53 protein-coding genes and 4 pseudogenes (1 of these 57 running past the window's edge) are annotated in these 57,671 nt (G+C 44.3%); 10 read left to right on the top strand and 47 right to left on the bottom strand.

Annotated elements, in window-relative coordinates:
• Nucleotides 1–273 carry the final stretch of a TOMM precursor leader peptide-binding protein gene (locus ACFQZT_RS26645; RefSeq protein ID WP_379304933.1) on the top strand. 1,662 nt of this gene lie to the left of the window's left edge, so only the last 273 of its 1,935 coding nucleotides appear in the window; its start codon lies beyond the left edge, outside the window; its stop codon occupies nt 271–273.
• A gap of 259 nt (nt 274–532) precedes the next feature.
• On the opposite strand, the gene ACFQZT_RS26640 is transcribed toward ACFQZT_RS26645, so the two are convergent.
• The 7 genes and pseudogenes from ACFQZT_RS26640 to ACFQZT_RS26610 form a co-directional block, all read right to left on the bottom strand.
• A complete protein-coding gene (locus tag ACFQZT_RS26640) occupies nt 533–991 on the bottom strand; it encodes a DUF2269 family protein (protein WP_379304931.1) in 459 nt (152 codons plus the stop codon).
• A 14-nt stretch (nt 992–1,005) separates the two neighbouring features.
• Nucleotides 1,006–1,734: an NAD(P)-dependent oxidoreductase gene (locus ACFQZT_RS26635; RefSeq protein WP_379304929.1), complete on the bottom strand. Its 729-nt coding sequence runs from the start codon at nt 1,732–1,734 to the stop codon at nt 1,006–1,008.
• Nucleotides 1,735–1,993: 259 nt separating this feature from the next.
• Nucleotides 1,994–2,326 (bottom strand): winged helix-turn-helix transcriptional regulator, encoded by a 333-nt coding sequence (locus tag ACFQZT_RS26630; RefSeq protein ID WP_188176686.1) that lies wholly within the window; start codon nt 2,324–2,326, stop codon nt 1,994–1,996.
• A 370-nt stretch (nt 2,327–2,696) separates the two neighbouring features.
• A complete protein-coding gene (gene map, locus ACFQZT_RS26625) occupies nt 2,697–3,443 on the bottom strand; it encodes a type I methionyl aminopeptidase (protein WP_379304927.1) in 747 nt (248 codons plus the stop codon).
• A 5-nt stretch (nt 3,444–3,448) separates the two neighbouring features.
• Complete coding sequence (locus ACFQZT_RS26620) at nt 3,449–4,051, bottom strand: TetR/AcrR family transcriptional regulator (RefSeq protein WP_379304925.1); 603 nt, start codon at nt 4,049–4,051, stop codon at nt 3,449–3,451.
• A 329-nt stretch (nt 4,052–4,380) separates the two neighbouring features.
• Complete coding sequence (locus ACFQZT_RS26615; protein WP_379304923.1) at nt 4,381–4,767, bottom strand: YheC/YheD family protein; 387 nt, start codon at nt 4,765–4,767, stop codon at nt 4,381–4,383.
• A gap of 23 nt (nt 4,768–4,790) precedes the next feature.
• Nucleotides 4,791–5,120: pseudogene (locus tag ACFQZT_RS26610) on the bottom strand (ketopantoate reductase family protein); the annotation flags it as partial.
• Between the two features lie 4 nt (nt 5,121–5,124).
• Between ACFQZT_RS26610 and ACFQZT_RS26605 the strand changes: the two are divergent.
• Nucleotides 5,125–5,283: a TetR/AcrR family transcriptional regulator gene (locus ACFQZT_RS26605; RefSeq protein WP_379304921.1), complete on the top strand. Its 159-nt coding sequence runs from the start codon at nt 5,125–5,127 to the stop codon at nt 5,281–5,283.
• A complete protein-coding gene (locus tag ACFQZT_RS26600; protein ID WP_379304919.1) occupies nt 5,284–5,655 on the top strand; it encodes a TetR-like C-terminal domain-containing protein in 372 nt (123 codons plus the stop codon).
• Nucleotides 5,656–5,781: 126 nt separating this feature from the next.
• Here ACFQZT_RS26600 and ACFQZT_RS26595 read toward each other — a convergent pair whose 3' ends face one another.
• From ACFQZT_RS26595 to ACFQZT_RS26575, 5 genes are all read right to left on the bottom strand, one after another.
• Nucleotides 5,782–6,237 (bottom strand): hypothetical protein, encoded by a 456-nt coding sequence (locus tag ACFQZT_RS26595; RefSeq protein WP_379304917.1) that lies wholly within the window; start codon nt 6,235–6,237, stop codon nt 5,782–5,784.
• A 54-nt stretch (nt 6,238–6,291) separates the two neighbouring features.
• Nucleotides 6,292–6,666 (bottom strand): beta/gamma crystallin family protein, encoded by a 375-nt coding sequence (locus ACFQZT_RS26590; protein WP_379304915.1) that lies wholly within the window; start codon nt 6,664–6,666, stop codon nt 6,292–6,294.
• Between the two features lie 87 nt (nt 6,667–6,753).
• Complete coding sequence (locus ACFQZT_RS26585) at nt 6,754–7,617, bottom strand: phosphotransferase family protein (protein WP_379304913.1); 864 nt, start codon at nt 7,615–7,617, stop codon at nt 6,754–6,756.
• 273 nt (nt 7,618–7,890) lie between these two features.
• Nucleotides 7,891–8,166, bottom strand: coding sequence for a hypothetical protein (locus ACFQZT_RS26580; RefSeq protein ID WP_379304911.1), 276 nt, complete (start codon nt 8,164–8,166; stop codon nt 7,891–7,893).
• Nucleotides 8,167–8,738: 572 nt separating this feature from the next.
• Nucleotides 8,739–9,257, bottom strand: coding sequence for a P-loop nucleotide/nucleoside kinase family protein (locus ACFQZT_RS26575; RefSeq protein WP_379304909.1), 519 nt, complete (start codon nt 9,255–9,257; stop codon nt 8,739–8,741).
• Between the two features lie 1,312 nt (nt 9,258–10,569).
• On the opposite strand from ACFQZT_RS26575, the gene ACFQZT_RS26570 reads away from it, so the two are divergent.
• From ACFQZT_RS26570 to ACFQZT_RS26560, 3 genes are all read left to right on the top strand, one after another.
• Nucleotides 10,570–11,922, top strand: coding sequence for a catalase (locus ACFQZT_RS26570; protein WP_379304907.1), 1,353 nt, complete (start codon nt 10,570–10,572; stop codon nt 11,920–11,922).
• Nucleotides 11,923–12,014: 92 nt separating this feature from the next.
• A complete protein-coding gene (locus ACFQZT_RS26565; protein ID WP_379304905.1) occupies nt 12,015–12,569 on the top strand; it encodes a hypothetical protein in 555 nt (184 codons plus the stop codon).
• Nucleotides 12,570–12,659: 90 nt separating this feature from the next.
• Nucleotides 12,660–12,755: a YjcZ family sporulation protein gene (locus ACFQZT_RS26560; RefSeq protein ID WP_379304903.1), complete on the top strand. Its 96-nt coding sequence runs from the start codon at nt 12,660–12,662 to the stop codon at nt 12,753–12,755.
• 161 nt (nt 12,756–12,916) lie between these two features.
• Here the strand turns inward: ACFQZT_RS26560 and ACFQZT_RS26555 are convergent.
• Nucleotides 12,917–13,087 (bottom strand): annotated as a pseudogene (locus ACFQZT_RS26555) (SAM-dependent methyltransferase); the annotation flags it as partial.
• A gap of 194 nt (nt 13,088–13,281) precedes the next feature.
• Here ACFQZT_RS26555 and ACFQZT_RS26550 point away from each other — a divergent pair.
• Nucleotides 13,282–13,824 carry a DinB family protein gene (locus tag ACFQZT_RS26550; protein ID WP_379304901.1) on the top strand — a complete coding sequence of 181 codons (543 nt, stop codon included), beginning with the start codon at nt 13,282–13,284 and terminating at the stop codon, nt 13,822–13,824.
• Nucleotides 13,825–13,853: 29 nt separating this feature from the next.
• Here ACFQZT_RS26550 and ACFQZT_RS26545 read toward each other — a convergent pair whose 3' ends face one another.
• The 5 genes and pseudogenes from ACFQZT_RS26545 to modA form a co-directional block, all read right to left on the bottom strand.
• The gene (locus ACFQZT_RS26545; protein WP_379304899.1) at nt 13,854–14,105 is read right to left on the bottom strand and encodes an SDR family NAD(P)-dependent oxidoreductase; all 252 of its coding nucleotides are present in this window, start codon (nt 14,103–14,105) and stop codon (nt 13,854–13,856) included.
• A gap of 189 nt (nt 14,106–14,294) precedes the next feature.
• The gene (locus ACFQZT_RS26540) at nt 14,295–15,386 is read right to left on the bottom strand and encodes a YheC/YheD family endospore coat-associated protein (protein WP_379304897.1); all 1,092 of its coding nucleotides are present in this window, start codon (nt 15,384–15,386) and stop codon (nt 14,295–14,297) included.
• 195 nt (nt 15,387–15,581) lie between these two features.
• Nucleotides 15,582–15,770 (bottom strand): annotated as a pseudogene (locus ACFQZT_RS26535) (transposase); the annotation flags it as partial.
• A gap of 236 nt (nt 15,771–16,006) precedes the next feature.
• A complete protein-coding gene (gene modB / locus ACFQZT_RS26530; RefSeq protein WP_379304893.1) occupies nt 16,007–16,672 on the bottom strand; it encodes a molybdate ABC transporter permease subunit in 666 nt (221 codons plus the stop codon).
• 2 nt (nt 16,673–16,674) lie between these two features.
• Complete coding sequence (gene modA, locus ACFQZT_RS26525) at nt 16,675–17,526, bottom strand: molybdate ABC transporter substrate-binding protein (protein WP_379304891.1); 852 nt, start codon at nt 17,524–17,526, stop codon at nt 16,675–16,677.
• A 379-nt stretch (nt 17,527–17,905) separates the two neighbouring features.
• Between modA and ACFQZT_RS26520 the strand changes: the two genes are divergently transcribed.
• Complete coding sequence (locus ACFQZT_RS26520; protein ID WP_379304889.1) at nt 17,906–18,856, top strand: substrate-binding domain-containing protein; 951 nt, start codon at nt 17,906–17,908, stop codon at nt 18,854–18,856.
• 371 nt (nt 18,857–19,227) lie between these two features.
• Here ACFQZT_RS26520 and ACFQZT_RS26515 read toward each other — a convergent pair whose 3' ends face one another.
• The 8 genes from ACFQZT_RS26515 to ACFQZT_RS26480 all read right to left on the bottom strand — a co-directional run bounded on the left by ACFQZT_RS26515 (nt 19,228) and on the right by ACFQZT_RS26480 (nt 27,190).
• Nucleotides 19,228–19,923, bottom strand: coding sequence for a response regulator transcription factor (locus ACFQZT_RS26515; protein ID WP_379304887.1), 696 nt, complete (start codon nt 19,921–19,923; stop codon nt 19,228–19,230).
• Nucleotides 19,924–19,943: 20 nt separating this feature from the next.
• Nucleotides 19,944–21,371: a sensor histidine kinase gene (locus ACFQZT_RS26510; RefSeq protein ID WP_379304885.1), complete on the bottom strand. Its 1,428-nt coding sequence runs from the start codon at nt 21,369–21,371 to the stop codon at nt 19,944–19,946.
• A 12-nt stretch (nt 21,372–21,383) separates the two neighbouring features.
• Nucleotides 21,384–22,136 (bottom strand): ABC transporter permease, encoded by a 753-nt coding sequence (locus ACFQZT_RS26505; protein ID WP_379304883.1) that lies wholly within the window; start codon nt 22,134–22,136, stop codon nt 21,384–21,386.
• Nucleotides 22,123–22,848, bottom strand: coding sequence for an ABC transporter ATP-binding protein (locus tag ACFQZT_RS26500; protein ID WP_379304881.1), 726 nt, complete (start codon nt 22,846–22,848; stop codon nt 22,123–22,125). Before ACFQZT_RS26500 ends, ACFQZT_RS26505 begins: the two co-directional genes overlap by 14 nt.
• A gap of 69 nt (nt 22,849–22,917) precedes the next feature.
• Entirely contained in the window at nt 22,918–24,162 is a 1,245-nt protein-coding gene (locus ACFQZT_RS26495) for a hypothetical protein (RefSeq protein WP_379304879.1), read from the bottom strand.
• A 134-nt stretch (nt 24,163–24,296) separates the two neighbouring features.
• A complete protein-coding gene (locus ACFQZT_RS26490; protein ID WP_379304975.1) occupies nt 24,297–24,473 on the bottom strand; it encodes a helix-turn-helix domain-containing protein in 177 nt (58 codons plus the stop codon).
• 140 nt (nt 24,474–24,613) lie between these two features.
• Nucleotides 24,614–25,882, bottom strand: a complete 1,269-nt coding sequence (locus ACFQZT_RS26485) for an MDR family MFS transporter (RefSeq protein WP_379304877.1) — start codon at nt 25,880–25,882, stop codon at nt 24,614–24,616.
• A gap of 117 nt (nt 25,883–25,999) precedes the next feature.
• On the bottom strand, nt 26,000–27,190 hold the full coding sequence (locus tag ACFQZT_RS26480) for an alpha/beta hydrolase family protein (RefSeq protein ID WP_379304875.1): 1,191 nt from the start codon (nt 27,188–27,190) through the stop codon (nt 26,000–26,002).
• A 115-nt stretch (nt 27,191–27,305) separates the two neighbouring features.
• On the opposite strand from ACFQZT_RS26480, the gene ACFQZT_RS26475 reads away from it, so the two are divergent.
• Nucleotides 27,306–28,517 (top strand): cytochrome P450 family protein, encoded by a 1,212-nt coding sequence (locus ACFQZT_RS26475; protein WP_379304873.1) that lies wholly within the window; start codon nt 27,306–27,308, stop codon nt 28,515–28,517.
• A gap of 150 nt (nt 28,518–28,667) precedes the next feature.
• Here the strand turns inward: ACFQZT_RS26475 and ACFQZT_RS26470 are convergent, their stop codons facing one another.
• The 5 genes from ACFQZT_RS26470 to ACFQZT_RS26450 form a co-directional block, all read right to left on the bottom strand.
• The gene (locus ACFQZT_RS26470; RefSeq protein ID WP_379304871.1) at nt 28,668–29,765 is read right to left on the bottom strand and encodes a GerAB/ArcD/ProY family transporter; all 1,098 of its coding nucleotides are present in this window, start codon (nt 29,763–29,765) and stop codon (nt 28,668–28,670) included.
• Nucleotides 29,762–30,928, bottom strand: coding sequence for a Ger(x)C family spore germination protein (locus tag ACFQZT_RS26465; RefSeq protein ID WP_379304869.1), 1,167 nt, complete (start codon nt 30,926–30,928; stop codon nt 29,762–29,764). The genes ACFQZT_RS26470 and ACFQZT_RS26465 overlap by 4 nt, the downstream gene beginning before the upstream one ends.
• Nucleotides 30,925–32,322: a spore germination protein gene (locus tag ACFQZT_RS26460; RefSeq protein ID WP_379304867.1), complete on the bottom strand. Its 1,398-nt coding sequence runs from the start codon at nt 32,320–32,322 to the stop codon at nt 30,925–30,927. The genes ACFQZT_RS26465 and ACFQZT_RS26460 overlap by 4 nt, the downstream gene beginning before the upstream one ends.
• 147 nt (nt 32,323–32,469) lie before the next feature.
• Nucleotides 32,470–33,462, bottom strand: coding sequence for an aldo/keto reductase (locus ACFQZT_RS26455; protein WP_379304865.1), 993 nt, complete (start codon nt 33,460–33,462; stop codon nt 32,470–32,472).
• A gap of 329 nt (nt 33,463–33,791) precedes the next feature.
• Nucleotides 33,792–34,730 carry an AraC family transcriptional regulator gene (locus tag ACFQZT_RS26450; protein WP_379304863.1) on the bottom strand — a complete coding sequence of 313 codons (939 nt, stop codon included), beginning with the start codon at nt 34,728–34,730 and terminating at the stop codon, nt 33,792–33,794.
• 170 nt (nt 34,731–34,900) lie between these two features.
• Here ACFQZT_RS26450 and ACFQZT_RS26445 point away from each other — a divergent pair, with 170 nt between their 5' ends.
• Nucleotides 34,901–35,752, top strand: a complete 852-nt coding sequence (locus ACFQZT_RS26445) for an aldo/keto reductase (RefSeq protein WP_379304861.1) — start codon at nt 34,901–34,903, stop codon at nt 35,750–35,752.
• A gap of 54 nt (nt 35,753–35,806) precedes the next feature.
• Here ACFQZT_RS26445 and ppsA read toward each other — a convergent pair whose 3' ends face one another.
• From ppsA to ACFQZT_RS26365, 16 genes and pseudogenes are all read right to left on the bottom strand, one after another.
• Nucleotides 35,807–38,419 carry a phosphoenolpyruvate synthase gene (gene ppsA / locus ACFQZT_RS26440; RefSeq protein ID WP_379304859.1) on the bottom strand — a complete coding sequence of 871 codons (2,613 nt, stop codon included), beginning with the start codon at nt 38,417–38,419 and terminating at the stop codon, nt 35,807–35,809.
• A 316-nt stretch (nt 38,420–38,735) separates the two neighbouring features.
• Nucleotides 38,736–39,086: a DoxX family protein gene (locus ACFQZT_RS26435; protein WP_379304857.1), complete on the bottom strand. Its 351-nt coding sequence runs from the start codon at nt 39,084–39,086 to the stop codon at nt 38,736–38,738.
• A 22-nt stretch (nt 39,087–39,108) separates the two neighbouring features.
• Nucleotides 39,109–39,562: pseudogene (locus tag ACFQZT_RS26430) on the bottom strand (SRPBCC family protein).
• Nucleotides 39,559–39,888, bottom strand: a complete 330-nt coding sequence (locus ACFQZT_RS26425; protein WP_379304855.1) for an ArsR/SmtB family transcription factor — start codon at nt 39,886–39,888, stop codon at nt 39,559–39,561. The pseudogene ACFQZT_RS26430 and the gene ACFQZT_RS26425 overlap by 4 nt, the downstream one beginning before the upstream one ends.
• 157 nt (nt 39,889–40,045) lie before the next feature.
• Entirely contained in the window at nt 40,046–42,085 is a 2,040-nt protein-coding gene (locus tag ACFQZT_RS26420; RefSeq protein WP_379304853.1) for a Na+/H+ antiporter, read from the bottom strand.
• A 233-nt stretch (nt 42,086–42,318) separates the two neighbouring features.
• Complete coding sequence (locus ACFQZT_RS26415) at nt 42,319–44,118, bottom strand: glycoside hydrolase family 2 protein (RefSeq protein ID WP_379304851.1); 1,800 nt, start codon at nt 44,116–44,118, stop codon at nt 42,319–42,321.
• Nucleotides 44,119–44,394: 276 nt separating this feature from the next.
• Entirely contained in the window at nt 44,395–45,999 is a 1,605-nt protein-coding gene (locus ACFQZT_RS26410) for a response regulator (RefSeq protein ID WP_379304849.1), read from the bottom strand.
• Nucleotides 46,000–46,002: 3 nt separating this feature from the next.
• Nucleotides 46,003–47,829: a cache domain-containing sensor histidine kinase gene (locus ACFQZT_RS26405; RefSeq protein ID WP_379304847.1), complete on the bottom strand. Its 1,827-nt coding sequence runs from the start codon at nt 47,827–47,829 to the stop codon at nt 46,003–46,005.
• The gene (locus ACFQZT_RS26400) at nt 47,735–49,099 is read right to left on the bottom strand and encodes an ABC transporter substrate-binding protein (RefSeq protein WP_379304845.1); all 1,365 of its coding nucleotides are present in this window, start codon (nt 49,097–49,099) and stop codon (nt 47,735–47,737) included. The genes ACFQZT_RS26405 and ACFQZT_RS26400 overlap by 95 nt, the downstream gene beginning before the upstream one ends.
• A 79-nt stretch (nt 49,100–49,178) precedes the next feature.
• On the bottom strand, nt 49,179–50,195 hold the full coding sequence (locus tag ACFQZT_RS26395; RefSeq protein ID WP_379304843.1) for a glycoside hydrolase family 43 protein: 1,017 nt from the start codon (nt 50,193–50,195) through the stop codon (nt 49,179–49,181).
• A gap of 34 nt (nt 50,196–50,229) precedes the next feature.
• The gene (locus ACFQZT_RS26390; protein ID WP_379304841.1) at nt 50,230–51,060 is read right to left on the bottom strand and encodes a carbohydrate ABC transporter permease; all 831 of its coding nucleotides are present in this window, start codon (nt 51,058–51,060) and stop codon (nt 50,230–50,232) included.
• Nucleotides 51,061–51,066: 6 nt separating this feature from the next.
• Nucleotides 51,067–51,954 (bottom strand): carbohydrate ABC transporter permease, encoded by an 888-nt coding sequence (locus tag ACFQZT_RS26385; protein WP_379304973.1) that lies wholly within the window; start codon nt 51,952–51,954, stop codon nt 51,067–51,069.
• Between the two features lie 79 nt (nt 51,955–52,033).
• Complete coding sequence (locus ACFQZT_RS26380) at nt 52,034–53,368, bottom strand: ABC transporter substrate-binding protein (RefSeq protein ID WP_379304839.1); 1,335 nt, start codon at nt 53,366–53,368, stop codon at nt 52,034–52,036.
• A 405-nt stretch (nt 53,369–53,773) separates the two neighbouring features.
• Complete coding sequence (locus ACFQZT_RS26375) at nt 53,774–56,029, bottom strand: ATP-binding cassette domain-containing protein (RefSeq protein WP_379304837.1); 2,256 nt, start codon at nt 56,027–56,029, stop codon at nt 53,774–53,776.
• Nucleotides 56,030–56,277: 248 nt separating this feature from the next.
• Nucleotides 56,278–56,697 (bottom strand): SRPBCC family protein, encoded by a 420-nt coding sequence (locus ACFQZT_RS26370; protein ID WP_379304835.1) that lies wholly within the window; start codon nt 56,695–56,697, stop codon nt 56,278–56,280.
• Nucleotides 56,694–57,023, bottom strand: a complete 330-nt coding sequence (locus ACFQZT_RS26365; protein ID WP_379304833.1) for an ArsR/SmtB family transcription factor — start codon at nt 57,021–57,023, stop codon at nt 56,694–56,696. Before ACFQZT_RS26365 ends, ACFQZT_RS26370 begins: the two co-directional genes overlap by 4 nt.
• Nucleotides 57,024–57,671: the final 648 nt, after the last annotated feature.

Below are 57,671 nucleotides of genomic sequence, written 5' to 3'. Positions count from 1 at the left end.
GATCTGACCGATGATCTGAAGGACACGATCGAGGTGTTTCGCAACTTGAACCTCGATGTCATCGCGGTGGATCAGACGTCGCTGGAAACGCTGCGTAACGGGCTGCATTGCGTAAAAGTTCTGATTCCGGGAATGCTGCCGATGACGTTCGGACATCATTTGCAACGCTTGACGGGGCTGGAGAGAACGTTTCGGGTGCCTGTGGAGCTTGGATATTCGAATGAGTCGCTGACTGCTGGGCAGCTCAATCCGCATCCGCATCCGTTTCTATAAGACGCGAAGAGATCCAACTTTTTACACAAATAAACCGGATTCCTGTACGCTTAGGAATCCGGTTTATTTGTTTCACTATCTTTTTCCATTCGAACCGACTCCAATAAAAATACGAAACGACGGCCCTCCGTAGGCTATCGTTTCGTACAAAGCCGTTCCGTAAAGCAAGCACAGCCTTTTCCACATTCGAAAGTCCTTTTACTGATGTTTACGATGCGTTAGCGGTCAAAATGTGGTTAGGACGCCCCCATCGGCTTCTTTAAAATGGCTTAACGACCATAAGCACCAATATGGCAATCATCAGCAGCTGTGCCGCCGTCTCGATTGGTACGATCTTTTTTATCAGCAGTCCGAACTCGGCGGGTATTTCATTACCCTGGTCTTGACTTTCAGATATGATCTTTATGATCTTTTTCATGCGCGGCTCGATCCATCCGTCGATCATGACGACCATGAGCAGCGATAGAAGGATGGATACATTCAGCCACATTTGGGATAACCCCATCTTGGTTATGATCATAAGCCAAACCCCGGTTAAAATAAGCACGGCTCCGCCAATTTTAGGCATTATGGCAAGTTTGGTCGTTATACCAAAAGTAAAGTGCAGCTGGCCGACGGTTCTAGCGGATCTTCGAATGATAGGCATCACGATAGCGGGGCCAATTATGGCGATCGAAGCCAATATATGCAAAACAAGCAGTAATCCAAACAACCCCATTATCCCCCTTCCCCTCAGCGCACCGTAATATTGCTTTGATAGGCTAGACCGACCCTTTTTCTTTTAAACGCTCCTCCGAGCTCAAGATGGTCCAACATACATCTTGCGACATCGTCATAAGTAACATTAAGCTCTTGAAGTCGGCTGAACAAGTGACCGGCTATATCTGCCTCGGAATATTCCTTAATCGTCTCTGGAATCGGAATGGGCAAGGTTTCCGTTGCTACATGTAGATGAACCGGATCTGGATGCTCTTGCGAATCAATCATAGTTCCCGGACACATAATGGACCAATCGAGCCCAGACTGTTGTAGCCTTTCGAAATTCCGGTTGTGATTTCTATACTCAGGTGGGAAGCCGGGTAAATTGTTGCCGATAAGATCAGTATATGGAATATCCAGCAGGCCGGCTCCTCCCATTATCCATACCCGCCCAGAGAAACTAGGTTGGAATTCACATTGGCTTATAATGTTATCGACGATACGAACAAACTCTTCTCCCTGGCCCGCATGGCCGGCAGCAATAATGGCGGCGTCTTGATGCGCGAGCGCCTCACCGACGCTCACCGGGTCCATAATATCGTCCACGATCACCTTCACATGCTTTGCGGAATGCTCACCAAGTTGATCATAAAGCTTCTCAGAATTTCGCACAAATGCGGTCATTTCATGCCCCATTTTTATCCCTTGTACCAACACTCTTTTCCCTGTATTCCCCGTCGCTCCAAAAACAATAATTTTCATTGTTCTTTCCTCCTCTTAAATGGACCCCAATATTTGGTTAACTCAAGCTTAACATCGCTTCAAAATTATGTTAAGAACCCACTTTAAAGTAGGGTACTTACTTAAAAGTAAGTATGAAAGAAAGGGATACCATTACCTCAAACCCGATAAGTAATTCATATCAGGAATGCGACGGTAGGTAAACAAAAGCTGCCCGGAATCCCGTGGCAGCTTTTGTTTTGAGTTGATTGAATTCGTGTACAAGTTCATTGAACCAGATTTATGACGCTGACTCTTCATATTTCCGCTTATTATGATTTTCTCCCCAAGCACACATGACTTCTGCAACAGGAATCAATGTTCTGCCGTATTCACTAAGCGAATATTCTACTTTTGGAGGGATAGCAGGGTAGACCGTTCTATCGACTATGCCTTCTCGTTCCAAATCTCGGAGATGTTGTGAAAGCATTTTTTGTGAAACATCAGGTATAAGCTTTTCCAGATCGTTGAATCTCTTTTTGGATTCAATCAAGTGCCATAAAATCATTGGCTTCCATTTGCCACCTAAAACATGAATGAGTGTCTCAACTGGACATTCACGCTGATGAATCATTGATAAATCATCCCCTTACACTTAAGTAAGTGCATTACCTAAAATTAACATAACTAAATTTTACGATAGCGCTACAATCAAGTCAATCATTAAAACTAAAAAGGATAAAGAACATTAACGAATGCAGTACTCGCCTCCGCCCTACTATCCGTCGGGAATGAATGAGATAATGATGTTCTTGCAACTTTTAGCCGGCATTTCCCTCCAATATTGGGATAGATATCTTAAAGTTTAATGAATATATGTGTCTTTTTGTATACCCAGCCCGGCTCCACTTCTAACTTGGCATCCATCTCAGCATCCTTAATTTTACAACCCGGCAGACAGATGCCTGTTCCTGCAATTTTCACTCTATATAGCGGATTGAATTCTATTGTGCGGTCAATATAATCGGGCCATCCGCAGTGATGGCGACCGTATGCTCGTACTGTGCGGAAAGCGAGCCGTCAGCGGTTCTGGCTGTCCATCCGTCGGCATCAATCGTCATTAATGCTTTTCCGGCATTTAGCATCGGCTCGATCGTAAAAACCATCCCCTCCTTCAAGCGGAACCCTTTGCCCGGATTCCCGACGTGGGGATAATTAGGTTCCTCGTGCATCTCCCGTCCTACGCCATGTCCGAGCAGATCACGCACAACCGAGAATCCGTTTCGCTCGGCATGAGTTTGAACTACGTGCATCACATCGCCGATCCGTTTTCCGACGACAGCATTTTCAATACCAAGATATAAGCATTCTTTTGTTACCCTCATCAGATTACGGGCTTCTTCCGTCACCTCGCCGACCGCATAACACCAAGCTGAATCGCCGATCCAGCCATCCGCTTCCGCGACGATATCGATGGTGACGATGTCGCCTTCCTTGAGCGGATTCCGGTTCGGAAATCCATGCGCAATGACGTCGTTGACAGACGCACATGTCGCAAACGGATAGCCGTTGTAGCCTATCGTATAAGCCTTGGCACCATTCTCCTTCAGGAACCGCACCGCGAACGACTCGATATCGAGCGTTGTGATACCCGGCCGGATCATACCTGCGATTGCTTGATGAAAAGCAGCGACAATTCGGCCGGCTTTTCTCATTTCTTCAATTTCTGCTCTCGATTTCAGGATGACCATTCCATTCATCTCTCCTTTGACTGTATGCCTGAAAAAATCATAACGACGATCCCTTCCACATCCATCTCGCTGCGCATATTGTGGTGGATGTTCAACGCTGTGTAGCCAACAAGCGAGCCAAATATCAGATTAGCTGTTTTCTCCGGTGATTTGGAACCGATTCCTTCACGAATCATTTCCACAAACGGCAAATAGATCCGTTCCTGAAATTCGGCAAACAGCTTGTTGAACCGGTTTCCCGGGAAGTGATGAAAATTATCCGCAACCGTTTTAAGCAAAATAAATACGGAAGGATCCTGGATGCACTTCCGCAGGAGCAGCCTGGAGAACGACTCAGCTTTAAGCAAACTGCCGCCGTCCCCCGTCAAAGCGGGCAGTACTGCCGACTCCGTTCGATTCAGGGCATCCCACAGTAAATCTTCCAAAAGCATGTGCTTATTTTTATAGTAATGATACACGGTTCCGTAGCCGAGCTCTGCCTTGACCGCAACATCGCGTATTTCCAAATGAATGCCCTTCTCCAAATATACTTCCGCAGCCGCTTGCATAATTTGGTTCATCCGCATCTCCCGGATCGCGTCATTCTGTTCTTTGGTACGTGGTGACATGGCTCCTCCTTTTTTAGACCTGCAGTAATGTCAATGTAAAATCAATATACATCATTTGGAAGTAAGGATCAAGTACTTCAATTCGCCTGTTTTATCGGATAAAGCTTTATCCAGCAAAGGAAAAGAGTCGGGAAAAAACGCGAGACAATTTATGTCTCACGTTTCCCAAGCAGAGGTACAGAAAATTCATCGGAATACCTATTCACTCTAAATGAAAGTCTGGATTGATTATGTTCAATGCTAAGCGGAAAATAGTCATTGGAATATGTGACACGCCAATCATAGTAATGATTCAATATCGAGCTTAGCAATTTCTGTAAGGACTTATCTCAACCTCTAGCAGTCAATTTTTTGGCTTCAAGGTATTTGTTGTACTGCCTTTGATCCAGCTTACCTAACCCCCTAAAGTCCGGTTTGGTATTTGCCTCGATAAACCAGAATTCCCCTTTTTTGTCGATACCCATATCCAGACCTACGATCGTTAGTGGAAAATGTGAGCCCAGTATTTGAGCAATCTGGTAAGAAACATCGATTAATTTCCTCATTACTTCGATGCTGTTTAAATGCTGATCGATTCCTTTCAGTGCCCTGTTGATTCTTACATCCTTGGCTCCTTGGGCTATATTGGTAACAACTGAGGATTTCCGGGGAGCAACCTTGGCACTCATCCAGGAAAGATGCCATCGGTTCAAAGGCTTTTGCAGTACGACACGCACATCAAATGGCAGCCCATGATAGGTTGCATCCCATGGGCATCGGCATTATTACCGACAAGAACAATATTCTGACTCTGATTCTCAGCTAGAATAGGCAGCACGGATGGGAAATTATTGTATTTCATCACAACAAAAACGAGATCATAGAGATTATCAGATTGAAGCTCATGGATGACTTTTACTTCATCGACAGTGTTTTTAAGCTGAAAATAATGGCGAATGACAAGTCCGTCTTTCTTCAATTGTTCAGCTCGCTTCCCCCTGGCAAGGACTGTGACATCATTCCCCCCGCGCACTAGGGCATGAGCAAGATAACTTCCTTGAACTCCGGCGCCAAAAACTAATATCCTCATTGTCATGAATGCATTAATCCATTTGATAGGAGAAAAAGATTTCGAAAAAATAACGATTAATGAAATCGCAGAGCGTGCTGATGTAAATCGAGGTACCATTTATTCGCATTACTCGGACAAATACGATCTATTGGATAAGTGCCTGGAGGCTCACTTGTACTAATTGATCGAAAGCTGCTCCGTAGTAGATGAAACAGAACCTTATCCATCTAAGTCTTCATTGCTCCGTACGCTTGAACAATTGGAGAAGAATGCTCTCTTTTATAGGAATTTATTAAGCAACAAAGGCGTTCCTTCCTTCAGAAACCACTTACAAGAAATAATGAATAAGCAAATAATGGAACAAATCATTGAAAGCAATTTGGGCCTAGATGAGTTGAGTAAAGCTATCTTAGTGCAATTTTTGAGTTCGGCGATTGTCGGAGTGATTGAATGGTGGTTTACCCATACAATGCCCTGTTCTGTAGAAGAGATTACTGAAAAGCTTTGGTCACTGCTCGAGCTTAATCAGATGATACCCCGCACTCAATCTTGATTACACTATAAATTATTACTAAACGACCGGTTGTACTTAATCCTAATTCTCGATTCATTTAAAAGGGGGCACAACACTATAGATGTTGTGCCCCCTTAATTTGGAGGAAAGTTCTGGTTTTTGGAATTAAACACCAGGGTTATCGTCGATAACAGAACCGTCAAAAAAGATAGGGCCGATAATTTGAACATTACCTCTACTCGGAAAAGACGTGGCGGTAAGAACGTATGTTGCTGATCCCCCAGTAACTCCGGTTTCTGCATGATTCATACTAGTGGTTGTATCGCCGGAACTAGAAAAAGAAGTATCTCTAGTTTCAAAAAATACAGGTGAACCAATACGCCGAATCCGGAACCCGACAAGGCTCGTAGCGTCGCCATCAGCGTTCCAGCAGACCGTTGCAGATAAATTCACACGATCGTCCGCCTTGATATGATTCAAGGTTATAACCGCCATTTCAACTTCTGTATTCGCCGGTAAGGTGAAAGGCAGCGACTGACCTAGGGAAGTAGTACCAGTGAAAGGAGCTATGCTGGGCTCATTAAAATCATACCATACAAGTAATCTTTCTCTTTTTGCCATCTGATTGTTCCCCCAATTTCAAGAAAAAAGGGCGCTTTTCAGCGTCCCTTAAGCCTATAATACGGAAATGTTGCTTGGCATTCTGCCTGTACGTTGAATGGAACGAATCTGAGAAGTTGTTATCCGGAATCCAACCAGAATAAACGACGAGGTTACATTGTTAAAGTTGAAAGCTCGTAAGTCTGGAATGTTCTGGCTGCCACGGAAAATCCGAAAATTCCCTGTAAAGTTGAGCCCTGAAAACAATACTAACGTAACTTGACTAGGAATTACAACATTTCTTAACCGGAAACTAGAGATGATGTTGTTAAAACCGAATAATCCCAGATTTGGAACTGCCACGCCTCGTCTAAATGTTAAACTTCTTCCAGTAAAGTTAAAACCGGAGAAAAAAGTAACTCTAACATTTCGATTAAATATTAATCCCATCCCTTTCACCCTCCTAATCACAAGATAGTAATAGTGTATGAATTGGTTAATATATTGGCTTGGACTTATGTTCACCTGTGGCTGCCCTTATAGCAGCACACTCTCATTTAGAAATCGATTGTCCCTGACGATTTTTCTTACCTTTTTCATCGTATCCGCGTGTTTGGGCACTCCGGCGATTCGGTCGAGCAGCAGCCATCTCAGGCAGGCAATCGCTTCAAAGATCTCCAACTCCCCCGTCGCTACGGGCATTTCATCTTGGTATTTGTACAAAAACGTAAGGCTTTTGCTCTCGCTCAAATAGATACGCAGAAGCAGACAAGCCCATGATAGATCATACCTAGGATCCCCCAGTTGCCCGTTGGTCCAGTCGATCACCGTGTATTGGCCATTCTCTTCCAGAATATTGCATAAATTGAAATCGCCGTGAATAATCCGGTCCATTTTCATATCCGCTAAAGCGACGAGACGGATCAGTTCCTCTTTCATCGCCGGAAACGCCTCGATCCCCGGGAAAAAATACACAACAAAATCATACCTATCGAGCACCATACCTTCCAATCCATCCGGAGGCAGCCGATGAATGTCGGCTAGAACTGCTGCGATTTTCTTAAAAATTCTCGGACTCACCTTCGTTACTGTAGTGCCGTGATAGCGGGTCAGCAGCACACCGTCCCCAGTTTCACTTCGACCATAGGCGATCGGCTCGGATACGCGGACTCCCTGAAGATGAAGAGCTTCCAAAAGGCGATATTGGCGCAGGACATCAGGTTTAGAACGTTTGTTCCAAACCTTCAGCACAAAATGCTTCTCCCCCTGCGTGATCTTAACCACATCCGCCTCAAGCCCCGGTGAAAGCGGGCTAAGCGTCAATTCAGCCCATGAAGCAATCAGGTTATTCAAAATTGGGTTTGTTTCATGCCATTCAATACCCGCCAATGAGTGATTCATGAGGATCTTCCTTTCTTTCCTTTGCATTACTGAAATTAATCCAACCTCGAGCATTCACTTTCACATTTCGTAGCGAGGGGTGGAAGGTACTGCTTACACATTTATAGACAAGGTGGATAGCGGCATACTGCTCTTTGAAGTAACGCTCCGTCACCAGCTTAATGCGAAAGCCGACACCCATCAGCGATATCACTTGCCAGGTATTAGCGTAATCTGCCAGTTAGTGCGGCAAAGGGCTGCATCGTGGTACCTCCTTACCAAATTGTTTTGCACTTATTCGATAATTAGCGAAATCCATATAACTAAAAAACAGAATATTGGTACGATTAAAACTCCAACTATAATTGAAATCCAAATGATTGGACTTTTAAAGTAGTCTAATAACGTCTCATATGAAAAGAGCTTACCTCTTTTTTTCTCAAGCGATTTTAGACTATTCTCTAGAAAAGTTTTTACGTATAGCTCATCATGTTCTTGGAGTTTTGTCCAAATTTCATAATGTAAATTTCTATACTCTTCTACATCGATACTTTCCTTCAGTAGTGACATGCTTCCTCCCCTTTTTATTTAATAAACACCGCATCAGGTCAGAAATTTCCTCTTAATCGTAAAACACTGTTGATTAGTTGCTTTAATATGTTAATCGAACCAGGGTACCTCGTGGGTTTGCTTTTCAGCTCTTGTTTTTCGTTAGTATTGCTTTTCGATTTCTACACTGACAACCGTTTTCCATGTTTCTGGAGGAGGACAGAGCATCGCTGGTGTGAGGTAGATTTCTTTTCTGTAGCCTTTGACTTGATACCCCTCCAAAACTTAGCACCCCTCCAATTGGAACTATTATCCACAAAAACATTATGGCATTATTGATATTAATTTAAGTGTTTTTATATAATCACTCCGCATAACTGTCCGTCAACGAAAACAAAGAGCAGCTGCCAGCGAGCAAACTGCTTCTGTTCCGTTCAACTAACGTTTTTATTAGTTGAATCAGGCTTTGTCAAATGTTGATTTTAATCTATAAACAAAAAGTAGCCAATGGCTACCTAAAATTCCTCTATTCTATGTTATTTAGTGCTTTTTGTATTTTTCCTCCGTCGTTTTTATTAGCGTAATATTCTGTGTCAAACCTCAAACAAATATGATTGGATATTCTCAATATTTGTTTCTTTAGGTATAACAGTATCCAAAATTAATTCTCCCTCAGAAAACTCTTGACATATATTCTTATAGTGTTCTTTTAGCTCAGATAAATTAGTTATTAATTGGTTAGGTAATGGATTGATGCTTCGTTTAGTAAGTCTTTCTGACCAGGTTGATTCATCACTGCAGACACAATGTATCGTTTTTAATTCCCCACCTCTGTCTGCAATCCACTTTTCTAATTTCCTTACATCCTCAATATTATTTAGTCCGTAATCGAGTATAATGGCAGTATTTGAATGGATAACGTTCTCTAAGAAGCGATAAAGAAAATCGAAACAGATTTTGTTTCTTGAACCGTGCTCTGGAACGAAACCAGCAACAGAATCGTAAATATCATCCTTATGCAACACGGGTACATTGAGTCTCTTAGCAAGTTCGTTGGATATTGTCGATTTACCAGTCCCAGCTCTTCCTCTAAATAAAATGATTTTAGGCATACAAACTCTCCATCAGTTCCAATCTTCTGCCAAGGTAAAGTGGCGACTCAAAGGTGGTAAAAAGATATTATGACCGCTAGCTTAGAGCGAGCAACTCTTCTCTAGCCTCGATAAGCCAAGGATGCACTAAAACGTTCCATATCTTTCTTAGTATCTCCAGTAAAAAAAATGCCCTCGGTATACCTTTCGTATAATATGCTCACACAATTCCCCCAAAGTTTTTAATCAATATCTTATTTTAATTTTCTTCAAAGAGACGTCAGAAAATGGAAAAAAGTTCAAATCTGTTTATAACTAACCTCCAGTTACTTCAGCGAACATCAAAAAGGAGCTATCCAGCGGCAGCTCCTCACTATCGTTTTCCTTTAGTTTAATCGCTTTTTACAACACAAATGCCTATTCTTTACTGGTTAATCATCGGTTTGTCCCAGGAAATTAGGTAACGGTAATAGAAACGGCGTCGGATAATTGCCCCTGGAAGCACCTCTTGTGTCGCTTGGCGAATCTCAAATAATGACTCTTTAGGATCTGCAATCCGAACACCGGATCTTGCATCCCGCCATGAAGTCGGTCAATGACACGGATAGGGAGTGAAATGCAGTATTGTGATTCCAATATTTCTCCATTGCTATTTTCACTCCCATACTCTTTCGATCGTAGATTATACCTCAAGCCTCTCAGTATAGACAATAAAATTCTTATAAAGTTTCATTTTTGGGTATTTTATACACGAAATAACTTTAAACACCATTTCTGTTATTCTACCCATTCAATGAGCAAAAAGTGACCCACAGCAACGGGCTGTGGGTCATAATTATTTATATTTTAAAGGGGGTCAGTTTTATTATAGGCTTGATTCATTAAAGCAATATGAAAATAAGATCAACTGTTCGATTTGCCTCACTTTTTCGAATTTACTACTAATATTATTTCGTTTATCTGCAAGTTATTTCAATGAACAGTGAACAGCTGCCGCGGCGGTCTGCTCCCCTGTTTGATTCCCCATACTTTCATTTCACGAAGTAATAAGAATATAGGAAGGCCTAATGTATCATTTGATAATAATCTTGATGCTGTAAAAGGATTTGCGAGCTCATCTAAAGTCCTCCTTAGTTCTAAAAATTAATATATATGCATTGTATTTAAAAGCATTGTTCCAATACCATTCTAAAACGGAGTTGCAATAATTCGATTTATCAACTATCCATGCACGGTCAACTCGTTGGACGTCGCATAGTCCAATTCGCATAATAGATCTTGATACTTTTTGATAAATCCAAACATTTTACATGCCAGTAAGGGAGGTTGAAAGATGAATGAGGATAATGGAACTCGCCCTAACCAAAGGTCCGGAGATACTCCGGCTGCTTTTCATTCGCAGACTGTGGGCGAACGAGGTCCTGTATTGGAACAGGACAACGTGCTGCATGAAAAGCTGGAGACTTTCATCCATTCGAAATTGTTAGAAAGGCCCGTTCATGCCAAAGGATATGGTGCTTTCGGCTACTTTCAGACCGTACATGCCATGACGACTTACACGCAGCTTTGTTTCTTGCAAAATCCGGGTCAGCAGGTCCCAGTCGCAGTAAGATTCTCCTTAGCCGTCAGCAACAAAGGCACGCCGGATACTTCCCGTAACGTACGCGGATTCGCTACCAAGTTTTATACGGATCATGGGGTGTTCGATCTTGTCTGTAACCATATCCCCGTGTTCGCCGTCAGAGACGCCATCCGCTTTCCCGAGTTTATCAATGCCTTCTCGCCGTCTCCCGTCAACAACCTCATCGATCCGGAAAGAATTTGGAGCTTCGTCGCCAGAGCACCGGAATGCACAAATTTTCTCGTCCGGCTCTACTCCGACGCGGGTACTGTGAAGAGTCTTCGCCACATCCCGGGTCACAGCGTAAACACTTACGTCTGGAAAAACGCGCAAGGTGTGCGCTCTTACGTGAAATATCATTGGATGCCTCTTGCGGGCATGCAGTATATTGACCGACAAGAATCAGCCCGGCTCGCTTGCGAGAATCCGGATTATGCCGGCAAGGACCTATTCGATGCACTGAACGCGGGCAAAATGTTTGAATATGGGCTTTACGTGCAGCTGATGAACCCCCAAGACGAGTCTTTTCTCCCTTATGATCCGTTGGATAGTACAAAGGTATGGGATGAGCGGCAATATCCCTTACTGCCAGTCGGGAAATTGGTATTAAATAGCAATCCAAATAATTATATGGAGCAAGTGGAAAAGTTGGCTTTCTCCCCTTCCAACCTGCTGGAAGGCGCAGAGTTATCTGACGATAAGATACTGCAGGGGCGTGCAAATCCTTACTGGGATTCGCAGCGCCGGCGGCTTGGTCCGGATTTCCGAAAGATTCCGATTAATCATCAGCAGAACTGGACGCCTGATTCCCTTGTGACCAGCGGCAATGGGAGATTCGTGGAAGGACGCCTTGTGCGTTCCGACTTGCCCAAGCAAGACGACTTCGCGCAAGCCGGTCAGTATTATCTTGCTCTTGCCCCATTGCAGCAAGAACATTTGATAGATAACCTGGTCGTCGATCTTACCGGCATATCCCTCGATACGCAAAACATCGTGCTTAGCTACCTGTACCAGGCGTCCTCCGAGCTTGGAGAACGAGTCGCTCGAAAGATCCAAACTTCATAAGGGATAAGGCCAATCAGATAAGAATTTCTTTGAACTAGAGACAGATTACTTACATATATAATTACATCTGTTAGAGGGAGGGACTTTTCAAAATGTATAGCGGGTTCAGCGGGTATCATGATCAACATTCCCTTATTCCTCCGGCATTAAATAACATTTTGGAGCGGTGGACTGGGGAACCCAAAAAAACAGTTTACTTGTTAATCAACAAATATGGTTTACCTAATGACGCAAGCTGGACAAAAATTACATGGTTTAATAATGGTCCTTGGAAACGGACAGTTGTTCATCTTCATACAGTACCTCATAACACTCCAACCCCCCATCTTGATTATTTAGCACAAACCATTGATTATAAAGTCCCGGTTCAATTCTTTGATGACTTAGCAAGGTTTGATGGTAGTTTATATCCAGACCGAACGGCTGGTGAAGCTACGGCTAAATGCGATCAAGAAGCGGCGAATTTTATGGCTTTGAACTTGATGAACGACATCATTACTGGTAAGCGAACCGTAGAAGATGCACGCCATGCTGCAGTTGAAGTTGAAAAAGCTTTTCGACTAAAAGGACAATCGTCACCTTACACCACAGGATTCCTATTCCAAAAACAATCTCAAACTGCTGATCCCGATGTTGCCTATTTCTAAGTGATATATCTTCCCTCGTCCAAACAAGAATTTATTACTGACATAGAATATTGCGTAAGTTAATTCTTTAAAAGCAAGGAGTGATTGAGTATGTCAGGTTATGGATATGGATATGGAACAAGCGCCGCCGCCATATTAGTACTCTTTATTCTTTTGGTTATTATTACTACTGCTTTCGTATGGTAATTTCAACACTCCAGTAAAGAGAAGGCCCCGAGCGTATTTCCGCCTCGGGGCCGCTTTCATTTGATCGGACTTACAACAATCAGCGCAAGTATAGCTGCCTCATAATGGAATATAATCTACTTTGTAGCCACTATCATGAACCTTTTGGAATTTGTGCAAATTCCCTTTGGCGTTCCGATGTCTAGAAGAACATCCGAACTTTTACACCTTTTTATTACTTCTTCATAAAAATCCCACTGAACCCCTTCAGACGTTACCTGCAAGTGGCTAAAATCCCAACCGTTTATTTTTCCAACCTTATCATAAAAATCTTGATAATCTAACTCATTCATTTAATGAATACCACCTTTCAAATGATAAAAAGCCAAGTCACATTACAGTGTCTTGGCTTCACCTTTTTGGAATGACTCCCACACTGTTCTCAGCGTTAGTTATCAGAAAAAGGGCATACTTCTCCCTTGATGACTGGTACGCGTTTTTTCCAGCCCGAAAACTAATTACTTCGAAAAAATTGGAGAGCGACAATATGATTCATGATATAAAGGAATATGTAAAATATTTAGATGGGATTCATAAACGAAGGATGCAATATATGAAAGCAATACCTAATGAACTCTTAGATTGGAAACCTTCTGAAGATAAATTTTCTACAGGTGATTTATTGCGACATATCGCATCATCTCGATTGATGTTTCTTGGTATATTTGAATATGAAACGTGGACATACACAGGACATGATAGTGGTAAGGGGGCTTCTCTTGAAGATATTTCAAATTATTTAGAGGCATGTCAGATTAGACTAACAGAGGGTCTATTAAAAGTTGGCAATACTGTGTTGACAAAAAAGGTTATAACCCTTCATGGCCATGAAGTTAGTGTGTGGAGAATTCTTATGGCAATTCCAGAACATGAAATCCATCATCGGGGACAAATCTCTACATATTTATCCCGACGATCATCGGTTACTCGGGCTCTCCGATTAAATTGGGTTCGCTATAATGTAGGCGGATTTGTGTCGTTCAACGACAATGAGGGAACATTTGTGTCGTTGGACAGGTTGACAAAATGAGTGCTGCAGAGCCGGCCATAGCCGAATTGTCAAGTGAAAGTGCCCGAGATGATTGAAGGCAAATTGCAACTCGTAGCCGCGCGGTGTACGAAGGCGTCGATGGATTCGGCATTCATCATGTCGAGGGACTCCACTTCCGCATTCGAAATCTCGACTAACACTTCTCGGGCCTTTTCAGGATTGCACGTATGGACTATCACCTGAGCACAGGTTTTAGCCAAGGCGCGGGTCGCCTCCAAACCGATGCCAGCGCCAGCTGCTGTGCGGAGATAGACGTACAATTCTTTCGGGTACAGCCCTCCGCCGGAAGTGACGAATCTGTGGTACTTCTACACCGGAACGGCATGAAAGTGGCTTACTTGCGACACAAAATTATGATTATTATGCAGCTGTTCGGCAATAGGCGTCTAATGTTTTATAAGAGTACTACAAAGTAAACCCTCTTCCTCATCAGAAGCATAGAATAGGCTCTACAATCCATTTTTAATTTTTTTTCTCACTAGATACTTCGCATACTGAATGGGACGCTGTATGGATTTGCGGTAAAGGCCCATTTCCTTCGTGCCCAAAAAGATGGAATGGCTCGGCTTCGGGTTCGCCTCAATTAACCAGACATTCCCTTTCACATCGATACCAACATCCAAACCGAACTCCACCATTGAGCCATACCGCTCCTCAATCACTTCCATCAATTTCATGGCCATATGATCGCATTCCCGGCTGATTTGCTTGGCTTTCTCCGGGCCGAACCGTCGGATCATGAACGGTTCAAAACGCAATGCCTTTCCGTCTCCATGAACCAGATTGGTGGTGGGGCTGTTTTTAGCACTGACCCGCATGCCTTTCCCGGTCACTACCCACTTACCCCTTTCGTTTTTTTGGATGATCAGTCGGGCATCCAGTACGCGTCCGGTGATCAGTTCCAGATTCAACCCTTGCTGGATCATGAAGTTTCCGGTGCGGATCCGCTGCGTACTCACCCATGAATTTAGCCAGCGGACTGCCGAATCTTCCGAGGGCAGAACAATATGCGTCAATCGTGCCGATTTTTTTCGGCCCTTGATGTGAAATGTACCGGATTTTCGTGAGAGTTTAACTACACTGTGGCCACCAGTACCGTTGCCTGGTTTAATGTAGAGGATAGGATGCTTGCGGATCATGTCCCGTAAGTTTTGAGGAGTATAAAGCAAGGTTTCCGGTATCCATTGCTTCACCTTCTCCGATTTACTAAATAACTTTGTAGCTTTCCATTTGTAGGTGAACTTATGATTGGCATAAGTGAACAAATCTTTCCGGCGGCGCATATCCCGAAAAGGTTTTTTAAGATACCGGCAAAAATCAATCACGACATCTGGGTAAGGATAGATGTTCATCTTCCAGCGATTCGAAGTGGAAGGCATAAATCCGTGAATTTTTTTGTCTTTTTCTTTTAGATCTAAATGAGAGAACACAACAACCTGGCTATCTAGTTTTTCGCCTTCACGGACTAAGTCGCGCAAAAAACTGCCATTCATAAACGTTTTATTTATTCTGTGTGCCAGAATACCAATAAGAGGTTTCATTAATCGTAACATACTCCCATATCTCAGTTAGCATTAATAACGTATGTGCGAAAGAGAAAAAGGGATGCTTGTCGATAAAAAAATGCCTGATATTTACGTCTGGGCAGGAGCCTCTTTTGTTTTCTACGCTAAACTGCCCTTCATTTAACCATTTGAAATTTCGATAAGCCGATCAGGTAACTGGCTGTCGCTATGTCGGTGGATGGCAATAGCCCGTCTTCTCATGTATCGACCGATGTAGCCCAGTTCCTCTTTTACGTTCCCTCGTTGTTTCGGTGCATGCACATAAAAGCCGTCTCCATTTTGCTTATACGCTGCTTGGAGTCGACTTTGTACTTTCTTCTTTTCTACATCGCTTAAGTTCCGCCGAATGAGCTTCAACACAAATTGCCCCCCTCTATTCGACTAAACTGCCTGTGCTTACGCGACACAAACATATGCTCTTTTAACTCTTGTCATTTTCGGACGCTGGAGACAGATTCGTTACGATCATTCCTGCTGCGTCTAAAACGAGTTGAAGTCTTGTCACGGTTCAACCTGTAAATATCTAATTGGGCTCAGACGAGTAGATGATCGACAACAACAAAAAAAGTCGCTGCATTCGCGACTTTAATCATAAACTAATCCCTTTGCCTAGTAAAAAGCAACATGATGAATGAAATAACAATCATCGAACCTGTCCAGGCCCACGCCATCGTCGTATTGCCCGCATCAACCGCAACGAAAATAGCTGTAGGAATGGTCTGGGTTTTTCCAGGTATATTCCCTGCTATCATTAACGTCGCTCCGAATTCGCCAAGGCCACGAGCAAATCCGAGAATAAAAGCAGTAACTAGTGAACGAAAAGTCAATGGAAGCGTTATGTACTTGAAGACCTGCCATTCATTGGCTCCCGTCGAGCTCGCTGCCCCTTCCATATCCCGATCTACGGAGGAAAATCCGACCTTCATCGTTTGATATACAAGTGGGAAGGCCACCACGATCGAAGCGATCACGGCAGCCCACCAGGTGAATATAATCGGTGCGGCAAAAAGCCATTCAATCCATTTCCCAAACCAGCTTTTTCGGCCCAGTATGACTAAAAGTATAAATCCAACCACGGTTGGAGGAAGAACTAGCGGAAGCATAAAAGCTGTTTCAAGAATCGTTTTGCCTTTAAACTTTTTTCGAGACATCCACCAGGCAATAGCCACACCAATTATGACAACTATTAAGCTGGACAGAATGGATACTTGCAACGAAAGTCTGATCGGAGTCCAAAATTCATGCCAATTCATAACGACCATAATTAATTCAGGACGGAAAATCCATATTTCACAAAAACATCAAGTGCTTCTTTGGACTGCAAATAGTTGTAAAAACCTTCGGCCTCTTTGCTATGCTTCGTTGCCTTCACAACTCCGATTGGGTATACAACGGGCGCATATGTTTTGGCATCTACAGCGAATGCGACTTTTACTTTTTGTGAGGTTAATGCGTCTGTTTTATAGACGAACCCAACATCTGCATTTCCTGTTTCTACATATTGAAGAACTTGTCTTACATCTTTCCCTTGAACCATCTTGGACTGTAAAGAATCCCAGAGTTTCGAGTTTGTGAGCGCTTCTTTGGCATATCCTCCCGCCGGCACACTTTCAGGAATGCCGATCGCAATGTTCTTCACATCGGACTTGGACAAATCCGCAACGCTTGCTATCGATGCTTTTCCATCAGCAGAAACGACAGCCACCAATTCATTACTCAACACATTTTTTTGTTGATTTGCATTGATGAGTTGTTTATCAACGAGCGCTTTCATGTTCTTGGTAGCCGCAGAAAGGAACAAGTCAGCAGGGGCTCCCTGCTCAATCTGCTGCTGCAATGCACCGGATGCGCCGAAGTTAAAATTCAATTTGATATTTGGATTTTTTGTTTCATAAGCCTTTTGAATTTCCTTAAGAGCATCCGTCATGCTCGCTGCAGCAGATACCGTCAATTCGACACTTTCAGCCGTTTTTGGGCTTGGTGTACTCGTACTTGGAGTTTGTGAACTGGCGTTACTGGTTGTTGTTGAATTTGGTGCCGTACCGCAGCCTGCTATTGCTAACATCAAGGACAAAACAATTAACAGAACCGCACTACTCTTTACATTTTTAAGCATAAATCCCCCTCCAAAGATATATTTAATTATATTTAAACAAAACTATTATACTTTTCGTGGAATCTCTTGTAAACTACAACGAACTATTTATATCTAATCTTAATTGTCCCCAACGATTTTCAACAATCGAGCGAACAAATTTACGACCCCTTCTCTTGTCAAACTGGCTTGGGGCATAATTTTTCCACCATCATTTGGTATAAGGTTTACTTAAGACCAACAGTGATCGAACCACGTGCCCATTCGCTTATGAGGTTACCGCCAGAATAATTCGATTCCAAGTGGGTGACATCGCTATGTGTAACTATATTTCGTTCAATTGTGTTATAATTAGTTTTAAAACCAAGCAACTAATGCAGCTGACCGGGAGGATCACGATATGTCCAACGACATGTCTTATACAACAGAGGAAATCGCCAAACTATTGAAAATATCAAAGCTCACCGTCTACGATCTGATCAAAAAAGGGGAGTTGCCTTCCTATCGGGTCGGTAAACAAATGAGAGTGGATGCCACTGACCTGGAGGCGTACAAACAACGGTCAAGAATGGTCGTATTACCGGACCATCCTGTAGAGGCCCATTCGTCCATACAATCCCAACCATCGACCTTCTCAAGTCCGAATCGCCCCATCGTGATAACCGGGCATGACATTGGCTTAGATATTTTGGCCAAGCATATGGAAAAGGGAATTCCCGGCCTTCGGCCTTTACGATCGTTTGTCGGCAGTCTTGACAGCTTAATTTCCATGTACAAAGGTGAGTCTGACATCGTTAGCACCCACCTCTTAGATGGAGATACCGGAGAATACAACCTCCCCTATATTCGAAAGTTACTCGTTGGATCTTCTTATGTAGTCGTCAACTTGCTTTCCAGAAATGCAGGATTGTATGTCAAACAAGGAAATCCATTCGAGCTTAAACAATGGTCCGATTTAAGCCGTCCAGGACTGCGATTTGTAAACCGGGAGAAAGGATCCGGAGCCAGAGTATTGCTTGACGAACAGCTTCGTCTTCACAGAATCAAACCCGGACAACTTGTCGGATATGACAAAGAGCAAACCAATCATCTCGGAGTGGCAACGAAAGTTGCGTCCGGCGAAGCCGACGTTGGCGTTGGTATAGAAAAAGCAGCCTCAATCGTCGGGCAAATTGATTTCATCCCTCTAATCCAGGAACGTTATGATTTGGTGATGCTTAAAACTCCAACGAACCAGGCTTGGATCCCTACCCTTTTGCGAATCCTGCAGTCTGATCCCTTCAAGAAGGAACTACTGGCGATTCCAGGGTACGACTTATCCCGAACAGGGGAAATTTTGTTTGAAACCTGAGCCTCACGTCAATTTCAACGATATCTTTTACTCAATCTGATCCTAGGGTCTCACTCTAATCATGAACGCTCATTAGTCCGCCAAGGATGACCGGCAAGTCCCAGGAATTCATTGGCGGCAACACTTCCTCAAGCCGTTCTTCGGCATTAATTCATCATTCAAATCCTCCCCTCTAACCCAATAAATATATTTAGGATAATTTACCTTCGAATTACTGTATCGTAGAATATAAAAAATCCTCTTCAATATTGAAGAGGTTCCATCGTATCATTCCTGATAAGTAATATATTTCCTTTTTGCTCATTAAAACCGTTATTATCAAACACCAGGTAATCATTGACTTCAATCGTAGCGCGATATATTTTATTATATTATACGATAAATCTATATCCGGAGCCCCATACCGTGCCGATATACTGTGGCTTAGACGGCGTCTCCTCAATTTTCTCCCGGATGCGGGCGATGTGAACCGTCACTGTAGCCGCATCGCCTAAGCTATCCAAGCCCCATATGCGTTCGAACAGCTCCTCTTTGCCGAATACCCGGTTGGCGTTCTGCAGCAGGAACAGCAGCAGGTCGAACTCCTTTTGAGCAAGCATCACTTCATTGCCGTTCACGAACACGCGACGAGCATCCTTATGCACTTCCAAGCCCCGTACTTGCAGCTTGGTGCCATCATTGCCTTTTCCGAACCGCTCTTTCATCCGTTCGAACTTTTTCAGATGTGCGCTAACTCGAGCCACCAATTCACCCGAACTGAACGGCTTTGTGATGTAATCGTCCGCGCCGAGTCCCAGTCCGTTAATTTTATAAATCTCCTCCGCCCTTGCGGACACGAGCAGCACCGGAATATCGTCCCGCTCTCGAACGTTTCTCAGCACCTCGAAGCCGTCGATGTCCGGCAGCATAATATCCAGGAGGATCAGCTCGAACTCCTCTTCCTTGAGCACTTGGAGAGCTGCCGTTCCACTGTTTACGATTTTCACGGCATAGCCGCTCAGCACGAGATAGTCCCGCTGCAGATTGGCGATGCTTTGGTCGTCTTCCACGATTAAAATCTTCTTCATCTTCTAACTCTCCCAACGCGCTAAAACTTCTTGAGCGAAATCATGATCCGAGTCCCTTCGCCCACTTGGCTGGTAGCCCAAATCTTTCCTTCATGCCCTTCAACAATTTGCTTGGCGATGGCCAGGCCAAGTCCGCTGCCGCTCTTTCGGGACGGGTCCGCCTGATAAAATCGTTCAAAAATGTGAGGCAGCTTCGTTTCCGGTATCCCTTTTCCATTATCTCTTATCTCTATAATGACCGAGGTCCGCGTCTCGCGCAGCATAATCGTAATCTGCCCTCGGCCCTTCTCTACATAAGTCATCGCATTATCCAGGATGTTCTGAACAACTCGTTTCAACCGCTCCCGATCGATCAAGACCTGTACCGATTCCTTCAATTCATTGATTAGCTCGATGGCGATGTCCGCCTTCTCGAATTCATATTTATAATCCGCTACGCAATCCTCGAAATAAGCCAGCACATCACTCTTCTCAAAATGATACGGCAGTTGGTTCAGATCGAGCTTCGAGTACAGCAGGAGATCGTCGATCATCGCGTTCACCAGAATCGCTTTGGACCTTGCGGTTTCCAGGTACTCCTCCAGCTTTTCCGGCGTTTTGGCAACGCCGTCGATGATGCCTTCAATATATCCTTTAATGGATGTCACAGGTGTTTTCAGATCATGTGAAATGCTGGACACCAGGAACTTTCGGTTGTCGTCGTATTTTTCCTGCAAATAGACGGATTCCTTGAGCTTGATCCGCATAAGCTCTAGCGTTCTGCACAGTTCACGAACTTCACCTTCACCCTCCTCGGCAATGCCACGGCTCAAATCGCCTTCACTAATAGCATTCGCTGCAGCTTTCAGCCGAGAAATCGGCGTAATGATGCCCCGTGAGAACCGGTAAGATACCCATAAGTTCATCACGAGAAAGACGAGCGTGAAGAAGCCCAGTGTAAAGCCGCCAAGCAGCCAGTAGAAGTCCGTGTTCACCTGAATCGGAGCCAGGAGCAGCAAAATGCCCATATCGCCGAATTGCAGCTTATAATCCACGCGAGCAAACTGATAATTGTCGCCATCCAGCTCAATTGTATCAAGCGGTGTCTCTCCCGCCGATAGAATCAAGCTTTTCTCAATATCGATTTTACTGAAACTTTTTGTCGCATATAAGACTTCCCGATTCTTTAATAGGACGGCACTGGCCCCCAGAACGTTCACTCGCCTCGTCAGCTCGCTTTGGTATTGTTGATCGAGCAGTTGGTCAAACCCGACCATCTGTGCTTGCCGCTGAAGCTCGCTAATCGCCGTCCGGACCTCGAAGGCGCGTTGTAATCCCTTCGCCTGCACTTCATGGCCGAATACCTTCGTATAGGTCGCAATAAAAATCACGACCGCTAGCAGCGTGAGGCCAATGGATACCAGCATCGCCAGTACGTTCATCGTAAAAAACCGTTTGGTGAAGTCCATGTTAATACCTCTCTAAATATCCTTCCTGTCGAACAAATAAAAACCCGTTGTAAATAACATCATACCACAACCTGCCAGAATCAAGACTTGGCGAAAAATTTTGAAGATATTCACTGATTCTGAAATCCAGAGGAAGTACCAGTCGAACATCGAGGTTACAAAGAAGCTGGAGTAAGCCGAGAATACGATGCCCAAGAAATTAAAGGCAATAAATACTAAGATCGATAGGAAGAAGACAGCTAGCCCGCCTTGAATCACATTCGCCAATAGAACAACAATCAGCGCAAAGACGAATACGGGGAAAAAAGTTAATGCATACGACGCGAGGACCTTGAACACGCCAACAAAGCTTGCGGTAAACGGATTAAAGATGAAGCCCGCTAGCATCGAGATGATCATCACAAACATCAGAATACCGGCAATAAATAAAGCCAAGTTCAGCACCTTCGCGCTAAATACGCCGATTCTCGACACAGGTCTTAGCAGGGTGATTTTCATCGTATTCGAAGAGGTTTCCCCGTTGAACATATCGATCGCTACGAAAGTCGCAAACAGCGGCAGAATGGTATAAGAGAAAAATTGCAGCACGACAATCGGAAATTCAACGCTGCCAACGACACGTAGTCCCAATCCATGCTTGATTGTTGTGACGGCAAGCTGTCCAATCATCACGGCAAGTGTGGACAAAATAACGGCAGAGAGCAGCTTCTTCTTTTTCATCAGCTTCACCGCTTCATTGAGGAATGCGGCTTTAAACCCGGCCATTTCGGTCCACCTCGCTTACAAAATAATTTTCCAAGGACGAATAATAAGAAAGAATATTCTCGGTGTATTCTACGTTGACCAATCGGCCACCATAGACGATCCCGATTCTCGTGCAGGTTAACTCCACATCATGAATCAAGTGACTGGAGATGAAGAAAGTGGTCCCTTCCTGAGATAGCTGCTTAATGAGCTTCCGCATCTCCAGCATGCCTTCCACGTCCAGCCCGTTCAGAGGCTCGTCCAGAATGAGCAGCTTCGGCTTGGAAAGAATAGCCGCGGCAATCCCCATCCGTTGTTTCATCCCCAGGGAGAACTTTTGCGACTTTTCATTCTTGTATTTCAGCATTCCTGTAATTTCTAGACATTCATCAATACGCCGCTGATCCACATCCGGATAAAATCTTGCGAACAGCTTTAAATTTTCATTCGCTGTTAAATAAGGATACGACTCCGCGGTTTCAATCAGGCAGCCGACATACTTCATCGCATTCACATAATCCTCGATCACGCTGACGCCAAAAATCTTCACATCGCCGCGGTCGGGCTTCATTAGCCCAGTAATCATTTTCATGGCGGTTGTCTTCCCCGCCCCGTTCGGGCCAAGGAATCCGAAAACATCCCCTTGATCGACTTCCAGGTTCAATTCGCTAATGCCCCGACCGTTCTTAAACGACTTGGTCAATCCGCTAATTTCAATCGCCTTAACGGTCACTTTCTTTCAACTCCTCATATAAAAATACATAGGAAGCCGCGACGCATCGCAGCCTCCCGAAGGGTACGTTTATTCAAAAACGCGGTCGAATTGGCTATCATAGAACGGCTTCATCGTTGATTTGTAAGTATCTTTTCCAGTTATTTTCATGTTAATATCTACATAAAGATTGCCGTTACCGTTCGGTTGAATCATACCGTTCTTCTGCTCGCCTTTTGCATTCGTGTAAGTAAACGCCTGATTCGAAGACGACAGGTTGTACTCGAAATTGAACGTATCTTTGTCCGGATAGTCGCTTTCGAAGCCAGGGTAGACGGTCTCTGTATATGTACCCGTCACTTTATCGGCATTAACGCTTGTAATTTCAAGCTTTCTTTCCCCGATCTTCACAAACTTGCCTTCTTTCTCCATGACGATGTTATTCTTATATGTTCCTATATATTTGCTGCTCAGACCATTGGAATAGCTCACCTTCTCCACGTCTGCGCCCGCGAGGTCCGGCTTCACAACCTTCGTCGTGCCTACATCGGACAACTTCAAAACTACGTTCAGGGAAAGATCATGTTGAACGCCGTTTTGATCTTTGCCTGACAGAGTAATATCGCCAGTTACATTCTCCAAGTAACCTGCTCTATTCTCAACGGCAGACCCTACAACCTTTTTCACAAAGATATCGCTGTTGATTGTCGGCATATTGGAATCATGGCTCAACGATTGCTTGAACCCGAAGGAAGCGACCGCATTCGCAAGCGCAGGCACCTGCGCCTCAGACAAGCTGCCGGCATATAGCTTGCTGCCGTTTGCTCCTTCTTCGACTTGGACGTAATCCTTCAGATTACCGACCACGGCATCCACAATTTTTTCAATCTCCGGCGCCCTATTTTCTTTAAACGGGTCTTGGAACTCTCCCGGTGCACTGCGCTTCATATCATTTGGAAATTCTGTGACGTATAACTTGTTCTCGACGCTATTTTTCCAAGCGGAATATTTCGCATCTTCGTACGTAAAGTTACTAGTGGTTTTGCCGTCGGTCCCTGTATTCACAGTTTTGCTTTCGGACATTTTATTGACCGTATCAAACTTTTTGGTCTCTGAGGACTGGATCAGAATTTTATCGTTATCTTTGAGGGTGTAGAGCGTCTCCACCGTGTAGTTGCCTAACCCTTTCTCCATCATCGCAGCCGTCGATTTCACGGAACCCTTTAACGAGTCATACCCAGATCCGAGCAGCGAATCGGCGAATGCCGTTGAGACGAACAAGCAAGCGCCAACTGTAAACGAAAGCACCGTTAATCCTTTTTTACTATATTTCATTTCTGTTCTCCTTTTAAGCAACAATTTGGGGGAAACGTTTCCTTATTACTTATTCTAAACCAAGCTTATTGAATCCCTCTAAATCGTTTATTAACAAAGTATAAACTCCTGCCTCCTCTGCCATCTTACAAGATTTAGTTAAGAAATTGTTTTGTGCTGACATCTATCTCCTTTTTGTTCATATGATTGTTCCTGCGGTACTCATCCGGGGTCACACCAAATCGACTTTTAAACACTCTATAGAAATACTTGTCGTCCTTAAAGCCGACTTTTGCGGCAATTTCGTAAACTTTCATGTTGCTGTTTTGCAGCAGTTCGATCCCTCTGCCCGCACAGTGTCTCCGAGGTCCCTCAGCAGGGATGGCCAGTCCGGTTTCCAGCCCAACGGCCTAAAGCTGTTCAAATAAAAAACCTCTGAAGTTCGCAACATATGGACTTCAGAGTTTTTTTGTCAGCTGGCAACCTCTTCCCGTTTGTGATCATAGTAACTGGCAGGGATGATTCTAAACACTTTTACATAGAGGAAGGAACTAAGAATGGTGACCAAGAAAATAAATCCAAACACCACTGGCGGAGGAAACCATGTGGAAAGCATGATCGTGACGGGAGCAATAAACCTGCCCGCCGAGTACTGAAGACTGGATGCCCCCATATACTGACCTCTAGCTTTGTCCGGCGCATATTTGCTGATGAAGCTATCCGTAACCGGGCTGCGTGAAAGCTCCCCAATGGTAAAGATAAATGTGAAAATAAACAGTAGCCATGCATGTGTCGTTAACCCAATCATAAACATTCCTGCTCCGAACAGCAGAGAAGACATGATGAGAATGTTCCGTTCAGACCATTTTTCAAACAACTTCGTCACTGGCAGAGCACATAGTACAAACAAGAGACCATTTAGACCCAGCATCCAGCCGAATACCTGCGTGCTGCTGAGAGAAACGGTCCAGCCACGAAATACCAGCAGCGGCTGCGCCGGCACATATTCTTTCACGTACACGGCAAGATACATGTCCAGTTGCATAAAGGCGATAGTAACCAGAATGCCGGCAGCAATATAGAGAGCAAATACCTTATCCCTGAAAATAACGCCATAGCTGCTTATTTGCTCTTTCAGAATTACGGACAGCTTATGGCCTGACCGGGTCAACCCGGCCGTTTCCGGGAGAGTCTCCCTGATCATAAATAGGATCGTCAGGAAATACAGCATTGTCAAGGTCGTGCAGGTCCAGAGCAGTTCATGCCGGTATCGGAAAAAGAAGACCGAGCCTAACGCAGGGCCGAATACCGCCCCGATGTTTCTTCCTGTCACAAACGTGGCATAGACCATCCGTCTTTCTTTTTCCGGTATTACATCCGCCACCATGGCTGAACTGGCTGGCATATATATGGCTCCCCCCAGTCCAAGTCCGATATAAGCGAGATAATCCAGCCAATGAGAAGAGGATAGTGCAAATATGGCAAACATCGAAGTCTGCAGAAATACACCTAGTAGCATAGCCGGTCTCCGGCCCAGACGGTCTGAAAGGAATCCGCCAAATAAGCTGCCCACCAGACTGATCAAAGGCGGTACCGCCATCAGCATGCTGGCAATAGATTTGCCAAAGGCATCACTGAAAAACAAGGTGATGAAAGGAAAGTAAATCCAAAACAGCAGGTTGAACAGCGTGTCACCGGTCAATCTGATTTTCAGATTCAGATCCCATTTGAGCCAATTCAATTGAGAAGGTCCTCCTGTTTCTTGATTTGAGCTCTTATTACCCGAAAGTTGAATATGCAATCTACTCAATATAAACGATTCGTGTAGCTATCTACAAGTCCTTTAGAAATGATGTTTCTATTTATATTGAATTTTTACTTCGGGATACTCGGATGGCTTTTGTTTAAGAAAATTGCTGTTTATGTTTTTAAGATATTTATCAAAAAAAGCAGTTATATAAGCGTTTGTGATTCGCAAACCACGTTCTCCATCAATTGTTCCGAACACGCCCACGGCTTTTAATATAGGTGAAAAAAAGATAGCATTATCTAAAAAACTGGCGTGGGCTGCTTTGGATATCTCTACTAGGTATCCATCCTTCTTTAAACCGTTATAAACGCCCTGTATTTTGCTAAATTCTTGGAAATAACTTTCGTTTTGCTGATGTTGACTCATGATAAACATAAACGGTTTTTCAGGATTTTTCTCGACACCGTACAAATAGCCATCGATATCAATACCCGCCTTAATCCGATTATCTAGCAAACATGATTCAGCGGCAGCTGCTCCTCCAAATGAATGTCCAAGAGTACCTATATTCTCCGTATCCATATGTCCCGTCCACATGCTCCCCTGCACACTATTCATTTCAACAAATTTATTAACTGCAAATCTCATATCTTCAGTCCAGGTTTTAATTAATTTGGAACCAACCTCATTCATCTGCTCATCTGTTAGATTGTTTTCTGGTATCGTTCCTTCAGGTGTCCTATATGCAACGCTTTCATCTGAAAACACAACAAAACGGGAACTGTAGGTTGGGTTTATCCCAACTACAATATATCCCTGACTTGCAAGATTTTCGGCCAATGTTGTATAGCTAAACACTATGTTACCCATTCCAGGTTCAAAAACGATTAAGGGGTAAGTAGTTTGTCTGGTTGATAATGGCACATCCTGAAAAGAATTCGTATTGATTGTTCTAAAATTCTGCTGTAAATACGGAAAACCTGAATCTTTTTCTTGAATGGTTTCCCACTTATCTGGAAAATAATCTGTCTTTTTAGCGTTTTTATTTAAATCTGTTGGATACCAAATCCATATAGACAATTTTCTTTTAGTGCCCTTTGTTTCGGAATAAGCTTCGTTTCGAGAATCATCAATCCAATCATACCCAATTCTAGCAACTGCAAATTGCCCTGTTGGTTTAGGCAATATCACAGTTTTATTCCTTTGAATTAATAAATATACTAATAACAAAACCAATAAACCTAATCCTATTACAATTACTGATAAAAACAATCTTAGTAAACTTCTTTTGGAAATCATATTTCAGTATCACCTTCCATATAGACGATTTTTGTTCTACATCGGTTTGCTATAAAATACCAATTAGAGGTTCAAAAAATCTCTAAATAATAATGGACTGGAGTGATGTATTTCCATGTTTTCGTACGCAAACCTCGATCTGTCATCACCTGATTTCAAAAAAAATGCCCACGAGATTTACAAGAAGCTCAGGCAAAATGATCCGCTTCATGAAATTGCAATGCCGGATGGGCAGAGGGCATGGCTCTCTACACGATACGACGATGCAGTACAAATTTTGAAAGATGACGAACGTTTTACGAAAAATTTGCAATCTCTTTCCCCTGAAGACTATGCGGCGATTTTGCCCAAAAAGGAAATGGATCTACTCAGCAAACAGATGCTCTCAAGCGACCCGCCCGATCATACCCGTCTTCGTTCCATCGTATCCAAGGCTTTTTCCCCCCAGATGATTGAAGACATGCAGGATGAAATTCAGCGAATAAGCGATGATCTAGTTGACCGAATTCTGGAAAAAGGGAGCATGGAGGTTATCGCAGACTTTGCCTTTCCGCTTCCAATCATCGTGATCAGCCAGATGCTGGGTATTCCAGAGGATGATCATCACCTGTTTAAGAAATGGTCCAGTGACTTCATTGAGTCTGCCAATAATCGTGATAAGCTGAAAGAAGTATTCCCTTCCATCCAGGCTTTTGGCCTCTATATCGAAGATCTCATTACAGAGAGAAGGAAGCATCCCGGTTCCGATTTGATCAGCATGCTGATCCAAGCACACGATAGCAGAGATAAGCTGACTGCTGAAGAGTTGTCCTCCACGATCTGGCTGCTCATTGTCGCCGGGCATGAAACGACTGTCAATCTGATCGGTAACGGACTACTTGCATTATTGGAAAATCCGGATCAATTACGCTTGTGGCGTAGCGATCCGACCTTAATACAATCTGGCATCGAAGAATTGCTTAGGTATTACAGTCCCGTCGAAATTGCCACATCCCGTTGGGCCAGACTCGACTTTACTTGGCATGGCAAAAATGTTAGCAAAGGCGATTTGATTTTTGTCGGCTTGGCAGCTGCCAATCGCGATCCAGAGCAATTCGAGAATCCCGACCGACTGGATATTACGAGAAAGAAAAACAAGCATATGGCTTTCGGAAACGGCATTCACTTCTGTCTCGGTGCCCCGCTTGCCCGGCTGGAAGGGAAGATCGCCTTATCGACATTGCTTCGACGGTTGCCTAACCTGCGGATAGACATCGTATCCGAGGAGCTCAAATGGCGTTCAGGTATATTAATGAGAGGTTTAGAGCGATTTCCGGTCATTTTTTGAGGTAAGTCGAACAACGGCGTTCAAATCGATGCCCATTTGCACCTATAGAAAACTGGTTTCATATATGAATCATGTTTCTTAAAAAAACGCGGCACATAACTATTGTATCACGGCTTTGTGTCGCGTTTTTCCCCCAGTTAGGATTAGTCGCTATTTCTGACCCTGTGCCAGTGATTGGCCTCTCAGAAGACTAACGAGCAGAAGAATGATCGGCAATCCTACGATGAAAATTGGAAAAATGTAAATAATCCATACGAATTTCGTAAAATCCAACATACCTATGACGTTGGCCGGCACTAAAGAAATCGTAAAAATGACGGTGGCCGCAAATCCGATGATGACCCGCCAATTCTTGATGCCAATCAATTGTGCGGTTCCATAACTGTTGATGAACAGGTAAATGGCTAGTTTTACGAAGACGCTAAAAATCCAAATGAACATAATCCAGACATCCATGTTTTGAATAAATTCCAGATAATTAATAAACCGCACCATGCTAAAGTACGGATAAATTAAGGTGGATCCGATATTGGTTCCGAATGTCATAATTACAAAAATTGCTGTAATGACGGCGATAAAGGATGGGATACATATCGCTAGTAGAGTGGGCTTAAGCATCTTTTGCGAATTGGAAATGAAAGGAACTAACATCATGATCATCATGGATTCACCTAGAAATGATGCATTCACAAACGAACCCTTCAAAATAGATAGAGCCCCAGAGTCTGCATATACAGGAAAAAGAAGCGATGGGCGCAGATTCATTACATTCAATCCAAAAGTAATAACAATGCCAACTAGCAGCAGAGGGCCAGCTAATTCACTGAAATGAGCAATAGCTTCGACGCCTCCTGCGTAGTTGATGTAGACCATAGCAGCGATCATAAGAATGGCGATGACCCAGATCGGCGTATCGTGAAACAAAAATTGCTTAATAAATAACGAGAATATTCTCAATATATCTGCCGATACGGAGAACCACACCAAAATATACAGCACACTGATCAGCTTCCCGACCCATTTCCCAAAAAGCTTCTGTGCAAACTCCACCAGTGTGTGTGTGGAATGCCGTTGACAAACTCGAACTAAAATCAGTGTCACGACGAGTCCAATGACACCTGCTACTGCCAGTGAGATCCAGGCGTCCTGTCTAGCAATCTCAATCGTGGGAGATATAGTAAGCCAAATACTCATTGAAATTTCTAACGTTGTGAGCATCCAAAACAACTGCCAGATCGAAATTTTCACTTTCTATCTCCTATTCCTGGGATGCGCTTGCCAATATCCCCCGAATCCTGAATTTTTAATTTGACTTGAACCGTTACTTCAACAGTCGGGAAGATTTCATCCCAATTCTTCCGAATTTCTTTCCAGCGGTAAGGATGTTCTCTATGAATTTCTTCACCGATGCCAATCACGTCCTGACCATATTGAAGCTGCAATTTTTTAATTGTTGCTTCGACTTTCTTGGCTTTGATGTCATTAAGCTTACGTTCTAAAGGAATACGTTCTGCGGATTCGGATAAATCAATATCCGTATTGTTTTCAAGAATTCTCCCTGTTCCCTCTAGCTTCACATCGGCTTTAATTTTATTGCCTATCAATTGGGTACGAATGGATTTTTTTAGGTTGGATTCATACAAAGATATACTGCCTTCCTCCGTATCTTCCGTAACATATTGATCTTTCAACACGCCTTTCACCCAAACCATTTCCAGGGATTCTCTCCCGCTCACTTTCCCGACCATTTGCAAGTCTTTATTAAAAATAGCAACGGACTTCACTTCGATAATTTCATGTTTCTCTTGTTCATTATTCGGTGTAATTTCGACCATCGGCATGGAAGGTCGGATGCCGTCCCGTCCTATATCAAGTAAGACATCTCGTAAAGCAGTGTCCCCTAAACGACAAAATCGGTCTTGTTCAACGGCCACGATCGCTGAGAATTGATTGAACGGACTCTTAATTTTCAATACATCTTTGCCTTCTCCATGATCGACAACGAAGATATCTGTGCGCATACGCGTATCGGTATTTCGTGTAAATTGATCCATAATATCAATTAAGCCTTTTTTCGCCAGCTTTTCGCCAATGAAAATGGATCTGCGGTGTCCAAGAAAAATCTTGCGCGGCAGTTTATCCTGAACTTGTTGTTCTAAGTCAACGATTGAAGTTCCCGTAGCTGTAAGTACAATGTTTCCTCTTTGCTCGTTTCCCCCTCCCCCACCACCTTTTTTGCTATTGATACTGGCAGGAACTGCAACCTGAGCGCTTTTTTGAAGTTTTCCACTCTCCGACAAATCCAGTGCAGTTCCAATCCAGAATGCGTATTCATTAATTTCATTCCGATCCCAACATCCAGAAATGATCATTGTCAGTATTAAACACAGAATTAGCCTTATTTTCTTCATTGTTTTTGTTGCTCCGAAACGTATCGTTTGTTCATTCTTATCAGCGTATCCTTCCAGAATTTTTTCCCAATTGGAGCTATCGGTTTTAGATAGGGGACTCCGAAAGACTTTAATGTTACAAGATGAATCATGACGAACATGACCCCGATAGCGACACCATACAGACCAAGGAATCCACCTAAGATCAGAAGTGGAAACCTCAAAATTCGGAACGGCAAAGCCAAACTGTAGTTCGGAAACGCAAACGAGGCAATTCCGGTCCCTGCAACGATCATCACGATGGGAGCAGATATAAAGCCAGCTTGGACAGCTGCTTCGCCTATGACCAGCGCCCCTACGATACTTACTGCCGAGCCGATTGCTTTCGGCAACCGAAGACCGGCTTCCCGCAGCCCTTCGAACATCAGTTCCATTAATAAGGTTTCGATTACGGTGGGAAACGGAATCCCTTCTCGAGATACCGAAATACTGAGCATTAAATTAAGCGGAATCATCTGTGGATGGAACGTCGTAAGTGCAACATATACAGAAGGAAGTAAGCAAGACATAATGGCCAGCAGGAACCGGATAATTCTGACTGCCGAAACGTATAAGAACCGTTCATAATGGTCTTCCGCTGCTTGAAATCCTGACCAAAAAGTCATGGGCAGCAATAAAGCGTTCGGAGAGCCGTCGACGATAATGGCAACTCTACCTGCCAGTAGACTCGCGGATACGGTGTCCGGACGTTCTGTATTTTGGATTTGCGGGAATAAGGAAAAGGTCTTGTCCTCGATAAACTCCTCTATATAGCCAGAGTCCAATAGTTGATTTGAGCGAAAAGACCGAAGTCTTCTTCTGACTTCTTGAAGCAGCTCCGGTTTCGCCTTCTCTTCGATATATGCAAGGACAAACTCCGTATTCGTCAGTTCTCCGGCTTGATGCAATTCGAACTTTAATTTGGGATGACTTATTTTTCTTCGAATCATGCTTAAATTTGTTTTGAGGTCCTCGGTAAAACCTTCACGCGGACCCCGAATAGAGGCCTCAATGGATGGCTCATTGATTGCGCGTTGTTTGAAGTTAGTCAGATCTGCTAAATATGCATAAGGCATACCGTCTAGAAAAATCGCCGTACTGCCTTTCAAGACTTTAGCTACAATTTCCGGTAATTGGTTAGCAACTGTATATTGGGTCAATCGATCAAAATCACGACTAATCATGCAGGCCGATATAATTTGTTCCAATCTATTTGAGTCTGTCAGCTCTTCAATATAAACGAGTAAAATATCGGAGTGATCCGTAAGTTTTAACGGTCTGAATACGATATCAGCACAATTGTGAAAAATTTGCCGTAACGCCTCATGATTGATCGTCACCCTTTCGTTCACATCCACTGGCGTGCTCAGCTCCAAATCCCTTCCCCCCTTTCCAAAATTCCCGTTTTTATTTTGTGTATTTTTATACTGATTTATTCCAGAAAATAGAAAAAGAAGCCCACTCGCAATGCGTAGTGGTGCTTCTTGATTTGGCGTTCTTGGAATCTCTTGTTATTATTTCGATTATCTTCGGAACGGAAGAGCACCCACTACCGGATGAGGAACATACAATTCTTCCAGAGACATCATCTCTTCTGATGTTAACGAAATAGAAACAGCAGCTACCGCTTCTTCGAGATGCGACATTTTGGTAACCCCAATTATGGGAGCTGTAACAGGTTCTTTCTGCATAAGCCAGGCAAGTGCAATTTGGGCACGGGGAACTCCACGTTTTTCTGAGATGGTCTCAAGCCGCTCAACAATCAGTTTATCCAAATTGGCAGTCGCATCGTATTTGCTTTTCTGGGCTTGGTCGGTTTCGAAACGATACGTTGTTTCCGACCAATCACGGGCCAATCTTCCTGATGCGAGCGGGCTATAAGGAATCACACCGATTTTTTCTTCCATGCATAGCGGGAGCATTTCTCTCTCTTCCTCACGGTATATGAGGTTGTAGTGATTCTGCATCGATACAAAACGAGTCCATCCATTCTTCTCGGCAACATGCATAGCCTTTAAGAACTGCCATGCGTACATGGCGGAAGCACCGATGTATCTTGCCTTTCCAGCCTTCACTACATCATGCAAGGCTTCCATCGTTTCTTCAATAGGCGTATCGTAATCCCAGCGATGGATTTGATAAAGGTCTACATAATCGGTACCCAGTCTTTTAAGGCTCTTGTCAATTTCACTCATGATTGCTTTTCGGGAAAGACCTGCACCATTTGGTCCCTGATGCATTCGGAAATGAACTTTTGTAGCAATGACAACTTCATCACGATTGGCATAGTCCTTTAAAGCACGTCCTACAATTTCCTCACTTGATCCGACTGAATATATATTCGCTGTATCAAAAAAATTGATACCTAGATCCAAAGCTTTTTTGATTATCGGACGACTATTCTCTTCATCAAGAATCCACGGATGTGTCCATCGTTCGGCTACTCCAAAGCTCATGCAACCAAGACAAATCCGAGAAACATCCAATCCGGTATTTCCTAGTTTCACATATTCCACTTAATTCCCCTACTTTCTAATTGATATGATTCCTTCACACTAGAGGATCATTTGCCCGTTCTATGAAATTAACACCGCGGTCAACTGCCGCATGAATGACTGAAATTGCATCTTTCTTTTCTGGTAACGGACCCTCTGGCTCATTCCCATGCAACCTAACCCAATTGAAGAAACTTCTAGACCACTTTTACCAAGTTTACGCTTTTGCATGCTAGATCGTCCTTTCTTTTGGTTACGTCACTTCAAGTCATCTCCATTATGCAACAAATGAAAACGAGACTGATATCTCATTTGTGTCAAATGATTGCCTAATACTCTCACTATGACTCTCACACATTGGATACTTGCTCAGTAATTGCCTGTGCCTGGTCATATGTTTCTTTCAGACGCTTTTTGTCAGCTTTAGGAGGAAAACCAAACATGCGAGAATATTCACGGCTAAACTGAGATGCACTTTCGTAGCCTACCCGGTAGGCGACCTCAGAAGCATCCGCCGATTCCGTTAACAATAGACGTCGAGCTTCTTGCAACCGAATTTGTTTTTGAAATTGAAGAGGGCTCATCGCAGTGATTTCTTTAAAGTGTCTATGTAACGAAGAAATACTCATATTCGCTATTTCAGCAAGTTCTTCAATCCGTAACGGACTGTCATAGTTACTCATGATTTGTTCAATAACATCTTTGATTTGATGGGTTGAGCTTCCTTCCATTATAATTTGCTCCAAAATAATCCCATTCTGACCTTGCAGTACCCGATAGAGAATTTCCTTCGTAAATAGTGGAGCAAGCACCGGAATATCTTTAGGATTATCAAGCAAACGAGCTAACCTGATGACTGAATCTAACAAAGATGATTCTATCTGGCTGACAAACATAGCTCGCTTCGGATTTTGTTTCGGATCAACACGAAATTCAGAATCATGTAAAAGCTCTAAGATTTGACTCGGTGTAAATTCAAGTTTGAAACCCAAATATGGAACATCGGGAGTGGCTTCAGTGACTTTCGCGGTAACTGGCAAGTGAACGGATGCAACTAGGTAATCGGCAGGACTGTACCTAAATCGTTCCTGTGCCAACCAAACCTCCTTCGCCCCTTGAACGACCATGCAAAAGGAAGGCTTGTAAACTCCATGGCTTCGTCCAGCCGCATTCGATACACGCATGAAAAATAGGGATGGAATAGCAGTTGGGTGAACACCATCCTTTTGTGTATAGCGCTCTATGATTTTGGTGAGTTCATTCTGCTGTTTAGTGATTAATTCAGACATTTGATTCTCCTTGTTTCTATTTCTGTTAGTTCGATTATAGTCCATAATTGTCTATTACATAAGTGATAGTGAGAGGATTAGGCAAACATTTAGCACGAATGGGATAACGGTCTTTTTGTCATCTGGTGCATAATAAGGATGTGAAGAGTTTAAAAAATGGAGGATTTAATATGCAAAATGTAATTTTGAACAATGGTGTTGAGATGCCAATACTCGGTTTTGGTGTATTTCAGATTGCAGATCAAAATGAATGTGAACAAAGCGTTTATGACGCTATTATGGCTGGCTATCGGCTTATCGATACAGCTGCCTCTTATCTAAATGAAGAAGCAGTTGGCAGAGCAATCAAACGGAGTGGCTTTGCAAGAGAGGAATTATTTATTACTACGAAACTTTGGGTTCAGGATGCTGGATATGAGCGCACAAAAAATGCATTTAAAAAATCACTGGAAAGATTGCAATTGGATTATTTGGATTTGTATTTAATTCATCAACCATTCGGCGATGTTCATGGTTCTTGGCGCGCTATGGAGGAATTGTATCGTGAAGGTAAGGTCCGTGCAATTGGCGTTAGTAACTTCCACGAGGATCGTCTGATCGATTTGATCATTCATAATGAAGTAGTTCCTGCTGTAAATCAGGTTGAAACGCATCCTTTCAACCAACAAATCGAAAATGCAAAATTCATGAAAGCGAGTAATGTTCAAATAGAATCCTGGGCGCCTTTTGCTGAAGGGAAAAATAACTTGTTCCAGAATGAGTTATTGGTATCCATAGCCGAAAAGTATAGTAAGTCCGTTGCTCAGGTGGTTTTACGTTGGTTGACTCAAAGAGAAGTCGTTGTGATTCCAAAGTCTGTCCGTAAAGAAAGAATTATCGAAAACTTCAACATCTTTGATTTTCAATTGAGCCAAGAGGATATGGAGTCGATTGCTACATTAGATACGAAACAGAGCCTGTTCTTTTCGCATCGTGATCCTGAGATGGTGAAGTGGATTGGTAACCGTAAACTTGATATCTAACCATCGCTATTTTGATAGGAGCAGATCCACTTAGGCAATCTGCTCCTATTGCCATTACAATATTTCGATATACCCTTCTGTTCCATGCACGCGAATTCGCTGCCCATCTTTTATCAGTTTGGTAGCATTCTCCACTCCGACAACTGCTGGTAAGCCATATTCACGTGCGATAACTGCTCCATGGGTCATCAGTCCACCAACTTCGGTGACTAGTCCTTTAATGGATACGAACAATGGTGTCCAGCTAGGGTCAGTAAACGTGGTGACTAATATATCTCCATCTTCTAGATTAGCATCTTCCATGTTTAAAATGACACGCGCTCGCCCCTCGATCACGCCGGAAGAAACGGGTAAACCTATGATCGCATCAGCTGGGAGATTTTCTCGTTTGTACTCACCTGCAATGATTTCACCATCAGACGTGATCACACGCGGCGGAGTTAGTTTTTCATAAAATTTGTACTCGTCTTTTCGTTTGCTGATGATCTGGTAATCCAGTTTATTTGTGCGTACGACTTCGTGAAGTTCTTCAAAATTGAGGTAGTAAATATCTTCTTTTTCAAGAATAACGCCCGCTTGTACGAGTTGCTCGGCTTCTTTCAGTATAGCTTGCTTATAAACGAAGTAGCGATTAACCCAGCCGTATTTTGGATATTCACGATAACCGATGAAATTCCGGATTAGGTCGATCACTCGTTTTGTTTCTTTGGCTTTTTGTTCACCATCCGGTAATTGCTTCAATCGATCTAATAATTCTTGTTCTTTTTTCAAAGCTTCCTGACGCCCTTGCTCAAATTTCCGATTGCTGGCATTAGGCTCAAAGTTTTTGATGTTACCCAGAATCATGGGGACAAGTGTAATTGGTTTTTCACTCCATCGAGTTCTGGAAATATCGATTTCTCCAGCACATCGCATTCCATATTTGTGGAGATAATTATAGATTGCATCTTGAGTTTCCTTGCCACCATCAAACTTAACCAGTTCATCCAAAAAGTGATCATCTTTTACATGTTGTAAATAATTTATTACTTCCGGATAAGGACGAATCACATCTGCGACATCCAATAGCGCCAGACCCATTTCCGAAGTAATATTGTTTGGCACAGATTGAGAAAGCGTATCTGCTACGTTTTTTTCACCTAACCACTCGTTCATTTTTTCATTGACCCATGATGAAGCATCCATAGCTGTCATAAAAACCTTTGTACTTTGTGGGTCAAATAAAATCTTCTTTAATTGCTGGATATCTTCTAGAATAAAATCAAATAAATCTGATCCTGATTTCGTTTGGATGTTTTGTTTTAACTGTTCTATCGATGATTGACTACTCTTAATCAAATCAGAAACGATTGTCGGATCATTTTCGATTTGTGCTTGAAAACTCTCAGACGACATATCTTTTTTGATTTTACCTGGACCCTGTTCTTTTTTATCATTTGGCAATAATTTTATAAAATCGCGCTCTACTATGGTCATGAGTGCGTCTTTCATGAGCGGATCGTGTTGTCCCATGGTATTAAATAAATTTTCTCTTCTGTCAGATGAAGCCAGCATAGGTGTAACATCAACAAACAACCTTCCGCCAGCTTTACGCATGGGTGCAGGTGTAATTAACAGGTAAAAAGACAATCCCAATGGTTTTATAGGGTCGGTCATCATTTGTTGATGTCCGACAGATATATAAACGTGATTTTCTTGATCATTTGCTTCAGGGATCGGGTATAATGTCGTGATGGGCCGATTTTGGACAATGTAAAATGTATCTTGGGCCAAACACCATTCGATATCTTGCGGCTGTCCGAAATAAGCTTCGATCTGTCTTCCGATGCGTGCCAGTTGTAAAATTTGTTGTTCAGTAAGGGTTTGAGTCTTTTGCTGATTGGGTTCGATCTGCCGGGTCTCTGTTCCGCCTTCTTTTCGTCCATAGATAGCCAATTTTTTGGTTGCTATCATCTTATCGACGATTTCCTCTTCCTGTACTTTATAACAATCGGCAGATACCAAGCCAGAGACCAGCGCTTCTCCAAGTCCAAAACTGGCATCGATTGTTAGCAGCTTACGGTTAGAAGTAATCGGATCAGCGGTAAATAAAATCCCTGAAGCCTGTGGGAAAACCATCCTTTGAACGATAACGGATAGATAAACTTGACTGTGGTCAAATCCATTTTGCATACGGTAGATTACCGCACGATCCGTAAATAGGGAAGCCCAACATTTGCTGATATGCTGCATGATTGCTGCTTTGCCGATGATATTTAAATAGGTGTCTTGTTGACCAGCAAAAGAGGCATGTGGTAAATCTTCAGCAGTCGCACTAGAACGCACTGCATAAGCATGTTCATCACCATACTGGGAGAGATAGTGAGTAACTGCTTTAACAACATCGGAAGGAATTTCTGCTTCCATAATGATTTGTCGAATCTTCCTGCTGATTTCACCAATCTGATCTCGATCTTCTACTTTTAGCATGGTTAGTCGATTGAGCAAAGCATGATACGTTTCGTTTTGTTCGATGGCTTTTTGATATCCCACTGTTGTAACACAAAATCCTTCTGGTACTTGAATTCCTTCAATTTTTGATAATTCCCCTAAATTTAACCCTTTTCCGCCAACGAGCAAAAGCTGTGTTTTTTCCATTTCCTGAAAACCGAGAACCAAAGAATTCATTCAATATCTCTCCTCATCATTAGATTGAGAAAAAACATTTGACAAGAGCTTGCCGGCATGGTATATTTAAAGTGTAGAATGAAATACTTATGTCCATGTTTCTTGTCAAAGTCGTAATCTGATTATATCATCGTGTCTGTTTATATGCAATATAAAAGAACCTGATAAAACTATTCAGGTTCTTTTTTGATTTCCAGCTATCACTAGTCACAAGGTTTTGACGTGTCTATTGCTACGGCGCGGCGCGAACGAGAGCCTTTAGCTCCTCCTCGTCAATCTGGTCGCCTTTACACGAGTTTCATTAACCCGCCCTTCTTCATACTACCTGGTGCACGACTATCAGAGTCGCTGCAATCAAAGTAATCAGAAAGGCCGGTACCGCGCTACCAACAGGATGCTTGACTCTGAAATGTGAAAGGCATGCTAACAGCATCGTAATGCCAATCCAAATGCCTGCCCATACAGCTACTTCCGGATTCCAGTATCCGATAACAAGTCCGGCTGCCCCGGCTAGTTGAACGAGCCCAGTAACAACCCGAAACCATTGCGGCAGTTTAAGCGACTCGAACATTTCAACAAAATTTTTCGCACCAGCCAGCTTGCTTCCACCACCAAAGGCCATGGAGACGATCAGAAAACTTTGTAAAATAACAAAAATGATATTCATAAGTCTCTCCTTCCTTTTACAACTAGGCCAATACCTTTTCAAGCTCGCCGCACCATTTACCCCAGCCATACCTAGCACCTTCGAGACCTTGAGCATTTGCGAATCCGGTTTGTTCGAGATGAAGGTTAACTTTTCCGTCCCCTAAATCCTGCAGTGTCCAGGTGACCGTGTGCTTCTCCCCTCCGCTAGCCCAAGTATAGGACACCCGGTTTGGTGCGTCCACGATAAGCACTTCTCCGTCAATAATGCCATTCCAATATTCGGACGGCTGCGTGCGAAACTGAAAACGCTGTCCTACGACGGGCTCAAAATCATTATCCATTGACTGACCGTTGTGGATATTGACCACCCATTTGGCAAGCTTGCTTGAATCGGTTAAGGCAGACCAAAGCTTCTCANCTTGAATCGGTTAAGGCAGACCAAAGCTTCTCAATCGATGTCGTGTACTGAAAATCCAAGGATAATGTTAAACTCATTCTTCTTCCTCCTCTAATAGTTGGTTCAAACGCAACATATTCGTACTCCAGAACTTGCTGTAGAAAGACAACCAATCTTGAATTTCTCTGAGTGGAGAGGCGTTTAGCCTAAAAAGCGTTTCTCTGCCGACTTTTCGGTCAAGTACCAGTCCGACCTCTTTAAGGATTGTCAAATGCTTGGATACCGCTGTACGGCCCATTTGAAACTGTGACGTTAATTCATGAAGCGGTATCTCCTCTGCCTCTGCTAACAGGCGAATGAGTCGGCGCCTGGTTGGATCTGCAATCGCGTCAAACACATCCCGCAACTGGTTATTTTCGCTCACAACACCCTCTCCTATGCAATTTGTTGACTCTTAAATTCGACACCATTTGGTGTCTATTACATTTTAAGACACCATTAGGTGTCGTGTCAAGTGGGAAAACGAGTATGTTCTTGTCCTTAAGCCGAAAAACGCCGCCACAACCGTGGCGGCGCCCTCCTTAGCCGAGCTCATCCTGTTCATACATGGACGCCTCGCGATCCCGAATCACGCGGCGAAGCTCAGCCGCTTGACTCCGGTCAATTTTGCCTTGCTCATACAAATTTTGAACCTCATACCTTTCAGCCTGAACTGCGATCCAATGCAGCTCCTTCCGGGTTTCGTCAAAGGCATGCTCTTTGCGTTTGGAATGAAGGTGCATGGATTTCAACCGGTTTACTACCTGGTTGTAGTACGCGACAACACATTCGGTCGGATCATTCACCTTCTCCGGTGTGCATAGAGGGCCCATTTGGTTAATGACCGCTTGACCGCACTGAATGCGCAGCCCCCTGAGCGCCTCCACATCTTGGTCAGTGAAAGCCGGCTGCCAAGAGACTGACGCACCCGAAACCAATTCTCTTAATCTCAACCATAGCCGCTTGAACACGAGCACCCAAAGGTGAAACCGATTGGCCAAAATGAGCTCAACCCGATCCAGCATTTTGTGGTAAAACTCAGCATGTTTTTCTGTAATCGTCCCCTTCGCGAGACGTTCTTGAATATAATTCCGTTCGATGCCAAGCGCCTGAATCCTCATCGCAATTTCATCCTGGTTCAGATGCGACACACGCTTAAATTGTGTATCTTTTATGCTGTGCTGCTGAATCAGTCTGTTGTACTCCGCAATTACGGACTCTACCGCTTCTTCATTCCCATCATTGCTCTCCTGTTGCAAATGGCGCACAGCTGCTTTCAGTACGTGGACTTGCCACTCGTTCTCCACCATCGCTTTTTGCGTCTCGTCCGACGGTTCGCGCTTTTTGGCAATCATCGGCAGCAGTATGCTCGCGGTCAGTAAAGAAAGCAGAATGACACAGGCTGCCAGAAAAATGATCAAATCTCGCTCTGGGAACAGCTCCCCGCTTTGCAGAAACAGCGGAATCGAGAACGCACCCGCCAAAGTGACAGCGCCGCGCACGCCGGAGATTGTCGTCATCGCCAGCACTTTGAAGCTTAGTGCCTCCTTCCTGGAAGCGCCGAATATTCGCCAGCCGCGCGTAAAAAGCAGCGTCCATACGAAGCGCAGCACAAGCAAAAGCAAGAAGATTATAACGGCGTAACCAAGAACAACAACATTGTTAAAGCCCGGATCTTTAAAAATGACCGATGTCACAGCCGGAATTTGCGTCCCCAGAATGACGAACACGAGGCCGTTCAAGATAAACAAAATGACCGACCACGTGTTGGTCGACACGGAATTCAGCTTCGGCATGTCCTGCTCCAGCCGTTCGCTCTCTACAGCATGTACGATGCCGCCCGCCACAGCGGCCAGAATACCCGATACGCCGACCTCCTCGGCGATGAGATAAAGGAGAAACGGAGTCAGCAGCTGCAGCAGCATGTGAATCGTTTCGTCTTCCAGCCCCGCGCGTCGCAGCAAATGGCGAATACCGATGATGATAAAAGCGAGAAGCGCCCCTATAACGAGGCCGCCGATGGCGATCAGCAGAAAGCTGAACGTAGCTTTCTGCAGGGAAAAGACTCCGGTGACCGCTGCCGCAATGGCGAACTTAAATGCAACGAGGCCTGACGCGTCGTTCATCAAGGCTTCGCCTTCCAGGAGGCGCATCAGGCTTTTGGGCAGATGAATCCGCCCTGCCAACGCGCCCACCGCGACCGCATCGGTTGGCGATAGGATGGCAGCTAGCCCGAAAGCAGCCGGCAGCGGAATTGCAGGAATCATCCAGTGGATGGCATAGCCGACCACGAACACTGTCGCGAACACAAGGCCTACGGAAAGCAGCAGGATCGGCGCACGAAGCCGCCAAAGCTCTTCGCGTGGCGTATGCTTTCCGTCATTGTACAGCAGTGGCGCGATGAACAAGATAAAAAATAATTCCGGCTCCAGCGGCAAATGAATCCCCAGCGGAATGACGGTAATACAAGCACCGAGCGCAATCTGGATGAGCGGTACCGGCACGAACGGAACGAACCGGTAGATGACGTTTGACACGCCGATAAGAACGAGCATAACAAGAACGACAATAAATACTTCCAATCTGCTTCCCCCATTTTATACGTATAATCTGTGCAATCATTATTGTTATATTTTCCTTTATTTCAACTGCCATACTTAAACTCCTGCTGCTTACAATGTCCTAGTCATCCGAGCAGCCGAATACTGTCAGTGAAGTTGCAATAAATCCCAATAGTCATATTCTAGTTCACTTTTTATTAAAAAAATAAAAGAGCCGCAGATGCAGCTCCCACTCGTACTATAAGTCCCTTGCGTTAATGATTGGTGATAATTGTCTCATGCCAGGAAGAATTTATTTTTCTAATCTCTTCTAGATCACACTTCGGCTTACGGTCATAAGTCAGCAGTCCGTTGATTTCTTGTTCGACATCAGTAAGCTGTGTATAACAAAATCCATTAATAATTTTTGAAGCATAGATGGCTTCAATGACTCGACGGTACTCATTCACAAAGTCTGTCTCATTACTTACGGACGTATATCCCCAACCTTGCTCCGTACCAAGCGTAAACGCTATGCCTCCGAATTCCGTAAGCAGGATAGGTTCTCCCTGGTGGGCGAATCCGTTCGCGTATATCGGCCGTTTAGCCGGCATAGACGCTAGCATTTGTTCTTTTGTCGCAAGTGAGCGTTTAAACGTTTCGTATTTATCGGTTTCATCAGGCTGTCCGTGGTTATAGTTATGAACGGCACAAATATCGGTTGCGGTCATTTCCCAACCATCATTGGAAATCACCAAGCGCGTTGGATCGAGTGAACGAATTAAATAGTACATGGCAAGGCTGTGAGCTTGCTGTTGAGCGGATTGACGCACGTCCGGTATGCCCCAGCTTTCATTGAGCGGTACCCAGGTTACGATGCAAGGATGATTAAAGTCCCGCTCTACGATCTCAATCCATTCCTGCGTTAACCGCGCGACTGCACTCGGATGGTAGGATACAGCTGCAGCGCATTCCCCCCATACGAGGAAGCCGAGCCGATCAGCCCAATATAGGAATCGAGGGTCTTCTACCTTCTGGTGTTTACGACAACCGTTGAAGCCCATCGCCTTCGTTAATTCAATGTCCGTTTTGAAATCCTCATCTGAGGGAGCCGTCAGCAATCCTTTTGGCCAGTAGCCTTGGTCTAAAACCAGCTTCTGATAGTAAGGTTTATTATTAAGGTAAACCATGCCGTTTTCCGTATGAATTTTTCGCAGGCCAAAGTAAGATTCGACTTTATCCAATACTTGATCGTTTCGAACCAGCGTAACCTCGACATCGAATAAATTAGGATTCTCCGGCGTCCAAGTCCAGCCCGTATGATGAAATGGAGTTCGAAAAATGTTCAAATTAAATAAATGGAAGTTACGTTTCAAATACCGATCTTGAACCTTGATCCGGTCGTTCACAACCTGCTGACCTTTGTACGAAATTACAACATCCAGCTCAACTCCCGCAGGAGAACCGGCAATTTCAATTTCCGCTATACAATCTCCGCGGTCTAAGTCAGGTTGGAGCTTTAATTTAGCCAGGTGAGTAGCATCCACAGCTTCAAGCCAAACGGTTTGCCATATCCCTGTTGTTCTTGTGTACCAAATTGCATCGCTTTGCTCCAGCCAAAATTGTTTGCCTCTAGGAATGGTCTCATCTGTCGAAGGGTCTTCCACGCGAACGGTTACTTCCTCTTCTGCGCCATTCATCACTTCCGTAATATCGAAATGAAAAGGGACGTTCCCCCCTTCATGCGTGCCGACATATTGGCCATTGACGTACACCCAAGCGCGGTAATCGACGGCTCCAAAGTGGAGAATAACTCGCTTCCCCTGAAAACTTGGATCCGCTCGAAACGTTCGCTTATACCAAACCACATCATGAAACGAAGCATCATGAATGCCGCTGAGCTCTGTTTGATAGGCGAATGGCACTTCAATCGATTGTTCTAAGGCCACTCCACGATCAAACAAACGCTTCTCGGTCCCAACTTGCTGATCATCAAAAGCAAATTGCCACGTGCCATTTAAATTTTGCCAATCGGCCCGAACCAGATTGGGTCTTGGATATTCCTTGCGCAGCATAGATGTCACTCCTAATCTTCTCTTTATTTGTCACTTATTTACCAGGGCATAATATCAATGGAGTCAATCAGCCAAAACGGCGTAATATCCAGAGGTCGCTACGGTTACATTAAATTGAACGTAAACTTTATTGCATTCATTTGAAATCCGATTTCTACCCTCCTTATCCCAAAATGGTTGAACCCCCTTACATATTAACGCATTTCCATTTTTAAAATAATGACACTTTTCATGATTCAGTAGACATATCTAATGGTCTTTTCTCTAATTATGATTTTACCCGTGGTGACCATCGCGGAACTCAGACGGCGTTCGATTGGTCAACGTCTTGAACACACGATTAAAGTGACGAATATTCGTAAAACCCGTTGAATCCGAAATGACCTGAATTTTTTCATCCGAGTAAAGCAGCATGTGTTTCGCCTTCTCAATCCTTTTCTCCGTGAGGAAATCGATAAAGGATTGTCCCTGCTTGCTTTTAAACAAACTGCTTAAATAGGACGGGCTGAGATAGACGAATTCCGCCATCGTATTCAGTGTAATCGGCTCTGCAAAGTGTTCCTCCACATAGCGCACAACTGATTCGATGGGACTGGCAATGAATTTTCTCTGGCGATTAGCTATACATACACTCAGATCACCCAGAAGCTTTTGACAGCGCTCGATTAGTTCTTTACTGGACGAAAACGAGTAAATCTCCAGCAATACATGTTTAACATCCGTATCTTGAAGCCACTGATTGACCACCGCTAGATTGACCGCCAGCTCATAAAAGTGAAGCAGCATTTTACAAATTTGCTGATGAATAATCTCCGGATTTTTCCATTTACTACATAGGCTTGTGACGAACTCTCGGACTTGAAGCTCTACATCTGCTAAATTCCCTTCTTGTACAGACTGGTTCAATGTATGCCAATCTGCGGACTGCCACTCCATTTTCTCCATTTTGATCTCGGCAACGGTTTCACTAGAAAGCAATCGATCGCCTCCAATCACCAACCGGTATAATAGAGCAAGTCCCGCTTCTTTATAAGATCTGGAAATGGACTCCAAATCTTTGACAGGACTGCCTAAGCCAAAAGTAATGGTGAAATTGGAGAGCCCTCTAATTTCTTTACGGATTTGATCGGTTAACCTTTCTATCTTAGCCGAGGATAATTCTGTATCGACGTCATTAACTAAAGCAACAACCTCGATATCATTCATAATAAATACATGTCCCCGCAGCGTGCTGTCTATGCTTTCCTGAATAAACTGCTGCATATAGATGGAAAAAAGGGACGGATCCAACTGGTAGAATCTCTCATCCGTAACTGAATCGCGATCAAGCTTAGCAATCAGGCAGCTTATATAAGGATAAGGAAACTGAATGCCTACATTCTCGAGCAACTCCGCCTCTGCGTGATGAATACTTCCATTTAATAGACCGGCAAGAACCTGCTGCCGTACTTGACTTTGTACTTGTCTATCCTCAACCATTCTTTTACTTTCAAGAAGTTCCTTGCCGTGCCCCCACTCTTCCTGCAGCTTGCCAAGCAATTGATATAACTCTTCTCTTTCAAACGGCTTCATTAAATAATCTTTGGCGCCCAATCTTAACGATTCACGAGCATATTGAAAATCGTTGTATCCACTCATGACCACGCAAGAAATATGCGGATACCGCTCCTTAATAATGTACTGAAGCTGAATTCCGTCCATTCGAGGCATTTTGATATCCGTGATAATCAGATCGGGCTGCTGCTGCTCTATTTTTTCAAGTGCATCGACACCATCCATCGCCTCTGCAATAACGACCCAGTCCGCTTGCATCTCTGCGATCATCACTTGAATGCCTTTGCGAAAGATTCCTTCGTCATCCACGATTAATAGGTTAGGCATTCACTATCCTCCTTCAAGATCCGCTTCGATTAGGGGTAAAGTTAGGCTAATTTGGGTTCCTTGACCAAGCGTGCTTTCTATCTTAATCCCATATTGATGGCCATAACGCAAAACAATTCTGCGGTGCACATTCATAAGTCCATGACCGCCAGTGCCTTCGGTATGAGGAGGCTTAAATTGTTTATCCAGTAAGTTTTGCAAGCGAACTGCGCTCATACCGGCTCCATCGTCTTGAATCGTGATCAACATATGATCTTCCTGCTTCTTGCCTGTTAGTACAATCGTTCCATAGCCGTTACCCTTATCAATCCCATGCACAATGCTATTCTCAACAATCGGCTGTAAAATAAAGCGAATTACCGAATAAGACAACAGCTCCGGTTCAACGTGAACCTCAAAATTGATTTTATGCTCAAAGCGTATTTGTTGAATGGTCATGTATCCTTTTACATGCTCCAATTCCAAATTAAGCGGCACTTGGCTTTTGTGGCTGTTAATGCTGTAGCGAAGCAGCTTGCTTAAATTATTCGTCATTTTCACGACTTCCTTATTGCCTTGTATCTCTGCGTACATGCTAATCGAGCCTAATGTATTGTATAGAAAATGCGGGTTAATTTGACTCTGCAGCGCCGATATTTGCGAGTTTTTCTCCCTGATTTCAGATTCAAAGAGACGATAGCCTAAATCGCTGAGCTTAGAAACCATGATATTAAAAGATTGGCTAAGCTGCCCGATCTCATCGCGACTCCGAATAGGGATAGACACTTCCAAGTCTCCCTGCACGACTTTTCTCATCAAATTTCGCAGTTCACTGATCGGATTCGTAATTCGGAAAGCAACGGCTATGATACTTAGCGCGGCTAGAAGCAAACAGACAGAACTAATAAGGATCGTATAATTTCTCATTGTAATTGTGTCCTGAAGCAAGGTGACGAGCGGCACCATCTCCATGATGGTCCATCCTGTAAAAGGAGATGTGTAATAGGATAACAGCTCCGTGCCTGTTAATTGTTTATACAAGACGGTTCCAGCACCTTTATATGACATTAGTTTGCTACCATCGGTCAAATCTTCCATGCTTTTATATACAATCTCACCCGCATTATCGATAATCATAATGTTCTTGCGATCATTGGATATCGCTTCCATTTTATTGCGGATGATCGTTTTGTCCACGTCCAGAACCAAGTAGCCTAATGCCTTTCCCGTTTCTACGCTGCGAATTTTTCTGGCAAACGAATAAATCTGGCTGCTGGGATCGTTTCCATTTTTACTGAATGTACCGATATAAACGACCTTCCCCGTCTTGGAAACCTTATCGTACCAAGGTTCATGCTCAACATGCCGCATTGAATAGTTCGCTTGCTCTTCAGACATAACCGTAAAGGTACCGCCCGACATTTTATAAAGCGTAATCCCTGAGATATCTACCCTTCCATTCGCAAAGACGCGTTTCGTGAAATCCTCCAAGGTCACCCTTTCATTAAAAGAAAGGAGCGGATCGGATTGCGGGCTTGCCTCCAAATAAGCCAATATTTCCGGCGATTGATAGGGCAGTAAAGTAAGTACGTTGAGCTCATTGACATAGGTATCTATATTTGCCGTTAGTTCTTTCACGACGTCCATTTGGAATTTGCCTGTATTTTTCTGGATGGATGCCGAGTAGCTCGTGTAGGTCAAATAGCTGGCTATCCCTAGCGGGGCGGCGATCAGGATAAAGCTAATGACAATTAATTTAATGACGATCGGGAGATTCTTGATCGACTGTATTCTTCTTTGGAGCTGTAATCTGCTGTGCCTGTAGATTGGCATTAATAATGTTTTGAGCATTCCGCAGCACCTCTTGTGGTGTTTGTTGACCAGCCATCATCTTTTCGAACTCGCGTATAATTTCATCGTTGATTTTGCCCTGCCTTGGCTGATTAGGAAAATACTTCACATCATCCGCCGAACTTGCGTAGTCCGGACGATATTTAAGCTGCTGAAACTCCTCGGATTCAACGGCCTTTTTCACTGCCGGAATGTGCCCGGCCTTAGCCCAGCTCGCCCCGTGAGCAGCTACCCAATTGGCGAATTTAAGCGCTGCGATCTGCTTTTGCTTGTCCGGTTTCTCATGGTAAGGCAGAGAGAACGTGTGGGAGTCCCCCCATGTGGCCGGATGATCATAGATTTGCGGTATTTTGATAACACCAAAGTTCAGGTCCGGCACCTTCTCAAAGGTTCCCGTCGCCCAAACCCCTGTTATTAAAAGTGCGGCGTTGCCCTTAGCGAAGGTTTGCATGGCATCGTTAATATTCGGAAGAATCAGCTTACGGGCATATAGCGAATTGACAAAGCTCAAGGATTGCAGTGCTGAGGGGTTATCGATCCCTGCCGCTTTTCCGTCGTCGGTATAGAATCTTCCACCGTCCTTATTCATCTGATTATATAGAGAATACCACAGCCAAAAGGAATCGATTCGGACACTCGGCTCCGCTAGTGGGGTAATTGTAGACGGCACATGAGCACGGATTTGAAGCAAAAAATGATTGAACCCATCTTCGCCATTAGCCAAAATAGGTTTTTCATTGTCATCCAGAAGTCCTGCTTGCTTAAGCAGCGTCTTGTTGTAGTACATGACTTCAAGATGTGTGTCTAATGGAATGCCGTAATGCTTCTGATCGGATACGGTGCTCTTCAAGATCGTCGAGTTAAATTCACTCCAATTGACGCCCGCCTCTTGAGCCAAGTCATTCAAATCGGTTAAGAAATCAGCTGGAACATACTGGGAATATTTAGCGGAATGTACGATCGCAATATCAGGTGCTTCCTCGGTCACAATCGCCGTTGAGAGTTTGGTATAGTAGTCACCCGAATTATTATTGATTTGTTCCACTTTCACATGATCCTTATTCTCTTTATTATATTGCTGCACCAACTCAGCCATAAATTGACCATCGCCTCCGCTAAACGGAGACCAAAAAGTGATGCGAAGCTTACTGCTGCTGGCATCATCTGTTATCGTAGCGACTGGCGGGCTGCAGCTGGCAGTGCATAGGCTCAGGAGCGTAAGCAGGGACACAGCGATTAACTTTGATGGCTTGTTACCCTTGAAGTTCATAGAATCCCCCAATCGCAGGTGTACAGTGTTGTTCATAATTATACAAGAAACACACCTCCATTAGGAGATGTGCCTGATTTTATTCACCGCCGGGTACTGCTATTGGCGTTCCTTCGGCGATCGGCTTGCCAAAGTTCGGAGTTCCATCTGCATTCCACGTAAAAGGCTGCATGCGCACATTGCGATTCCAGCCAGAGCCTTGCGATTTGGCGCCGTGATAAAGAATCCAATCCTCTTTCCCGTCCGGCGATTTGGCAAAAGAGTTATGACCCGGTCCAAACACCTGATCTGTTTTTGAAAATACGGCTTGATCATGTTTCGCCCATGATGCCGGATTCAATACGTCACTGCTCATTCGAGTGCTCAGCATGCCTAGACAATAATCATCCGTCCAGCTGCCGCTTGCCGAATAGATCACAAAAATTTGATCCTTATGCAGCAGCACCTCCGGACCCTCATTAATCGTCGGGTTCCCGACCAACTCCCAGTCATAAGTGGGTCTAGAGATCTCTACAGGCTTCCCGCTAATGGTGAACGGATTGCTCATCGGCGCAATGTACAAATGCTGGCTTACATTCACCTTCCCTTCCCAGCCGGACCAAATGAAGTATAGGGACCCGTCTTCTTTTTGCAGCGTTGTTCCATCAATCGCCCATCTTCCGGCCGTGTCCAGCATGCCTTTATCGACATAGGCTCCTAAGGGATCATCCGTTTCCGACTCTAGCACGAACATGCGATGGTTTTCGTTCTGACCGTCATCTGCGGCATAATAGATATACCATTTACCGTTAAGGTAATGTAATTCCGGCGCCCAAATGTTGGAAGTATTGGGTCCTTCCACAGGCGGAAACCAGACGTCCTTATATTCGGCATTGGAAAGCCCGGTTAATGTTCGAGATTTCCAAATTCTTATCGAATTCCCCGTCGTATGCGTGTAATAGTAGATCCCATCCTTTGAAGTGACCCACGGATCAGCACCATTGTCCATTATTGGATTTGTAAATGTTTTCGTTGCTTTCACGGCTTCTCCGCCAGCTCCTTTCGTGCATCCTGCCAACAGCCAAATACTAACGAGCAAAATACTAAGTATGCGCATTAGAAATTCCACCTTCGATTTCACGGCCTGCCAACTACTGTTTGACCCCTGTTGCTGTGATCGATTGAACAAACTGCTTTTGACCGATCAAAAAGATGATGAGTGTAGGTATGGTCGATAAGGTAGCAAGCGCCATTAATTTGCCATAGGATTGGACGAAGCTTCCTGTTGCCATAACCGCTATGCCTGCAGTTAGCGTTCTCATCTCCAAGTCTGTAACGGTAAAGAATGGCCATACATAATCGTTGAAAACGCCCATAAAGGTGAAGATAGCGAGTGTCGTTACAATGGAGATCGAAGATGGCAATAAGACGGACGTGAAAACGTGCCATTTATTAGCCCCATCGATTCTGGCAGCTTCAATAATTTCATTGGGGAATGCTCCGAAAAATTGAAGCAGCATGAACACACCGAGAGCCCCGCCGGAATAGGGCAAAATAAGCACATAGTACGTATTAATCAAATTAAAATGACTAAAATTCAAATATTGAGGGAGGAACGAAATTATGCCTGGAACCATTAACGAACCTATAAATAAAACAAATAATGTTTTTTTGAAAGGAACATCTAGCTTGGCTAACGCATAGGCAGCCATAGAATCCAGTAGAATAACCAGGAACGTTGCGGCAATACCCACGAAGAATGAATTAAAAATCCAGCGAAAAATGGGAACCTCTACATCGCCGCCCACAAAAATCGTATGGAAATTATCCCATGTAAATTCTTGAGGGAGCAAATGAAACACAGGTGACATGACTTCAATATCGGTTTTGAAAGAATTGGAAAACATCCAAAGCATCGGTAGTATAAAAATGATGCCTAGAAGCGAGGCCAACAACACATAAAAAATCTTTAAGGGTTTCACGGGTCACTACTCCTTTCTATTCGTGACTTTAAATTGAATTATGGAAGCAACCATAATGGTTAGGCCCATGAGAATAGCCATTGCAGAAGCAGACCCGATTTCTCTGGCTGTGTAGGCCGTTTGCAGAATGCCCATCATTAACACTTTCGTCTCGTCGCCAGCATTACTCATTAAACTAGGCTGGGCGAAAATATTATAAGAAGCGATGGTTGAAGTAATCAACACAAAAACAATGACAGGTCTAATAGAAGGGAGTGTGATCCTTAGCAGCCGATCCCATCCACTCGCGCCGTCTATTTTAGCCGCTTCATAGAGATCCTCAGGTACGCCATTCAGCGCATTAACAAAGATTATCATGTTAAAACCGATGGTCCACCAAAGCGTTGCTACAACCAATGCGAACCAAACAAAGGGGCTCTCCAGCAGCCACGGAATCGGGTCAAACTCATGAATCCCTAACTTGGCTAAAAACAGATTAATAAATCCGCCGGTCACATCAAACATTCGTTTCCAAATTACGGCCATGACAGTTGCCGAAACCGCATAGGGGATAAAATAAATCGACCGAAAGAAGGAACGCAGCTTCGCCGGAAGTGCATTAAGCAGCAAGGCAAATCCTAAACCCACGATGACTAGAAAAGGAACGGAGAACACAACAAACTTCAAAGTTGCTTTCATCCCGATGAAGAAGAGATCATTTTCTTGGGTACCCTCAGTGAAAATACTCTTGTAATTACCCAATCCAACAAACGGATGCACAGGATCAAGCAAGTTATACTGCTTTAAGCTAATGACAAAGCCGTAAATGATCGGAATTAGAGTAAAAGCCAAAAAGGCTAGAAAATACGGTAATATGAATAAGCTGGAAGTCAGCTTGGATTTCAAATTGGACATGGTAGACAACGGATTCCCTCCTTTACCTTAGCAAGGAAGACGGGTATACGATACCCGCCTTCATTTAGTTCGCTATGGTTTATTTCTTCATCGCTTGTGTTGATTTGGCTGCTGCATCATCCAGCGCTTGCTTAGGATCCTTTTTACCTTGTAAAGCATTGGCTAGTTCACTCCAGATACTGTCGGAAATCGGGCCCCAGTTCAAAATTTTTGGAGCAAATTGCACATAATCAAATTCTTTGGCTACTTCGGTTTGCTGCTGTGTCATAGCTTTAAATGCTGCACTTTCACGTACGGCCTTGGAAGCTACCGCTTGACCCGACTCCGCCCAATCGATCGAGTTGGCAGATACGTATTTCAAGAAATCACCAACACCTGCTAGCACATTGGCATCGGTCGTTGATTTAGGAATAACAAAGTTATGCGATCCGGCGAAAACGGCTTGTTTGACTGTGCCGAGCTGCGGAACCGGTGCCACACCGTAGTTGATCTTCGCTTTATCGAAGGCATCCTTCGACCAAGGACCATTGAAATGCATGGCGCTTTTTCCTTGTTGGAACAAGTTAAAGTCACCGTCTTGAGCAACCGTAGGCGGAGATACCTTCATCGTCGTCAAGCTTCTCATAAACGTCACAGCTTCTACACCCGCCGGCGAGTTGTAAGCAATATTTCCTTTATCATCTACAAAGCTTCCGCCATTTTGGAACAGAATGGTTGGGAACAGGAAGTTTTGAATCCAGAACGTCGGCATCGCTGCGCCCCAAATACCTTTGGAAGGATCGGTCAGCTTTTTCGCATCTTCGACGAATTCTTCCCGATTGGTAGGCGGTTTCGTGATACCGGCTGCAGCGAACAAATCTTTATTGTAGTACATCACTAATGGATGAATGTCCAAAGGAATGCTGTACCATTTGCCGTCCTTTGTTGCATAATCGACCGTCGCATCGGGGAAGTTGCTCTTCTCCACGCCAGCAGCTTTAGCAATATCATCCAGGGGCTGCAACAAATCTTTGGCGATATACGTTGGGGTTTGGTCCAGATGCATGATGGCTACATCTGGTATTCCTTTTTTCGTAGCAATCGCTGTATCCAGCAGCTTATAGTAATCACCACTCGGTTGGATCGTCATTTTAACTGTATATTTATCTTGCGAAGCGTTGTATTTATCAACAATTTTCTTCATGAATGGACCATCATTCCCTGAGAATGGCGTCCAGAAGTTCACAGTTACTTTCTCACCGCTTTTAGCAGGTTCGGGCGCTTTGGTCGCTGCTGCTCCTGTTGAAGCGGAAGCCGCCGGTGTTGCCGTAGCAGGAGCCGTATTCGCGCCTTTATTGGTCGAACATCCGGATAAGGCCATTGCGAGTGACAAGCCGGTTAAACCTATCAATTGTAAGCTTTTCAACTTCACCATATTGTAATCTCCCTTCAATTTAAACACGTTAGAATGTACTTGCTTCTCTATATGGATTTGTGTCAAAATTGGAGTGTCGATTGAATTTTCACCAAAATTCAGTCGCACTACCACCGAGCGATCAAAAGGGGAACCCACGCCAATGGACCTTTTATCGCTCTTTCTTTTTCCTCCCCGTACTTCCAGCACGATCCTTATATTCACATTTACTAATTCCTTATCACCCCACGTTATCTTCTTATTGCTTTCCACAATCTAACTATAATGGCTTTTAGAAAGCGTTGCCATGACGATATTCAAGAAGCATTGGACATATTTTTAGGTAAAGCACTTGAAGTGCAAAAAACCAGCAAACTCAAGGGTTTGCTGGTTTGGGCATAGGTAAGTTTAACCTGGATTTTATGATTACATCAAGTATTTTCCCGTGATCGAATGCTTCGCATGGATGATCTGCGGAGGTGTGCCCTCGAACACCACCTGACCGCCCTTGCTGCCTCCGTCCGGTCCCATATCGATGATCCAATCCGCTTGGCTGATTACATCGAGGTTGTGCTCGATGACGATCACCGTATTGCCGGCATCCACGAGGCGGTTCATGATTTCCACAAGGTGACCGATATCTGACATATGTAGGCCGGTCGTCGGCTCGTCCATTACGTAGATGCTGCCCTTCTTATGCAGCTCGCTTGCCAGCTTGATGCGCTGGCATTCCCCGCCCGAGAGTGTGCTGAGTGGCTGGCCGAGTGTAATATAGTTCAGCCCCACATCACTCATCGCCTGAAGCTTGCGCACAACCTCTTTTAGCTCAAAAAAGTCCAATGCCTGCTCCACCGTCATCTCCAGCACTTCTGCAATTGACTTGCCGTTCAACTTGTACTCAAGCACCTCTTCCTTGAAGCGTCTGCCTCCGCATACTTCGCATGGCAGCTTCACGCTGTCGAGGAATGCAAGATCTGTATACACCACGCCAAGCCCTTGGCAGTTCTCGCAAGCTCCCTTGGAGTTGAAGCTGAATAAGCCTTGGTTCACCTTGTTCGCGGAGGCAAATGCCTTGCGCACATCATCCATAATGCCAGTGTACGTCGCGGGATTCGAGCGTGTTGACACGCCTACCGCCGATTGGTCGATGACGATCGCATCCGGATGCTGACTGAGGAACGCTTCGTTAATCAACGTACTTTTGCCCGAGCCGGCGACACCAGTAACGACTGTCAGCACTCCTGTGGGGATGTCTACACTCACGTTCTGCAGGTTGTGCAGAGTGGCATCCTTGATGGACAGCTTGCCGGATGGCTGCCTGCAATCGTGTTTCAGTTGGAGAGGCCGCTTCATATGAGTTCCTGTGAGCGTACTAGACTCCAGCAAGCCTTGGAAGCTTCCTTCATACACGACGGTACCGCCGCGGCCGCCGGCGTAAGGCCCGACGTCGACAATATGATCCGCCACCTTGATCACATCGGGATCATGCTCGACAACAATCACGGTATTACCCTTGTCGCGCAGTTTCTGAAGCAATTCATTTAACCGGTGTACATCACGTGGGTGCAAGCCTACGCTGGGCTCGTCGAAAATGTAAGTGACATCCACCAGACTGCCGCTCAGGTGTTTCACCATCTTGACGCGCTGCGACTCGCCGCCGGACAGCGTATCCGTCTCACGGTCCAGCGTTAAGTAGTCAAGTCCGATATCTACCAGATGCTGCAGTCGCTCTGTCAGCGACTTGACGATCGGCTTAGCAACGGGATCGTTAATCTCCCGAATGACGCGAACGAGCTCTCCGACCTCCATGGAGGACAGCTCTGCGATGTTGTGCCCATTGATTTTGCAGCCCAGCGCAGCTTGACTTAGTCTCGCGCCGCGGCAACTGGAGCATGGACCTTCGGAAATGAAAGGTATAACTGCTTTTTGCGTGCGTTCGGACTTTGTTTTCACATCTTGCTTGATATATTTGTTGGTGAACTTCTCGATGACACCTTCCACAGTAATATTCATGGCCTTGCCGCCAAAATCCACCTGGACCTTCTTAGCCTTGGCGTAAAGCAGTTGTTCCAGTTCCTCATCCGTATAATCGCTCAGCTTCTTGGCTGGATCGAAGTCCCCCGACTGCATGATCATGTTCCATTCCCAGTCGTTCACCGCATAGCCCGGAAGCATAATGGCCCCTTCGTTCAGCGACTTGGACATGTCCACCGCCCTACTCATGTCGACACCAAGCCTGCGACCGATCCCGTTGCACTCGGGACACATGCCTAGAGGATCGTTAAACGAGAACATGTGCGCTTGTCCAACATAGGGCTGACCCACCCGGGAGAAAAGAAGACGGAGAATGGGCGAAATATCGGTAATCGTGCCCATCGTGGAATGGGAACCGCCTCCCAGCCGCTTCTGATCTACAATAACAGCCATGCTCAGGTTCTCGATCGCGTCTGTATCCGGCTGTGGAACTCGGGGCAGGAAGTTGCGTACGAACATGCTGAAGTTCTCATTCAGCAGTCGTGTCGACTCTGCGGCAATCGTATCGAAAACGATTGATGACTTGCCGGATCCGGATACCCCGGTGAAAATCGTGATCTTCCGCTTGGGAATGCGCAAGGAGACGTTCTTAAGATTGTTTTCCCTCGCACCCGAGATTACGATATACTCCTGATTAGATTCGCTCATGATTATCATCCTTCCGATCGTGTTAATTTTTACTTCTATTTACATTGTACCATTCATCGTGCGTTGAAAGTCGAGCAGCCCGAACTTGACTCGAAACGACAAGAACTTGTCAGATTGTCCAAACTAAACATAAACCGGCTGCAAAATACACATGCAGCCGGTTTATGCTTTTTCGTTTCAAGCAGGTTTCTACTATAATACTCATCCATTTAGCATTGGGTAAGGAAATATTTATTACACGAATGCGGTTATTGTTCAAACACCTTTTCAAGCTCGCCGCACCATTTACTCCAGCCAAACTTAGCGCCTGCGAGTGCTTGTTCATTTGAGATTCCGGTTTGTTCGAGATGAAGGTTAACCTTTCCGTCCCCTAAATCCTGCAGCGTCCAGGTGATCGTGTGCTTCTCTCCGCTTGCCCAAGTATAGGACAACCGGTTGGGTGCATCCACGATAAGCACTTCGCCTTCAATAATGCCATTCCACCATTCGGTCGGCTGCGTACGAAATTGAAAACGGTGTCCTACGACGGGCTTAAAATCATTTTCCATCGCCTGACCGGTATGGATGTTGACCACCCACTTGGCAAGCTTGCTTGAATCGGTTATGGCGGACCAAAGCTTCTCGATCGATGTCGTGTACTGAAAATCCAAGGATAATGTTAAACTCATTCTTCTTCCTCCTCTAATAATTGGTTCAAGCGCAACATATTCGTACTCCAGAACTTGCTATAGAAAGCCACCCAATCTTGAATTTCTCTGAGTGGAGAGGCGTTTAGCCTAAATCGCGTTTCTCTACCGACTTTTCGGTCAAGTACCAGTCCGGCCTCTTTAAGGATTGTCAAATGCTTGGATACCGCTGTACGGCCCATTTGAAACTGTGCCGTTAATTCATGAAGCGGTATCTCCTGTGCCTCTGCTAACAGGCGAATCAGTCGGCGCCTAGTTGGATCTGCAATCGCGTCGAACGCATCCCGCAACTGGTTGTTATCGCTCACAACACCCTCTCCTAAATATTATTGCCAAGGGACAGCCGTTAATTTCACCACCTCCATAAAGTATGCGGCTCTTCGGACGTAGCACCCACAAGGCGAGAGCTGGGTTTGCACACCTAAGTGGGCTAAAAATATGGTACGCTTAAGCCCCAAAGTCTCCCGCGCATGCATGCGATATAGCTGTGCCCTCATTCCTAAGAAAATGCTGAGTATGCCCATTCTTAAGCCGCGGAATATCCGGCTTGAAGATGGCTATCGTCTCGAATATCCCCCATTGATGGCTTAACTCCCCATTTTCTACGCTCCCCACAACGAATGTTAGCAGCGCATTTGTAACTAATAAGCGATAAATTTCCCTCAGGGCTGGGTTACTACATTCGCGGTTGCTTCCGCGCCGATAAATTGGACACCATTTAGTGACGATTTAATTTTAGGTCACCATTTGGTGTTGTGTCAAGCTCCCTAGGGGGAATATTTTTCATTATAGGACCTATTAATGTGAACCCAATAAATATCGCTAAAAACCTCAATGGTGTTGATAACCCTTTGGGTGCATTCAAATTAAAAAAAGAGCCTTGTCGAAGTGATCAGGACCCTTTGTCAAGGACACTTAAAAAAGAGGTTGTTCTAAGAACTTTAGGAAGCCAATAA

Origin of the sequence: Paenibacillus sp. GCM10027628, from assembly GCF_042676385.1 — a bacterium.
Lineage (GTDB): Bacteria > Bacillota > Bacilli > Paenibacillales > NBRC-103111 > Paenibacillus_E.
Note: the sequence above shows the minus strand (reverse complement) of the source record. Positions and strands in the feature narration are given on the sequence as shown.

What these genes read in the sequence shown, in the direction of transcription:
- ACFQZT_RS26465 (WP_379304869.1), bottom strand. Translation starts at nt 30,928, where the DNA reads ATGAAGAAAATAAGGCTAATTCTGTGTTTAATACTGACAATGATCATT.
- ACFQZT_RS26375 (WP_379304837.1), bottom strand. Translation starts at nt 56,029, where the DNA reads ATGAGCGAATCTAATCAGGAGTATATCGTAATCTCGGGTGCGAGGGAA.
- ACFQZT_RS26400 (WP_379304845.1), bottom strand. Translation starts at nt 49,099, where the DNA reads ATGAACTTCAAGGGTAACAAGCCATCAAAGTTAATCGCTGTGTCCCTG.
- ACFQZT_RS26575 (WP_379304909.1), bottom strand. Translation starts at nt 9,257, where the DNA reads ATGCCTAAAATCATTTTATTTAGAGGAAGAGCTGGGACTGGTAAATCG.
- ACFQZT_RS26520 (WP_379304889.1), top strand. Translation starts at nt 17,906, where the DNA reads ATGTCCAACGACATGTCTTATACAACAGAGGAAATCGCCAAACTATTG.
- ACFQZT_RS26380 (WP_379304839.1), bottom strand. Translation starts at nt 53,368, where the DNA reads ATGGTGAAGTTGAAAAGCTTACAATTGATAGGTTTAACCGGCTTGTCA.
- map (WP_379304927.1), bottom strand. Translation starts at nt 3,443, where the DNA reads ATGGTCATCCTGAAATCGAGAGCAGAAATTGAAGAAATGAGAAAAGCC.
- ACFQZT_RS26585 (WP_379304913.1), bottom strand. Translation starts at nt 7,617, where the DNA reads ATGAATCACTCATTGGCGGGTATTGAATGGCATGAAACAAACCCAATT.
- ACFQZT_RS26565 (WP_379304905.1), top strand. Translation starts at nt 12,015, where the DNA reads ATGTATAGCGGGTTCAGCGGGTATCATGATCAACATTCCCTTATTCCT.
- ACFQZT_RS26435 (WP_379304857.1), bottom strand. Translation starts at nt 39,086, where the DNA reads ATGAATATCATTTTTGTTATTTTACAAAGTTTTCTGATCGTCTCCATG.
- modA (WP_379304891.1), bottom strand. Translation starts at nt 17,526, where the DNA reads ATGCTTAAAAATGTAAAGAGTAGTGCGGTTCTGTTAATTGTTTTGTCC.
- ACFQZT_RS26605 (WP_379304921.1), top strand. Translation starts at nt 5,125, where the DNA reads ATGAATGCATTAATCCATTTGATAGGAGAAAAAGATTTCGAAAAAATA.
- ACFQZT_RS26510 (WP_379304885.1), bottom strand. Translation starts at nt 21,371, where the DNA reads ATGGACTTCACCAAACGGTTTTTTACGATGAACGTACTGGCGATGCTG.
- ACFQZT_RS26450 (WP_379304863.1), bottom strand. Translation starts at nt 34,730, where the DNA reads ATGTCTGAATTAATCACTAAACAGCAGAATGAACTCACCAAAATCATA.
- modB (WP_379304893.1), bottom strand. Translation starts at nt 16,672, where the DNA reads ATGGTCGTTATGAATTGGCATGAATTTTGGACTCCGATCAGACTTTCG.
- ACFQZT_RS26445 (WP_379304861.1), top strand. Translation starts at nt 34,901, where the DNA reads ATGCAAAATGTAATTTTGAACAATGGTGTTGAGATGCCAATACTCGGT.
- ACFQZT_RS26580 (WP_379304911.1), bottom strand. Translation starts at nt 8,166, where the DNA reads ATGTCACTACTGAAGGAAAGTATCGATGTAGAAGAGTATAGAAATTTA.
- ACFQZT_RS26505 (WP_379304883.1), bottom strand. Translation starts at nt 22,136, where the DNA reads ATGGCCGGGTTTAAAGCCGCATTCCTCAATGAAGCGGTGAAGCTGATG.
- ACFQZT_RS26475 (WP_379304873.1), top strand. Translation starts at nt 27,306, where the DNA reads ATGTTTTCGTACGCAAACCTCGATCTGTCATCACCTGATTTCAAAAAA.
- ppsA (WP_379304859.1), bottom strand. Translation starts at nt 38,419, where the DNA reads ATGAATTCTTTGGTTCTCGGTTTTCAGGAAATGGAAAAAACACAGCTT.
- ACFQZT_RS26595 (WP_379304917.1), bottom strand. Translation starts at nt 6,237, where the DNA reads ATGGCAAAAAGAGAAAGATTACTTGTATGGTATGATTTTAATGAGCCC.
- ACFQZT_RS26570 (WP_379304907.1), top strand. Translation starts at nt 10,570, where the DNA reads ATGAATGAGGATAATGGAACTCGCCCTAACCAAAGGTCCGGAGATACT.
- ACFQZT_RS26495 (WP_379304879.1), bottom strand. Translation starts at nt 24,162, where the DNA reads ATGAAATATAGTAAAAAAGGATTAACGGTGCTTTCGTTTACAGTTGGC.
- ACFQZT_RS26590 (WP_379304915.1), bottom strand. Translation starts at nt 6,666, where the DNA reads ATGGGATTAATATTTAATCGAAATGTTAGAGTTACTTTTTTCTCCGGT.
- ACFQZT_RS26405 (WP_379304847.1), bottom strand. Translation starts at nt 47,829, where the DNA reads ATGCTCAAAACATTATTAATGCCAATCTACAGGCACAGCAGATTACAG.
- ACFQZT_RS26640 (WP_379304931.1), bottom strand. Translation starts at nt 991, where the DNA reads ATGGGGTTGTTTGGATTACTGCTTGTTTTGCATATATTGGCTTCGATC.
- ACFQZT_RS26630 (WP_188176686.1), bottom strand. Translation starts at nt 2,326, where the DNA reads ATGATTCATCAGCGTGAATGTCCAGTTGAGACACTCATTCATGTTTTA.
- ACFQZT_RS26385 (WP_379304973.1), bottom strand. Translation starts at nt 51,954, where the DNA reads ATGTCCAATTTGAAATCCAAGCTGACTTCCAGCTTATTCATATTACCG.
- ACFQZT_RS26480 (WP_379304875.1), bottom strand. Translation starts at nt 27,190, where the DNA reads ATGATTTCCAAAAGAAGTTTACTAAGATTGTTTTTATCAGTAATTGTA.
- ACFQZT_RS26560 (WP_379304903.1), top strand. Translation starts at nt 12,660, where the DNA reads ATGTCAGGTTATGGATATGGATATGGAACAAGCGCCGCCGCCATATTA.
- ACFQZT_RS26410 (WP_379304849.1), bottom strand. Translation starts at nt 45,999, where the DNA reads ATGCCTAACCTATTAATCGTGGATGACGAAGGAATCTTTCGCAAAGGC.
- ACFQZT_RS26415 (WP_379304851.1), bottom strand. Translation starts at nt 44,118, where the DNA reads ATGCTGCGCAAGGAATATCCAAGACCCAATCTGGTTCGGGCCGATTGG.
- ACFQZT_RS26370 (WP_379304835.1), bottom strand. Translation starts at nt 56,697, where the DNA reads ATGAGTTTAACATTATCCTTGGATTTTCAGTACACGACATCGATCGAG.
- ACFQZT_RS26635 (WP_379304929.1), bottom strand. Translation starts at nt 1,734, where the DNA reads ATGAAAATTATTGTTTTTGGAGCGACGGGGAATACAGGGAAAAGAGTG.
- ACFQZT_RS26550 (WP_379304901.1), top strand. Translation starts at nt 13,282, where the DNA reads ATGATTCATGATATAAAGGAATATGTAAAATATTTAGATGGGATTCAT.
- ACFQZT_RS26540 (WP_379304897.1), bottom strand. Translation starts at nt 15,386, where the DNA reads ATGAAACCTCTTATTGGTATTCTGGCACACAGAATAAATAAAACGTTT.
- ACFQZT_RS26395 (WP_379304843.1), bottom strand. Translation starts at nt 50,195, where the DNA reads ATGCGCATACTTAGTATTTTGCTCGTTAGTATTTGGCTGTTGGCAGGA.
- ACFQZT_RS26515 (WP_379304887.1), bottom strand. Translation starts at nt 19,923, where the DNA reads ATGAAGAAGATTTTAATCGTGGAAGACGACCAAAGCATCGCCAATCTG.
- ACFQZT_RS26620 (WP_379304925.1), bottom strand. Translation starts at nt 4,051, where the DNA reads ATGTCACCACGTACCAAAGAACAGAATGACGCGATCCGGGAGATGCGG.